The sequence below is a fragment of the Dactylosporangium sp. NPDC049742 genome, assembly GCF_040674675.1.
GTDB lineage: Bacteria > Actinomycetota > Actinomycetes > Mycobacteriales > Micromonosporaceae > Dactylosporangium > Dactylosporangium maewongense.
On record NZ_JBFANF010000083.1, the window covers coordinates 1 to 47,834 of the forward strand.

Annotated in this window: 46 protein-coding genes and 2 pseudogenes; 22 read left to right on the plus strand and 26 right to left on the minus strand. The window is 72.6% G+C overall.

The features are described from left to right. The 5 genes from AB0J72_RS52215 to AB0J72_RS52235 all read left to right on the plus strand — a co-directional run. Positions 1 to 1,187: ABC transporter permease (locus AB0J72_RS52215; protein WP_363414495.1), on the plus strand; the 1,187-nt coding region annotated here is incomplete at its 5' end. Between the two features lie 111 nt (positions 1,188 to 1,298). Further along, on the plus strand, positions 1,299 to 1,793 hold the full coding sequence (locus AB0J72_RS52220; protein ID WP_363414612.1) for a GNAT family protein: 495 nt from the start codon (positions 1,299 to 1,301) through the stop codon (positions 1,791 to 1,793). Positions 1,794 to 1,912: 119 nt separating this feature from the next. After that, positions 1,913 to 2,074: a hypothetical protein gene (locus AB0J72_RS52225; RefSeq protein ID WP_363414498.1), complete on the plus strand. Its 162-nt coding sequence runs from the start codon at positions 1,913 to 1,915 to the stop codon at positions 2,072 to 2,074. A 45-nt stretch (positions 2,075 to 2,119) separates the two neighbouring features. After that, positions 2,120 to 2,536: a hypothetical protein gene (locus AB0J72_RS52230; RefSeq protein ID WP_363414501.1), complete on the plus strand. Its 417-nt coding sequence runs from the start codon at positions 2,120 to 2,122 to the stop codon at positions 2,534 to 2,536. Between the two features lie 75 nt (positions 2,537 to 2,611). Continuing rightward, positions 2,612 to 4,882, plus strand: a complete 2,271-nt coding sequence (locus AB0J72_RS52235; protein ID WP_363414615.1) for a fibronectin type III domain-containing protein — start codon at positions 2,612 to 2,614, stop codon at positions 4,880 to 4,882. A 61-nt stretch (positions 4,883 to 4,943) separates the two neighbouring features. On the opposite strand, the gene AB0J72_RS52240 is transcribed toward AB0J72_RS52235, so the two are convergent. The 3 genes from AB0J72_RS52240 to AB0J72_RS52250 all read right to left on the minus strand — a co-directional run bounded on the left by AB0J72_RS52240 (position 4,944) and on the right by AB0J72_RS52250 (position 7,153). Continuing rightward, entirely contained in the window at positions 4,944 to 5,309 is a 366-nt protein-coding gene (locus AB0J72_RS52240) for an Lsr2 family protein (RefSeq protein ID WP_360570188.1), read from the minus strand. Between the two features lie 132 nt (positions 5,310 to 5,441). Beyond that, a complete protein-coding gene (locus AB0J72_RS52245; RefSeq protein ID WP_363414505.1) occupies positions 5,442 to 6,386 on the minus strand; it encodes an acyl-ACP desaturase in 945 nt (314 codons plus the stop codon). Between the two features lie 53 nt (positions 6,387 to 6,439). After that, complete coding sequence (locus tag AB0J72_RS52250) at positions 6,440 to 7,153, minus strand: lysophospholipid acyltransferase family protein (RefSeq protein WP_363414508.1); 714 nt, start codon at positions 7,151 to 7,153, stop codon at positions 6,440 to 6,442. A gap of 86 nt (positions 7,154 to 7,239) precedes the next feature. Here AB0J72_RS52250 and AB0J72_RS52255 point away from each other — a divergent pair, with 86 nt between their 5' ends. After that, complete coding sequence (locus AB0J72_RS52255) at positions 7,240 to 8,382, plus strand: AI-2E family transporter (RefSeq protein ID WP_363414511.1); 1,143 nt, start codon at positions 7,240 to 7,242, stop codon at positions 8,380 to 8,382. Between the two features lie 21 nt (positions 8,383 to 8,403). Here the strand turns inward: AB0J72_RS52255 and AB0J72_RS52260 are convergent, their stop codons facing one another. Further along, entirely contained in the window at positions 8,404 to 10,272 is a 1,869-nt protein-coding gene (locus AB0J72_RS52260; RefSeq protein ID WP_363414514.1) for a hypothetical protein, read from the minus strand. A gap of 107 nt (positions 10,273 to 10,379) precedes the next feature. On the opposite strand from AB0J72_RS52260, the gene AB0J72_RS52265 reads away from it, so the two are divergent. Genes AB0J72_RS52265 through AB0J72_RS52275 form a run of 3 tightly spaced genes read left to right on the plus strand, consistent with a single transcriptional unit; the run spans position 10,380 to position 12,489 of the window. Further along, the gene (locus tag AB0J72_RS52265) at positions 10,380 to 10,628 is read left to right on the plus strand and encodes a PspC domain-containing protein (RefSeq protein WP_363414517.1); all 249 of its coding nucleotides are present in this window, start codon (positions 10,380 to 10,382) and stop codon (positions 10,626 to 10,628) included. Continuing rightward, on the plus strand, positions 10,629 to 11,294 hold the full coding sequence (locus AB0J72_RS52270) for an enterochelin esterase (RefSeq protein WP_363414520.1): 666 nt from the start codon (positions 10,629 to 10,631) through the stop codon (positions 11,292 to 11,294). Beyond that, positions 11,260 to 12,489 carry a hypothetical protein gene (locus AB0J72_RS52275; protein ID WP_363414523.1) on the plus strand — a complete coding sequence of 410 codons (1,230 nt, stop codon included), beginning with the start codon at positions 11,260 to 11,262 and terminating at the stop codon, positions 12,487 to 12,489. Before AB0J72_RS52270 ends, AB0J72_RS52275 begins: the two co-directional genes overlap by 35 nt. 30 nt (positions 12,490 to 12,519) lie before the next feature. Here AB0J72_RS52275 and AB0J72_RS52280 read toward each other — a convergent pair whose 3' ends face one another. From AB0J72_RS52280 to AB0J72_RS52305, 6 genes and pseudogenes are all read right to left on the minus strand, one after another. Then, positions 12,520 to 12,741, minus strand: coding sequence for a hypothetical protein (locus AB0J72_RS52280; protein WP_363414618.1), 222 nt, complete (start codon positions 12,739 to 12,741; stop codon positions 12,520 to 12,522). Positions 12,742 to 12,863: 122 nt separating this feature from the next. Further along, positions 12,864 to 13,109, minus strand: a complete 246-nt coding sequence (locus AB0J72_RS52285; RefSeq protein ID WP_363414621.1) for a hypothetical protein — start codon at positions 13,107 to 13,109, stop codon at positions 12,864 to 12,866. Positions 13,110 to 13,162: 53 nt separating this feature from the next. Beyond that, a pseudogene (locus AB0J72_RS52290) lies at positions 13,163 to 13,468 on the minus strand (FAD-dependent oxidoreductase); the annotation flags it as partial. A gap of 67 nt (positions 13,469 to 13,535) precedes the next feature. Beyond that, positions 13,536 to 13,676 carry a hypothetical protein gene (locus AB0J72_RS52295; protein WP_363414526.1) on the minus strand — a complete coding sequence of 47 codons (141 nt, stop codon included), beginning with the start codon at positions 13,674 to 13,676 and terminating at the stop codon, positions 13,536 to 13,538. Positions 13,677 to 13,794: 118 nt separating this feature from the next. Further along, a pseudogene (locus AB0J72_RS52300) lies at positions 13,795 to 13,923 on the minus strand (sigma factor); the annotation flags it as partial. A gap of 42 nt (positions 13,924 to 13,965) precedes the next feature. Continuing rightward, complete coding sequence (locus AB0J72_RS52305) at positions 13,966 to 16,137, minus strand: acyltransferase family protein (RefSeq protein ID WP_363414529.1); 2,172 nt, start codon at positions 16,135 to 16,137, stop codon at positions 13,966 to 13,968. Positions 16,138 to 16,336: 199 nt separating this feature from the next. Here AB0J72_RS52305 and AB0J72_RS52310 point away from each other — a divergent pair, with 199 nt between their 5' ends. Continuing rightward, the gene (locus AB0J72_RS52310) at positions 16,337 to 16,606 is read left to right on the plus strand and encodes a hypothetical protein (protein ID WP_363414532.1); all 270 of its coding nucleotides are present in this window, start codon (positions 16,337 to 16,339) and stop codon (positions 16,604 to 16,606) included. 52 nt (positions 16,607 to 16,658) lie between these two features. On the opposite strand, the gene AB0J72_RS52315 is transcribed toward AB0J72_RS52310, so the two are convergent. The 3 genes from AB0J72_RS52315 to AB0J72_RS52325 all read right to left on the minus strand — a co-directional run bounded on the left by AB0J72_RS52315 (position 16,659) and on the right by AB0J72_RS52325 (position 21,197). Continuing rightward, the gene (locus tag AB0J72_RS52315) at positions 16,659 to 17,303 is read right to left on the minus strand and encodes a nucleotidyl transferase AbiEii/AbiGii toxin family protein (protein ID WP_363414535.1); all 645 of its coding nucleotides are present in this window, start codon (positions 17,301 to 17,303) and stop codon (positions 16,659 to 16,661) included. Continuing rightward, a complete protein-coding gene (locus AB0J72_RS52320) occupies positions 17,300 to 17,638 on the minus strand; it encodes a hypothetical protein (protein WP_363414538.1) in 339 nt (112 codons plus the stop codon). The genes AB0J72_RS52315 and AB0J72_RS52320 overlap by 4 nt, the downstream gene beginning before the upstream one ends. A gap of 1,390 nt (positions 17,639 to 19,028) precedes the next feature. Then, positions 19,029 to 21,197, minus strand: coding sequence for an MDR family MFS transporter (locus AB0J72_RS52325; protein ID WP_363414541.1), 2,169 nt, complete (start codon positions 21,195 to 21,197; stop codon positions 19,029 to 19,031). A gap of 124 nt (positions 21,198 to 21,321) precedes the next feature. On the opposite strand from AB0J72_RS52325, the gene AB0J72_RS52330 reads away from it, so the two are divergent. The 3 genes from AB0J72_RS52330 to AB0J72_RS52340 are packed head-to-tail and all read left to right on the plus strand — an operon-like array spanning position 21,322 to position 23,823. Beyond that, positions 21,322 to 22,947 carry an ABC-F family ATP-binding cassette domain-containing protein gene (locus tag AB0J72_RS52330; protein WP_363414544.1) on the plus strand — a complete coding sequence of 542 codons (1,626 nt, stop codon included), beginning with the start codon at positions 21,322 to 21,324 and terminating at the stop codon, positions 22,945 to 22,947. Further along, positions 22,944 to 23,330, plus strand: coding sequence for a PPOX class F420-dependent oxidoreductase (locus AB0J72_RS52335; protein WP_363414547.1), 387 nt, complete (start codon positions 22,944 to 22,946; stop codon positions 23,328 to 23,330). The genes AB0J72_RS52330 and AB0J72_RS52335 overlap by 4 nt, the downstream gene beginning before the upstream one ends. After that, positions 23,317 to 23,823, plus strand: coding sequence for an NUDIX domain-containing protein (locus AB0J72_RS52340; protein ID WP_363414550.1), 507 nt, complete (start codon positions 23,317 to 23,319; stop codon positions 23,821 to 23,823). The genes AB0J72_RS52335 and AB0J72_RS52340 overlap by 14 nt, the downstream gene beginning before the upstream one ends. Positions 23,824 to 23,826: 3 nt before the next feature. Here the strand turns inward: AB0J72_RS52340 and AB0J72_RS52345 are convergent, their stop codons facing one another. After that, positions 23,827 to 25,173 (minus strand): hypothetical protein, encoded by a 1,347-nt coding sequence (locus AB0J72_RS52345; RefSeq protein ID WP_363414553.1) that lies wholly within the window; start codon positions 25,171 to 25,173, stop codon positions 23,827 to 23,829. An 84-nt stretch (positions 25,174 to 25,257) separates the two neighbouring features. Here AB0J72_RS52345 and AB0J72_RS52350 point away from each other — a divergent pair, with 84 nt between their 5' ends. Next, positions 25,258 to 27,084, plus strand: a complete 1,827-nt coding sequence (locus tag AB0J72_RS52350) for a tetratricopeptide repeat protein (RefSeq protein WP_363414556.1) — start codon at positions 25,258 to 25,260, stop codon at positions 27,082 to 27,084. Here AB0J72_RS52350 and AB0J72_RS52355 read toward each other — a convergent pair. The 6 genes from AB0J72_RS52355 to AB0J72_RS52380 all read right to left on the minus strand — a co-directional run bounded on the left by AB0J72_RS52355 (position 27,075) and on the right by AB0J72_RS52380 (position 34,943). Further along, positions 27,075 to 27,560: a peptidase inhibitor family I36 protein gene (locus AB0J72_RS52355; RefSeq protein ID WP_363414559.1), complete on the minus strand. Its 486-nt coding sequence runs from the start codon at positions 27,558 to 27,560 to the stop codon at positions 27,075 to 27,077. The genes AB0J72_RS52350 and AB0J72_RS52355 overlap by 10 nt on opposite strands. 346 nt (positions 27,561 to 27,906) lie before the next feature. Then, complete coding sequence (locus AB0J72_RS52360) at positions 27,907 to 29,358, minus strand: hypothetical protein (RefSeq protein ID WP_363414562.1); 1,452 nt, start codon at positions 29,356 to 29,358, stop codon at positions 27,907 to 27,909. Positions 29,359 to 30,476: 1,118 nt separating this feature from the next. After that, on the minus strand, positions 30,477 to 30,632 hold the full coding sequence (locus AB0J72_RS52365; protein WP_203853177.1) for a DUF6131 family protein: 156 nt from the start codon (positions 30,630 to 30,632) through the stop codon (positions 30,477 to 30,479). A gap of 77 nt (positions 30,633 to 30,709) precedes the next feature. Beyond that, positions 30,710 to 32,671 (minus strand): hypothetical protein, encoded by a 1,962-nt coding sequence (locus AB0J72_RS52370; protein ID WP_363414566.1) that lies wholly within the window; start codon positions 32,669 to 32,671, stop codon positions 30,710 to 30,712. Between the two features lie 4 nt (positions 32,672 to 32,675). Beyond that, on the minus strand, positions 32,676 to 34,073 hold the full coding sequence (locus AB0J72_RS52375; RefSeq protein ID WP_363414568.1) for a sigma 54-interacting transcriptional regulator: 1,398 nt from the start codon (positions 34,071 to 34,073) through the stop codon (positions 32,676 to 32,678). A 9-nt stretch (positions 34,074 to 34,082) separates the two neighbouring features. Next, on the minus strand, positions 34,083 to 34,943 hold the full coding sequence (locus AB0J72_RS52380) for a LysR family transcriptional regulator (RefSeq protein ID WP_363414571.1): 861 nt from the start codon (positions 34,941 to 34,943) through the stop codon (positions 34,083 to 34,085). A 70-nt stretch (positions 34,944 to 35,013) separates the two neighbouring features. On the opposite strand from AB0J72_RS52380, the gene AB0J72_RS52385 reads away from it, so the two are divergent. Beyond that, positions 35,014 to 35,658, plus strand: a complete 645-nt coding sequence (locus tag AB0J72_RS52385; protein WP_363414574.1) for a type 1 glutamine amidotransferase domain-containing protein — start codon at positions 35,014 to 35,016, stop codon at positions 35,656 to 35,658. Between the two features lie 2 nt (positions 35,659 to 35,660). Here AB0J72_RS52385 and AB0J72_RS52390 read toward each other — a convergent pair whose 3' ends face one another. From AB0J72_RS52390 to AB0J72_RS52400, 3 genes are read right to left on the minus strand one after another with little or no spacing between them, the layout of a single operon-like run. Then, positions 35,661 to 36,242, minus strand: coding sequence for a hypothetical protein (locus AB0J72_RS52390; protein ID WP_363414577.1), 582 nt, complete (start codon positions 36,240 to 36,242; stop codon positions 35,661 to 35,663). 35 nt (positions 36,243 to 36,277) lie between these two features. Beyond that, positions 36,278 to 36,868, minus strand: coding sequence for a hypothetical protein (locus tag AB0J72_RS52395; protein WP_363414580.1), 591 nt, complete (start codon positions 36,866 to 36,868; stop codon positions 36,278 to 36,280). A gap of 56 nt (positions 36,869 to 36,924) precedes the next feature. After that, complete coding sequence (locus tag AB0J72_RS52400; protein ID WP_363414583.1) at positions 36,925 to 37,497, minus strand: hypothetical protein; 573 nt, start codon at positions 37,495 to 37,497, stop codon at positions 36,925 to 36,927. Positions 37,498 to 37,634: 137 nt separating this feature from the next. On the opposite strand from AB0J72_RS52400, the gene AB0J72_RS52405 reads away from it, so the two are divergent. After that, positions 37,635 to 38,012, plus strand: a complete 378-nt coding sequence (locus tag AB0J72_RS52405) for an FKBP-type peptidyl-prolyl cis-trans isomerase (protein ID WP_344505067.1) — start codon at positions 37,635 to 37,637, stop codon at positions 38,010 to 38,012. Between the two features lie 178 nt (positions 38,013 to 38,190). Then, positions 38,191 to 38,811 (plus strand): adenylate kinase, encoded by a 621-nt coding sequence (locus tag AB0J72_RS52410; RefSeq protein WP_363414586.1) that lies wholly within the window; start codon positions 38,191 to 38,193, stop codon positions 38,809 to 38,811. 89 nt (positions 38,812 to 38,900) lie between these two features. Here AB0J72_RS52410 and pgm read toward each other — a convergent pair whose 3' ends face one another. Then, the gene (gene pgm, locus AB0J72_RS52415; RefSeq protein ID WP_363414589.1) at positions 38,901 to 40,526 is read right to left on the minus strand and encodes a phosphoglucomutase (alpha-D-glucose-1,6-bisphosphate-dependent); all 1,626 of its coding nucleotides are present in this window, start codon (positions 40,524 to 40,526) and stop codon (positions 38,901 to 38,903) included. Positions 40,527 to 40,640: 114 nt separating this feature from the next. Between pgm and AB0J72_RS52420 the strand changes: the two genes are divergently transcribed. From AB0J72_RS52420 to AB0J72_RS52435, 4 genes are read left to right on the plus strand one after another with little or no spacing between them, the layout of a single operon-like run. After that, entirely contained in the window at positions 40,641 to 41,003 is a 363-nt protein-coding gene (locus AB0J72_RS52420; RefSeq protein WP_363414592.1) for a group 1 truncated hemoglobin, read from the plus strand. A 26-nt stretch (positions 41,004 to 41,029) separates the two neighbouring features. Then, entirely contained in the window at positions 41,030 to 41,545 is a 516-nt protein-coding gene (locus AB0J72_RS52425) for a DinB family protein (protein ID WP_363414595.1), read from the plus strand. A gap of 8 nt (positions 41,546 to 41,553) precedes the next feature. Then, on the plus strand, positions 41,554 to 42,189 hold the full coding sequence (locus AB0J72_RS52430; protein WP_363414598.1) for a hypothetical protein: 636 nt from the start codon (positions 41,554 to 41,556) through the stop codon (positions 42,187 to 42,189). Then, on the plus strand, positions 42,186 to 42,641 hold the full coding sequence (locus tag AB0J72_RS52435) for a DUF4259 domain-containing protein (RefSeq protein WP_363414601.1): 456 nt from the start codon (positions 42,186 to 42,188) through the stop codon (positions 42,639 to 42,641). The genes AB0J72_RS52430 and AB0J72_RS52435 overlap by 4 nt, the downstream gene beginning before the upstream one ends. Positions 42,642 to 42,652: 11 nt before the next feature. Here the strand turns inward: AB0J72_RS52435 and AB0J72_RS52440 are convergent, their stop codons facing one another. Both AB0J72_RS52440 and AB0J72_RS52445 read right to left on the minus strand, forming a co-directional pair. Then, on the minus strand, positions 42,653 to 43,033 hold the full coding sequence (locus tag AB0J72_RS52440; RefSeq protein WP_363414604.1) for a hypothetical protein: 381 nt from the start codon (positions 43,031 to 43,033) through the stop codon (positions 42,653 to 42,655). Between the two features lie 77 nt (positions 43,034 to 43,110). After that, positions 43,111 to 44,019, minus strand: coding sequence for a hypothetical protein (locus AB0J72_RS52445; RefSeq protein WP_363414606.1), 909 nt, complete (start codon positions 44,017 to 44,019; stop codon positions 43,111 to 43,113). Positions 44,020 to 44,258: 239 nt separating this feature from the next. On the opposite strand from AB0J72_RS52445, the gene AB0J72_RS52450 reads away from it, so the two are divergent. Next, a complete protein-coding gene (locus AB0J72_RS52450) occupies positions 44,259 to 47,735 on the plus strand; it encodes a discoidin domain-containing protein (RefSeq protein WP_363414609.1) in 3,477 nt (1,158 codons plus the stop codon). Positions 47,736 to 47,834 lie beyond the last annotated feature (99 nt).

Here is a 47,834-nt window from a genome sequence, read left to right on the forward strand (position 1 = left end):
CGGCCCTCGCGCCGGCCGCCGCCCGGCTGCTCGGCCGGCCGCTGCACGTCTTCGGCACGCCGGGCCGCCTGGCCCGCGAGTCGGCGGCGCGGACCCCCCGCCGGACCGCCGCCACCGCGCTGGCGCTCGCGCTCGGCCTGGCGCTGGTCAGCTTCACCGCCGTGCTGGCGACCTCGGTGAAGCGGTCGGTGCAGCAGACCTACGCGGAGACGGTCAGCGCGGACTTCGTGGTGGAGAGCGCCCGCAACGAGATGCTCGGCGGTCTGCCGGCGACGGTCCACCACCACGTGGCCGGGCTGCCGGAGGTCGCGGTGGCGTCCCGGCTGCGCTACGGGCACTGGAAGGACGGCGAGACCGTGTCGGCGCTCACCGCCGTGGACCCGGCCACGCTGCCCCGGGTCACCACGCTGAAGCTGACCGCGGGCAGCCTCGACGCGCTCAACACCGGCGGCGTCATCCTCGCCGGGCACGTCGCCGCCGAACGCGGGCTGGCCGTCGGCGACAGGCTGCCGATGACCTTCTCCCGCACCGGCACCCAGGACCTGCCGGTCGTCGGGCTCCTGCGCGACCGTGACGCGCAGGCCCTGCAGACCGACTACATCATCTCGCTGGACACCTACGCGAAGCACTACGCGGAGGACGTCGACGCCAGCGTCTTCGTCAAGCTGGCCGGCGGCGTGAGCCTCTCCGCGGGGCAGCGCGCCCTCGCCGCAGCGCTCGCCGACATGCCGACCGCGGAGGTCCGCGACCAGGCGGCCGCCGTCGCCGGCCGCACCGCCACCATCGACCAGGTCCTCGGCCTGGTGACCGCCCTGCTGCTGCTCACCATCGTCATCGCGCTGCTCGGCATCACCAACACCCTGGCCCTGTCGGTGTCGGAGCGGACCCGCGAGATCGGCCTGCTGCGCGCGGTCGGCATGACCAGGACGCAGCTGCGCACGATGGTCCGGGGCGAGGCGGCGCTCCTCGCCGCCCTCGCCACCGTGGTCGGGGTCGGCCTGGGCGTCGCCCTCGGGGCCGGCACGGTCCGGCAGCTCGGCACGGCCGCGGAGGCGGCGGTCGTCCTGCCGGTCGCGCAGCTCGCCCTCGTCGTCGCCGTCACCCTCATCGCCGGACTGGTCGCCGGCCTGCTCCCCGCCCGCCGGGCCGCCCGCCTCGACGTGCTCACCGCGATCACACACCCGTAACCGCTCATCGACCACCTGCCCCACCCGCAGGTCGGGTCCGTCGACGTCTCCTGGGGTTCCGCGGAACCCCAGGAGCTCGCTGTCGGGGCCGGGCGGGCGCGTGGGGAGCGGCTGCCCTACGCGCAGGTCGACGCGGTCACCGGCGAGGTGGCGGGGACGACCTCGTTCGCGGACCCCGACCCGGGGCTGCGCACGGTCACGATCGGCTACACGTGGCTGGGGCAGCGCTGGTGGGGCACGGGCGCGAACGTCGAGGCGAAGCTGCTGATGCTGGCGTTCGCGTTCGACACCCTCGAAGCGGTCCGGGTCGGGCTGGTGACCGACGTGCGCAACGTACGGGCGCAGCGGGCGATCGAACGGCTCGGGGCGGCGCGGGAAGGGGTGCTGCGCAAGCACCGGCGGCGGGCGGACGGGTCGTGGCGGGACACGGTGGTGTACTCGATCGTCGACGATGACTGGCCCGGGGTGCGCGACGGGCTGCGCGGGCGGCTGGCGCGGGCCGTGTCGGCTGGTCAGGCGGGCGGGACCGGACCCGGGCCGGACAGCACCACGGGGCGGGCGTGGAGTGATTGGGGTGCATCGCGACGCGGTGCGGCGAGGCAGTGATCCGTCGGGCGTAGGTTGGTCGCCCCAGCACGACGGGAATCAGTGGCGAAACCGGCGCCTTCACGTTCATGAAGGAGCGCCCCAGGTGCGGAAGTCGTTCAAGAGCATGCTCGTCGCCGGTGCACCTGACCCAGCCCGCCCTGGCGCCGGCGGTGCTCGACAAGTCGGGGCCGTCGTCGACGACCACGTACACGGGCGCCATCGTCATCGACGACTCGGCCGACGTCGACCAGACGTCGCTGCTGGGCAAGAGCATCACGGTCACCGCCAACGTCAGCTGAGCCGGACGCGGGTCACTGGGCCGGTCGTCAGTCGAGGACGAGTGCATGCGCGCCTGGTACGCCGCGGTCGCCGTCATGGTGGTCGCGGCCCTCGCACCGGCCCAGCCCGCCGGCGCCTACGTCGCCCGGACGGCGGTGGGCGCGCGGGCCGCGACGGTCACGGCCGGCAAGCTCCTGACCGTCGCCGGCGCCACGGCCACGAACATCAACTCCGCCACGCCCGTCACCGTCACCGTGAGCAACCCGAACCCGTTCCGCCGGTGGGCGCACATCGTCACGGCCGTCTTCGCCACGTCCTCGAAGAACGGCTGCTCGGCGGCGGACTACCAGATCAACGGCAGCCCGCGCACGGTCGGCCGGGCCGTGCCGGCGAACGGCACCACCACCGTGTCCGGCGTGACCGTCACCGCCGCCCCCGGCTGCAAGGGCACGACGGTCACCCTCACCTACACCGTCAGCTGACCCGGATCTCCGGTTTTCACGATGTACACGCAACGTAATCGTTAGATTGCGAAACGTGTTCGCGTCTTGAGGGGCGTGACGGTCGTCGTGACGGGGGTCGGGATGCGTGCGCAGTCCGGGTTGACGTCGAGTGCCGCGGGTCGCCGCGGACCGGGCCGCCGCCGGGCGCGCACCGGCCTTGCGCTGGTGACCGCCGGGCTCGTCGGGCTGGTGGTCACGGGAGGGCCGGCGTTCGCCGGGCTGATGGGCGGCGGCACCGCCTCCCCTGGGCCGTCGGGTGCGGCGGTGACCGTGCCGGCGCCCGCGCCGGCCGCCTCCAGCAAGGCGCCGAAGGCGCAGCAGCGCACCCGGCCGTCGACCGCGGCGCCGAGCGGCGCCGCCCCGGCCGGCGGCATGAGCCCGGCGGCGAACAGGAGCCCGGGCGGCGGCAAGAGCCCAGCCGGTGGCACGAGCCCGGCGGGTGGAGCGGCTTCGGGGCACGTGCCGCTGGACGCCGACGGCAACCCGGCCGACGCCGTCGTCGACGACGCGACCGCCGCCGGACCGGCCGCCGAGCCCGGCCCCACACCCGGGGTCCCCGCGGGCGACGCGAGCGCCGGAGGCTCCGCTGCCCCGTCGGCCGGCGAGCCCACCGGTACCGGACCCGCCGCGACCGACCCGGCGAGCCGCGGCCCCTCAGACAGCGACGCCACCGACACCGAACCGGACACCGAACCGGCCGGCGACGCCGGCGTGGACGTGAACACCGCCGGGGTGATGGCCGCGATCCAGGCGCCCGCGGACGTCGTCGCGGTGCCGGTGCCGGGCGGGCTCAGGGTGGCGTGGACCCACGACGGGACCGGCGTCGACCACTACGTCGCGACCGCGTACGACCAGCGGGGGTCCGTCGCCGGCAGCTGCCTCGGCGCCACCGCCGGCACCGGCACCTGTGAGATCCGGGTCGGGGTCGCGGCCGGCGGGTCGTACACCGTGAAGGTCGTCGCATACGGCGGCGCCGGCGCGTCCGATCCCTCCGCCCCCGCCACGTCGGGCGTCGTCGTCGCCGGGCCGCCCGCCGCACCGACCGGCGTGCACGCCACCGTCACGTCGGCGACGTCGGTGACCGTCGGGTGGACCAGGCCGGCCGCACCGGCCGCGGGCGTCGACCGGTACGTCGTGACCGCCGTGCAGGACGCGTCGAAGACCTGCGCGACCGGGGACGGCGCCACCACCTGGTGCCCGGTGACCGGGTTGGAGCCCGGGACCGCGTACACGTTCCGGGTCGTGGCGAAGGGCGCGGGCGGCGACTCGGCACCGAGCGCGGCGTCGGCACCGGTCGTCGCCGGCGGCCCGGCCGCGCAGTCCACGGACGTCCCCGAGCCGGTCGGCCTCGTCGTCACCCCCGGCGACCAGAAGCTGCTCGTCGAGTGGCGGGCGCCGTGGGACCCGGACCACGCCGTCGGCGGGTACACCGTGCACGTCGAGGAGGAGCCCGGCCGCGACTGCGTCACCACCCACCCGACCTGCACCATCGAGGGGCTGGCGAACGGCACCTCGTACACCGTGAGCGTCCGCAGCGACGGCGCGACCTCGGGCGAGTCGGGGTGGGTGACCGCGACCGGCACGCCCAGCGTCGCGCCCGGCGAACCGACGGCGGTGACCGCGGAGGCGAAGATCGAGGCGATCGCCGTGTCGTGGATCGCCGGCGCGCCCGGGACGGGGGTGGCGCGGTTCCAGGCCCTGGCGACCGCGCCCGGCGGCGACCACGGCGTGTGCGAGACCGTGTCCGGCAACTCGTGCACGATCAGCGGCCTCAAGTGGGGCGACACGTACTCGGTGACGGTGATGGCGATCGGCCGGCACGGACGCAACTCCGCGTGGAGCGAGCCGGCGAAGGTCGCGGTGCCGCACGAGGTGACGGTGCCGGCGGACCTGCCGGCCGGGATCGGGCACTTCGGCGGCTCCAGCGGCGACGAGGTCGCGCCGGGTGAGCTGTTCACGGTGACCGGGTCGGGCTTCGCGCCGCACTCGACGGTGAAGGTGGCGGTCTACTCGACGCCGGTCGTGCTCGCCACGACGATGACCGACGGCGCCGGGACGTTCAGCGCCGAGGTGTCGGTGCCGGAGGCCGTCACGGGCGGGCCGCACACGCTCGTCGCGGCCGGCGTCGACTCGGGCGGGGAGCCAAGGTTCCTGACGATGGCGGTGACCGTCGCCGCGGAGTACGAGGCGACCGAGTTCGGCGACGCCGGCGGCAGCGTCCTCGCCGTCACGGGCGACCCGGTCGGGCGGACCGCCGGCGCGGGCGCGGCCCTCGTCATCGCCGGCATGCTGCTCGTGGGCGCGTCATGGAGGTTCAAACACTAGGTCAAACACTGAGGGCACCCGCGGTGCCGCGGATGCCCTCAGTGCGTGGTGACACGAACCTTCAATGTCCTGCCTCGGCGTGGAACCGCTCGACGAGATCCGAACGGATCCGGCCGCGGTCGGACACCTCGATGCCCTTGGACAGGGCCCATTCGCGGATGGCCCGGTTCTGCTCCCGCTCGGCGCGGGCGGACAGGACCGGCCGGACCCGGCCGCCCGGACGAGCCGGGGCGGTGGGAGCCGGGGTGAGACGGCCGACCTTGGTCGCGGCGCCGATGAACGACGCGAGGGCCTCGCGCAGCTCAGCGGCGTGCTTCGCGGAAAGGTCGATCGTGTACTGCACGCCGTCGAGGCCGAAGCTGACACTCTCGTCGGCGAGCTCGCCGTCGAGGTCGTCGATCAGCTCATGGATCACGCGTCTGGCCATGACGATGCTGCCTTCCGGTACGGGGAGTTACTTCCGTACCCGTCAACAACCCGAATTCCGCGTAAAAAACGGTCAGACGGGCAGTGACGGGCACGGAACGGTCGCTGGAGCGTACCCGAAGAGTAACCGCGTTCAGACGGCGGCCCGGGCGGTCTGCCGCGCCCGAGTGGCCTCCCGCCGCTCCACGAAGCGGCTCGCCTGCGTGTCGAGGTCGGCCAGGTACGCCGACAGCTCCTCGCGCGCGGCCTCGCCGTCGCCGGTCAGCTCGGTCCGCTCGAACGCCTTGACCTGCCGCAGCACCGGGGCGAGGACGTCGTCGTGGTGCAGGCGCAGGTCGTAGATGCCGGCCATGGCGATCTGGACCGACTTGCGGCCGAAGTTCTCGATGGTGTGGCCCGGCATCTGGAACGACTTCGCGACCTTCGTCACTGCCCGCATCGCCGCGTTGGGCGCGACGTCGAACGCGGCGTTGAGCAGGTTGCGGTAGAAGATCATGTGGAGGTTCTCGTCGTTGGCGACCTTCGCCAGGAGCTGCTCACAGATCGGGTCGCCGCTGGCGGTGCCGGTGTTGCGGTGCGACACGCGGGTCGCCAGCTCCTGGAACGACACGTACGCCACCGACTCGATGAGCCCCTCGTACGCGTTGCTGAACCCGCCCTCCATGTGGGTCATCCGGGCCCGCTCCAGGGCGACCGGGTCGACGGCGCGCGTGGCGAGGAGGTAGTCGCGGATCGCGGTCCCGTGCCGGCCCTCCTCCGCCGTCCAGCGGTGCACCCACGTGCCCCACGCGCCGTCACGGCCGAAGACGAGGGCGATCTCGTGGTGATAGCTGGGCAGGTTGTCCTCGGTGAGCAGGTTCACGATGAGCGAGGTGCGCGCAACGTCGGACAGCTTCGACTGGCCGGGCTCCCACGCCTCACCACCGAGCACGCCGTCGAAGTCGCGGCCCTGGCTCCACGGCACGTACTCGTGCGGGAACCATTCCTTGGCCGTGGCCAGGTGACGGTTGAGGTTGGCCTCGACCACCGGCTCCAGCTCGGTGAGCAGGGCCAGGGTGGCGGTGGGCTCGGTCGTCACGGAACCTCCGTTGGTGTCAGGGGCGGGATCGGTACAGAGTGAAACATGCTCAACTAGTCGGCGGCCAGCAGCGACTCAGGCGTCGGTGCCGTGCCGCCGAGGTGCGCGGGCTGCCAGAACACGCCCTCGGGACGGTCCCGGTACTCCCGCTGCGCGCGGTCGAGCATCGCCGTCATCCGGGTCCGCAGCTCCGCGGTGACGGCGTCGGCGTTGTCCTTGCGCGTCGGGTGCAGCGGCTCACCTGCAATGATCGTGATCGGCACGCCGCGCTGCTTCAGGTTCTTCGGGTGACCCTTGGTCCAGAACCGTTGCGTGCCCCACAGCACCATCGGCACCAGCGGCGTGCCGGTGGCCGCGGCGAGCCGGGCGGCGCCGTTCTTGAGGTCCTTGATCGTGAACGACTGGCTGATCGTCGCCTCCGGGAACACGCCGACGACCTCGCCGGCCTTCAGGTTCTCCAGCGCCGCCTTGTAGGACGCCATGCCCGCCTCCCGGTCGACGGGGATGTGCCGCATCCCGCGCATCAGCGGCCCGCCGATCTTGTGGCGGAAGATCGACTCCTTGGCCATGAACCGCACGAGCCGCTTCGACGCGTTGGCGCCCAGACCGCAGAAGATGAAGTCGAGGTAGGAAACGTGGTTGCAGGCGATGACCGCACCGCCCGTGGTCGGCACGTGCTCGGCCCCCTCGACGGTGATACGCATGTTGAGCAGCCGGAACATCGTCTTCGCGACTGCGATGACCGGGGGGTACACGAGATCAGCCATCCCATTACGCTACCGACCTTCGCTGGACGTCACCCGGTACCCTGCCCCAAGGTCGTTTCTTTCATCGTCTGCAGCGGGAGCCCGGGATGTCGGTCGATCAGGACCTCGAAGAACTACCCGAAGAGGAGACCCCTGGGGACCCGCCCGCCGCGGACGAGGACGTCATCATCGTCGTGCCGCCGCCGCGGTTCGGCACGCCCGGCCCGCCGATGCGGCGCTCGCCGCTGCTCATCGGCCTGTTCGGCGGCCTCGGCCTGCTCCTGGCGTACAGCCTCTACCAGGCGGTCGACCAGGTCCGGTCGATCCTGGTGCTCATCTTCATCGCGATGTTCCTGGCGATCGGGCTCAACCCCGCCGTCGTCCGCCTCACCCGCTGGGGTATGCCCCGGGTCCTCGCCGTCGCGACCGTCGGCATCGGCGCGATGCTGCTGCTGTGCGGCGGCCTGCTCGCGCTGATCCCGCCGCTGGTGACGCAGACCGGGGCGCTGGTCGAGAACCTGCCGACCTACATCGACAACCTGCGCCACCAGGACCAGCTCAACAAGCTCAACGAGGACTACAAGCTGCTCGACCAGCTGAAGGCGGTCGCGACCGCCGGCAACGTCACCAAGGCGCTCGGCGGGGTCTGGGGCGGCGCGCAGGTCGTCTTCGGCGCCCTGTTCAACATCGTGACCGTGGTCGTGCTGACGCTGTACTTCATGGCCGCGTTCGACCGGCTGAAGGAGGGGGGCTACAAGCTCGTCCCCGCCTCCCGCCGCGACCGGGTCGCACTGCTCGGCGACGAGATCCTCATGAAGGTCGGCGCCTACCTCGGCGGCGCGCTCGCGATCGCGGTCATCGCCGGCATCTCGTCGTTCGTGTTCCTGCTGATCCTCGACATCAAGTACTCCTACGCCCTGGCGGTCCTGGTCGCGATCACCGACCTCATCCCGCAGATCGGCGCCACCCTCGGCGCGATCGTGGTCAGCATCGTCGGGTTCGCCACCAGCATCCCGGCGGGCATCGCCTGCGTCATCTTCTTCATCATCTACCAGCAGGTGGAGAACTACCTGATCTACCCGACGGTGATGCGAAGGGCGGTGAAGGTCAGCGACCTGGCCGCGATCCTGTCGGTGCTGCTCGGCGTGGCCCTCATGGGTGTGGTCGGCGCGCTGATCGCGATCCCGGTCGTCGCCGCGGTCCAGCTCATCGTCCGCGAGGTCCTCATCCCCCGCCAGGACGCCCGCTGACGTCCTGGCGGGGACTCAGCCTCAGTTGCGGCTCAGGACCCTCGTGAACCCGGCGGCGACCGTGGTCGCGAGGGTCCAGCCGGCGGCGATCAGGCCGAACGCCAGCCACTGCCCCGCACCCGCCGGCCGGAACGCCGCCTCCTGTCCGAAGTCGATGATCGGCAGGAGCAGGTCCAGGGTGTAGACCAGCGGGTGGAGCTCCGGCGCCTGACCGGGATCGACCGGCGCCGGCCGCCAGGTGGCGAACACGGTCGTGCCGGCGACCAGCAGCGCCAGCAGCCACCCGGCGGCGCGCTGCGGCCGGTACCCGTAGCCGACGGTCACGTCCTGCAGCCACCCCCAGGACCGCGTCCACCACGGCCGGGTCGCCCGGCGGCGGCGCTGCTTGGCGAGCAGGACGGTGCGGGCGTCGTCGTCGTGGCCGAGCTGCCGGTACACGGTCGCGAGCTGCTCGTAGGGCTGCGGCGGCAGGCCGTCCGCGGTCCTGGCGAGCCACTCCAGCCGCCGCGGCGGCTCCAGCAGCGGGTCCAGCGTCTGGTACGTGAGGCCGTCCAGCCGCAGGTCCACGGGCCACGTGGCGGGGTCGTCGCGGACCAGGGTGGCCCGCATGTAGCGCAGGTCGACGGGGCCGGTCGGCGGGGCGGCGAAGCGCAGGTCGACCTCGCCGGCCTCCGCGCCGGTGCACTTCAGCGCCGCCAGGTGCGCCTCCTGCAGGCAGAGCTTGCCGCCGATCCGCGCCGCGCTCATCGAGACCCGCCCGGTCGCGGTGAAGCCGGTGCAGCAGTTCATCAGCGACCCGGTGACGATCCCGGTCGCGCGCAGCGAGGTGCCGTCCGGGTTGTCGAGGCGGGCGCCCTCGAGGAACACCGCCCCGCCGACCCGCGCCTCGACGAGCGACACCCCGCCGGTCGCGGTCAACCCGTCCCGCCCGTCGACCGGCCCCTCGACGGTGCAGTTGTCGGCGCGCAGGGCGTGCCCGCCGGGGTTGCTCAGGGTCGCGCCGGCCATCCGCAGCCCCCGGCCGACCCGGGCGCCGACGAGGCGGGTCTCGCCGTCGACCTTGACGCCGCCGAGCAGGTGGACGCCGCCGCCGACGTCGGCCCGGTCCAGGCGCACCGCGACGCCGCCGGGGTTGCGCAGGGTGGCGCCGGAGAACGTGGCGACCCCGCTGACCGTGCAGTGGCGCAGGCTCACCTCCCCCTCGACGTCGGCGCGGCGCAGGAACACGCCGCCGGCGACGGTGGCGCTGTCCAGGTCCAGGCCCTTCCGCCCGCCGAACCGGGAGGCGCCCGTCCGGCCGTCCGGCGGCGGGGCCGCGGCGGCGGGCGCGACGATCGTGGCGCCGTCGAGGTGCACGCCGCCGGTGACGGTGGCCTGGAAGAGCTGGATCGTGCCGTCGGCGCGGAAGCCCTCCTCGGCGACGAGGTCACCGCCGAGCTGGCTGCGCTCCGCGGACAGGACGGTGCCGCCCGGGGCGCGCAGGTGCGCCCGCTCCAGCAGCAGCCCACCTGCGATCTTCGCGTCCCGCAGGTTGATCATGCCGGTGCTGCGGACGCCCGACATCCGCAGGTGCCCGGCGATCGTCACGCCGGCGGCCTGCAGCCCCGGCATGACCGTGTCGCGGAAGCCGGTGAACGCCAGCCGCGCCCAGTACAGGTCCGGCGCCTCGGCGAACTCGCTCTCCTGGACCAGCAGCGGGCAGGTCACCTCGGCGAACGACAGCTCCAGCCGGCCGGTGACCTTCGCGTCGTGCAGGCGCAGCGCCGCCCGCCGGCTCGGCGGCTCCGCCGTGAGCAGCTCCACGAGCAGCGCGGCGTCGACCTCCGCGCCGCCGAGGCTCAGCCGCTCCCCCGCCGCGAACGCCCGGCGCACCAGATCATCGACGTCCACGACTGCGATGGTAGATGAGGCGATCACCCGCTCGGGGTGGCGTCTCAGGGATCGTTCAGGGCCTCACCCGAGGTCGCCGGGCGGCTCCGGCGGGCAACCTTGAGGACATGACCGAGATCAAGCGCCTCCGCCGTTCCCGCGCCGACCGTACCCTCGCCGGGGTCGTCGGCGGCCTCGCCGAGTACTTCGGCGTCGACCCGACCATGGCCCGCGCCGTGTTCCTCCTCGCCGTCCTGCTCACCGGCGGGACCGCGGTCCTCGCGTACCCGATCCTGTGGATCGTCATGCCCGACACCCCGCCGGAGGTCAGGCCCGTCAGCCCTGCGTCCGGCGGACACCTGCCCTATGGTGCGTGAGTGACCGCGTTGTGCGTGCCGGTGCTGGGCGGCACCCTGGAGGTCCGGGTGGTGTCGCCGGCCGGCGGCGCGCCCGTGGTCCTCGTCGCGCACGACGGACCCGCCTACGAGGACGGCGCCTCCCTGTCCACCGTCGCCCGCGGCGCGCACGTCGCGCTGCTGTCCCCCGGCGACCGCAACGAGTGGTACTCCGCGAACCCCGCCTACGCCGACGCCCTCGTCGACCGGGTGCTCCCGCGGCTGCCGGCCGGCCCGCGCGTCGGGCTCGGCTCCAGCCTCGGCGCGCTCGCGCTGCTGCACGCGGAGCATCACCGGCCCGGCACCTTCGCCGGCCTGTTCCTGCAGTCGGGGAGCTTCTTCACCGCCGAGCTGGACCCTCAGGAGTCGGGGTTTCCGCGGTACCGGCGGATCCTGGACTTCGTCGACGTCGCCGCGCCGACCGCGGCCGAGACGGTGCTGACGTGCGGGCGGGACGAGGAGAACCTGCACAACAACCGGGCCATGGCGCGGCGGCTGGGCGTGCCGCTGATCGAGGTGCCCGGCGGTCACTCGATGACGACCTGGCGCGACGCGCTCGGCCCGCACCTGCCCCCACTGCTGCGGCAGTTCACGGATGGACGGGAGTTCACGGATGGACCATCTCATCGGCCTGCTGCTCGGCACTGAGCAGGACTGGCCCCGCGCGTTCGAGACGCTGATCGGCCGGATCGGCCCGATCCGCGGCCGTGACGGCACCGACCACCGGCTGCGGACCGCACGGGTGAGCATCGAGCCGTTCAACCTGCGCGACCGGCCCACCCACGACCTCGTGATCGACCGCCTCGCGTACTGGTACTACCACCCCCGCGAGTGGCTGAAGAAGGTCGCGCTGATGGACGACGTGTACCTGCTCAACAGCCCGTTCACGTTCCAGTCGATGGAGAAGCACGCCGCGTACTGCGCGATGATGCGCCTCGGGCTGCACGTGCCGGAGACCGTCCTCGTGCCGTACAAGAACCCGGTCGACCACGCGAAGTGGGCGTACACCGCCGAACGCTACAACCAGCCGTTCGACCTCGACGCGGTCGCCGACGGCATCGGCTACCCGCTGTTCATGAAGCCCTACGACGGCGGCGCCTGGGTCGGGGTGTCCCGGATCGCCGACTCCGCCGCGCTGCACGCCGCCTACGACCAGTCCGGTGAGCGCCTCATGCACCTGCAGCAGTCGATCGAGGGGTACGAGGTCTTCACCCGCTCCCTGACGATCGGCCCGGAGACGATGGTGATGAAGTTCCGGCCGGAGCTGCCGATGCACGAGCGGTACGCGGTCGAGCACGACTTCCTCGACGCGACGGTCGGCGACGAGGTCGTCACGATCTCCCGGCTCGTCAACGCGTTCTTCCGGTGGGAGTTCAACTCGTGCGAGTCCCTCGTCCGCGACGGCGTCGTCCACCCGATCGACTACGCGAACGCGTGCCCGGACGTCGCCCTCACCAGCCTGCACTACTACTTCCCGTGGGCGATGACGGCGCTCGTGCGCTGGTCCGCGTTCTGCGTCGTCACCGGCCGGCGCCCCGGCCTGGACCTCGACACGGCCCGCTACTTCGCCGTCGCCGACGACGCGTCGCTCGACTACCGCGACAAGCTCACGGCGTACCGCCGCATCGCCGACGACTACCTCGCCGTCGACGACTACCGCGAGTTCTGCGACACCGCGCTGCCGCACGTGCCGGCGCTGGTCGCCGAGTGGGTCGCGTCCCCCGACTTCGACGACCTGCTCGTGTCGACCGTGCGCGCCACGTACCCGCCACACGAGCACGACCGGTTCATCGCCCACTTCCGCGGCCTCATCGACCTCTGGAAGCACGAGAACACCGGCTGACACCGCACCAGCGCGTGTATGGATCGTCCGTCAGCTGAGGCGGCCGGGGCCCTTGGCGAAGGCAACGTACAGCGCCGGCCCGATGGGGAACGACACAATGATGATCATTTTCCAGGTCGAGCGGTCGAAGTGTCGTAGCTGACGGTCGGGCGTGGTGCTGAGGTCGGCGAGGCAGCGCGCGTCGACCCAGGCGACCGCCGCCACGACCATCACCATGGCCGCCAACGCGGCCCATGTGCTGCTCTCGATCATCGGTCCTCATTTCGCCGGGCCGCCGGGCCGGCCCGCGTGCCGCACGTCCCTCGCTCAGATCTCTTCTCACTGTAGGGAAGCACCTCTGGAAACACGAGAACACCGGCTGATCCCGCCACGTTCTACTCGTCGCGGGGGAAGAAGGGGAGCTCGATGTGGACGCGGTCGGCGGCTGCGAGGATCTTCGCGGCGTCGTCGACCGGCGGGTGGATGTGCTGGTTGATCCGCTGCTTGACCTCCTTGCCGGCGGCGCCCGAGGCCACCACCCGGCGGTCCCAGCCCCGGGTGAAGACCGCACCGGCACCGCCCAGGTCCCGGCAGGTGACGTACGGGCCGGGGGTGAAGTCGCGCAGCGGCACACCGAGCAAGCCGTCGTCCCGAGGCGGCGTTCGACGCCCAGCTCGTCCAGCGCCGCCTCGATCTCCCCGCGCGGGCCGGGGCCGAGCTGGTCCCCGACCACCGCTGACCGGTCCACCAGCAGCACCCGCCCGCGCGCGGCGAGTGCGGTCGCGGCTTCCAGGCCGACGAACCCCGCGCCGACGACCACGGCGGTGCAGCCCTGCCGGTCGCGCAGATGGTCGGCGAGCCGGCGGGCCCCGTCCAGGGTGTCGATGTCGAAGATCCGTTCAGCGCCGGGCAGACCCCGAGGCCGGACGAGCTTGCTGCCCGCCGCCAGCACCAGGCGGTCGTAGCCGATCTCCGCGCCGCCGGCCACCACGTGTGCCATCTGCTGTCTTCTCCCAGCCTCGCCCTCCGGGGATCGGGGGGTTCGGCAGGCAGACAGGACGGCGGGCTCAGATGTGACGGAGGTGCGCGAGCTTCTCGGGATTGACCAGTCGCCGCAACGCCGTGATCCGGCCGTCGGCGACGTCCACGGTGTCGACCCAGACCAGCACGCCGCCGCAGAAGGTCGCCAGGGCCGGACCTCCGTTCACCTCGATGATCTGGAACGCGTCGGGGCGCCTGATCTCGATCTGCCTGACCGCCAGCAGGGCGATCGTCTCGGCGCCCCGGACCGGCCTGCGGGCGGCGGTCGCCTTGCCGCCGCCGGTCGGCCGCGGCGGCGCGCAGCCAGACCTCCTGCGTCACGTCCTCGGCCTCGGTCACGGAGCCGAGGATGCGGTAGGCGGCGCCGAACACCGCGGGACGATGCGATGCCCAGTCGGCGTCCGCCAGCTCCACGCCCGGCCTCCCGACCCCTCGGATCAGCGAACCGGCCCGATGCTACTTCGGCAGCTCCGCCTGGAGCAGCGGGGTGAGCAGTTTGACGTAGCTGGCCGTGACGTGGCTGCCGTCGCGGTACACCAGAGCGTTGCCGACGATGACCGGGCACACCGTGTCGGTGCAGAACCAGGTGGTGGGGTCGATGACCGGGAAGCCGGCCGCCTTGGCCGCGTCGGCGTTGGCGGTCCTGCGACTGGCGTAGATCGCGGTGGTGACCTTCAGCGCGCACTGCTGGACCGCGGCGGGGTGGGCGGCGACGCAGTCGGGGACGCTGGCGCCGCGCGGGTCCGGGGTGTCCTGCATGATGACCGGCTTCGCGCCCAGCTGCTGGATGCGTTTCGCGGAGCGGATCAACGCGGCGGACCACAGGTCGTCGGCCTCCGCCTTGTCCCCGGCGGGCGCGCCGGCCTTGTCGACGGGCGGGTCCGTGTACGTGCGGGTCGACAGCAGTACCAACGCCGGCTTGAGCTCTTTGATCTTCGTGAACGCCTCCTCGCGCCACGTCGCGCACTCCGTGAACGCCCGCCGTGCGTTGATCTTGATCGTGTACGCGTCCGCGGGCGTGCACCCCGACTTCGTGAGCACGACGAGCCGCCAGTGCCGCTTCTTCGCCACCGCGTCGAACGCGTCGAACCACTGCTCCGTGTGCGAGTCGCCGAACAGCACCATCGTCGCCGTGCCCTGCGGGTCGCCGTGTTTATCGCATTGCTGGCCCAGGGCTGTCTTGATACTCGTCTCGTCGAGCGACGCGAGGCAGCCCTTCGACCCTTCCGGGCGGTCGTTGGCGGCGGCGGTGACGGGCGGCGTCAGGTTCTGCGGCATCGCGGCCACGGTCGCGCTGGTCGCGATCAGTTCGAGGAGCTTCTTGCGCGCGTCGGCCAGCTGCTGCGCCTCCGACACCGCGGGCTGCTGCGACAGGGCCTTCGCCGTGTCCTGGGCGGTGCCCTCACCCTTCACCTCGTTCGGCAGCCCGAGGAAGATCGCCGCGGCGCCGAAGGTCAGCGCGGTGAGGGTGGCACCGAGCCCGAGCCCCCGCCCGGGGCGGCGCTTGAACACGGGGTTGAACCGGACCCGGTTCTCCACCAGGCGCAACGACAGCCAGGCGGGCAGCAGGCTGCCGGCCGCGACCGCCGCCTTCGCCCACGTGCCGAGCTCCTGGCCGGCGACGTGCGGGGCGAGCATCAGCGCGGGCCAGTGCCACAGGTACCAGCTGTAGGAGAGCTTGCCGATCGCCTGCATCGGCGCGGTCCCCAGGATCGCGACCGCGCCGTGCCTGGGTCGCGCGGTGCCGCCGGCGATGACGAGCACCGCGCCGCCGACCGGGAGCAGCGCGGCCATGCCGGGGAAACGCGTCGTCTCGTCGAACATGACCGCGGACGCGACGATCGCGCCGACACCCAGCCACGTCGCCACGGCCGCTCCGGGCACCGCCTTGAGTCGCTCCGCCGCCAGGGCGATGAGCGCGCCGGCCGCCAGCTCCCACGCGCGGGCCTGGATCCCGAAGTACGCCCACGGCTGCGAGTGCCCGGTCTGCCACACGCACACCGCGAACGACACCAAACCCAGCCCCGTGAGCGCGATCGCGGCCCGCCGGCGGCTCGCCGTCCTGCTGGCCGCGGCGAGCAGCAGCAGCGGCCAGATGAAGTAGAACTGCTCCTCGACCGCGAGGGACCAGAAGTGCTGCAGCGGCGACGGCTCCAGCTCCGCGGACAGGTAGTCGGTGCCGAGGACCGCCAGCCGCACGTTGATCCCGTACGCGGCCGCCGACAGCGCGTCGAACACCACGGCCTTCGCCTGCACCGGCGACATCCACGTCCAGGCGGCCGCGACCGTGGCGATGACGACGACGGTCGACGCCGGCAGCAGGCGTACGATCCGCCGCCCGTAGAACGCGCCGAACCGGATCCGCCCGGTCTGCTGCAGCTCCCGGAACAGGTGCAGCGTGATGAGGAACCCGGAGATGACGAAGAAGACGTCGACGCCCACGTACCCGCCGTGCACCAGCCCGAGACCGGCGTGGTTGGCGACCACCAGCAGCACCGCGACGGCGCGGAGACCCTCGATGTCGGGCCGGAACCGGTCCGCGGTCGGCGCCTGCGGCCTGCCCTGCGGGCGCTGCGGGCCTTGTGCGTTGACGTCCGTGGATCGCCGTTGCGCTTGATAGGTGGTCAACAACCCCTCCGGCGGTTCGGCACCGGCACACCGTAGCGGGTGCCTCCCGGCGCCTGCCTGTCAGGTGACCCGGCTCACCGGCGCCGTTCCCCCGTACCGGTGACGCTGCGGTAGCCCACGTCACAATCCGTAGTACGTGCTGGTAACCGCTCGTACCGTCGATGAAGTTGACGCGTTCTCATCTGCTGGAGGTTGCCTCATGCGTCCGTACGACCACCCCGAATGGTGCGCCAGGGGTCACCGGTGCGGTCTCGGCGAGCACCGCGCCCACCCGGTCGTCATGGAGGTCGACGGCGTTGGCAAGGTCCTGCTGACCCGCGTCCTGGGCACCAACGGCCGCGAGCGGATGGAGCTGACCGGCTCCGCGTACGTCACCGGCAAGGGCCAGGCCGCCCGCCGCCAGGTCGACCGCACGCTGCGCGGCTTCGCCACCGTCCTGTCCAACGAGGCCTCGCTGGCCCGCGCCTGAGGTTTCGCTTTGTCTTCGCTTTGTCTTTCGCTTGTCTGGGCCAGCTCTTCGCTTATCTGGGCCAGCTCTTCAGGCGCTGCCGCAGCTCGGCGACGCGGTCCTGGGCCAGCCCGTAGTAGGCGAACCGGCCGTCGTCGAGCCGGTCCAGGTAGCGGCCCGCGGCGGAAACGTCCTCGTCCTCCAGCCCCGGGTCCTGCCGCCGGGCCAGCTCGAGCAACTGCGGCACGGAGTAGTGCTGCAGCGCCGCGGCCACGTCGATGTAGTCCCGCACCTCCCGCCGGTTCACCAGCGCCGCCACCTTCGTGGCGATGAGGTCGTCACGGTGCATGACCGGCCCGACGTCCATCATCACCGGGCTCTCGCTCCGGTCGAGCCGGCTCAACGTCAACCGCACCGTCCTGGCGCCATCACCGACGGTGAACTCCCGCTGGTCGAACCCGGCGAACAGGTCGAGGAGGTCATCGGCTTCCTCCTCCTGCACCGTGTACCCCGCGCCCCGCAACGCCCGGCACACCGCGTCCGCGGCCCGCCCGGCCCCGCCGTCGGTGTCGGTGAACAGGTCGACGTCCTCGGTCGGCCGCGACACGAGCCCGCTCATCAACCACGCGAACCCGCCCCCGAGCACGAACCCGTGCCGCTCCCCCACCGCGAGGGCGATCCTGGCAACCTCGGTGTAGAACGGGTCGGTCGTGCTCACCTCAGCCGCAGTGGCTGATGGCGGGCCTCCCACGCCAGCCGGACCCCACGCGGCAGGTTCAGGTCGGGCCACACCCTGACGAGCCGCCGCCCGTTGACCCAGCGCCGCAGCTCCTCGACGCGGATCGCCTCCCGCAGCACGTTCTCGTACATCCACAGCAGCAGGTCAGGCTTGTCCAGGTCGAAGTCCCGCCGCGGATTCCACATCAGCCGCTGCGGCAACTCCACGACCCCGCGGACCGGCCCCCGCAGCTCAGCAAGGGTCCGGGAGACAAGCGCCGGCCGATGCGGCCGCGCGAGAAACGCGACCCGCCCCGGATCCGTCTCGTCCTGCATCGCCCGGCCCTTCCATGGTCCCTTGTAGTCGGCCAGTGTACCGCTGCTGTGCTTCCGCCCCACCGCTACCGCGGCGGGTCCCGGCGGGGATTCTCACCCGACCGCTGTGCTTCCGCCCCACCGCTACCGCGGCGGGTCCCGGCGGGGATTCTCACCCGCACCCCAATGCGCCGCTCCGCGACGCACAGCCCGCGCTGGCGCGCGTGGCTGGGATCGCGCGTGCGCGCCGCAACTGGTGGCCGGCCGCCGCGCTTCGCCGAGGCTGCGCCCGCCGAGTGTGACGCGTCGCCCTGCGCCTTCGCTTCCTAGGATACTAGGTGGACAGTTGGTCAGCCGTCGCACCGTTCCCGGCCGCCATGATCCCGTGTGGTTTCGGTAGTCAGGGCTACCAGAATCGCCCGGGATCATGAGGGATGGGCCTTCACGCGGCCTGGTGCTGAGCGCAGGTCGGCCTGCTTCGCCTCGCGGCCAGGGCAGCGGCCGACTGACGACCAGGCCAATCCAGGCGACCACGGAGGTGAGGAGCGGGCAGGAGGTCCAGTCGAAGGGCGTGCCAACTCGCGGCCGGAGCCCCGCCACCGGCCGGACAGGCGTCGGCGGCACGATGCGGATCGTCGTAGGGGGGTGCGGATCAGCGACGCTACACAGCGTCGGCTCCCGGACCCGGTGCCTCGACACCGCCGGCCCGATCCGGCCTGCTGCCGGCCACCGCCACGCCGAGCCCAGCCGCATGCCGGCCAGGGCATCCGTCGCCGGCAGCGGACAGACAGGTTGCGGGCAGGGTGGGGAGCTGTCGCCGCTCCCGGAAGACTGACCCCCGGGCTCTCGAATCCGCCAACTCGCTAGGGGTCAATTTTCCGGAAGCGCTGACAGGAGCATGCAGCGACTGGATCAGCGGACATAACAGGAGGGCTCCCTCGCGTCGCTGCTGGCCTCCTGACCGGCGGCCTCGTCAGCGCCGGCGGCATGGTCAGGAGCGTGATCCGGATGCGGGTCGGCAACGCACGCAGCCGCAACCATCGCCGACCGGTCGCCACAGCGAGTCCAGCATGCTGCCACCCCCCAAGCGCCCGTTGCCGGGCGGTGGCGGGGCTCCACCTCGCCCTGGGTGGCCTGGCCGTCAGCCTCATGCGCACCAGCGGCGTGCTGCGGCACGGCTCCCCCACCACGGACCAACCGAAGCCAACGCGGCCAAATGCAGCTACTGCGACGCGCAGGGGCACCGTCACTCCCACTGCCACGACCGATACCCGTCGCCACCACGGCGAGGCCAGCCAGTGGCCACCCCAGAACGGACGTCGCCAAGCCCAGAAGCCACTACCGCCGCCCGGCGGCGGTAGTCGGTCCCGGCGCCGGGCAGCAGGTGGGTCAGGAGCGGACGGCAGGCGAGTCAGCGGGCGTGGCGGGGCTCCGCCTCGCCGTGGGTGGCCTGGCCGTCGGCCTCGTGGGCGCCGGCGGCGTGGTGGGGGGCGTGGTCCGGGTGGGGGTCGGCGATGCCGTCCGCGGCGTGGGTGCCCGTCGCCGGCTTCTTGAGGTCGGTGATGCGGCCCGAGCCGTTGCCGTTGCCTGATTCGGCTGGCCGGCCGTTGCCGGAGAGGGTCGAGGCGGGGGCGACCGGCGAAGCGTCGGCGGCGGGTGAAGCGCCCCGGGCCGCGGGCGAGGTGCCCAAGGCGGCAGAGGCGGGTGCGCCGGTGGGAACAGGGTCAGCGGCAGGCAGAGCACCCATGGCGGCGGCGGAAGAAGCGGCCGGCGTAGCAGAGTGCGAAGCACCTGACGCGGCGGTGGAAGCAGCGCCATTGGGCGAAGCACCCGAAGTGGCGGCAGCAGAAACGCCAGAGGCGGCCGAATGCGAAGCACCTGAGGCGGCGGTGGAAGTAGCGCCAGAGCTAGCAGCAGGAGAAGCACCCGAGGCGGCGGGAGAAGGGGCGGCGCTGGAGGCGGCGTCTTCGGCGGCGCGTTGCTGGGCGGCGGACTGGGAGCGGAGGGGGATCTCGGGCAGGAAGAGGATGACGAGGAAGCCGACGACCATGATGCCGGCGGCGACCAGGAACACGACGCTCATGGCGTCGGAGAAGCCGACCTTGAAGGGGTGGGAGAGGGCGTCGGTGAGGCGGTTGACGAAGGAGGTGTCGTTGAAGGCGCTCGCGCTGCCCGAGGTGCCGGCGGAGCGGATCGCCTGGAGCTGGTCGGGGTGGGCGCGGGCGGCGGCCTGGAACTCGGGGGTGGTCTGGGCGGCGGTGAAGGCGCCCTTGATCTTGTCCGGCAGGAGGCTGAACAGGACGGAGAGGAAGACGGCGGCGCCGAGGGTGCCGCCCATGGAGCGGAAGAACGTGACGGTGGAGGTGGCGACGCCGATCTCGCGGGGGTTCGCCGCGTTCTGGGCGGCGGTGATCACGGGCTGCATGTTGCCGCCGAGGCCGAGACCCATCAGGGCCATGACCAGCATGGTCTGCCACAGCGGCGTGTCGGCGCCGATGCGGGAGAACAGGGCGAGGGCGGCGACCATGAGCAGCGAGCCGATGATCGGGAACTTGCGGTACTTGCCGGTGCGGGCGATGACCTGGCCGGAGACGATCGAGCCGGTCATGATGCCCAGGACGAGCGGCAGGAGCATGAGGCCGGCCTCGGTGGGCGTGGCGCCCTTCACGATCTGCAGGTAGAGCGGGAGCGTGAGCAGGCCGCCGAACATGGCCATGCCGAGGATGAAGCTGCTGGTCGAGGCGACGGAGAAGGTGCGGCCGCGGAACAGGCGCAGCGGCAGCAGGGCCTCGTCCTTGTAGGACCACTCGGCGACGAGGAACAGGGCCAGGCCGACGGCGCCGATGGCGAAGCAGAGCACGGAACGCCCGGAGCCCCAGCCCCACTCGCGGCCCTGCTCGGCGACGGTGAGCAGCGGCACGAGGCAGACGATGAGGGCGACCGCGCCGGGCCAGTCGATACGGTGGTCCTGGCGGCGGTGCGGGATGTGCAGCACGCGCATGACGACGAGGAACGCGGCGAGGGCGATCGGCACGTTGATGTAGAAGATCCAGCGCCAGCCGGTGACGCCGAGGATCTCGTCGGTGCCGGCGAAGAAGCCGCCGAGGACCGGGCCGAGGACGCTGGACGTGCCGAAGACGGCCAGGAAGTAGCCCTGGTACTTGGCGCGCTCCCGGGGCGGGACGATGTCGCCGATGATCGCGAACGCGAGGGAGAACAGCCCGCCGGCGCCGATGCCCTGCACGGCGCGGTAGGCGGCCAGCTGGTAGATCGTCCCGGCGATGCCGCACAGCACGGAACCGAGGATGAAGATGCCGATGGCGAAGAGGATGAACGGCTTGCGGCCGTAGATGTCCGACAGCTTCCCGTAGAGCGGGGTCGCGATCGTCGACGTGATGAGGAACGCCGTCGTCGCCCACGCCTGGATGGAGAATCCGCCCAGGTCGTCGGCGATGGTGCGCATGGCCGTGGACACGATGGTCTGGTCGAGCGCGGCCAGGAACATCGCCATCATCAGCCCGCCGAGGATCGTCATGATCTGGCGGTGCGTCAGCGTGTCTTCGCCTGTCGTCGAACTCAAGACGGTCCCCCAAAATACGTTACGAGCCGATGGCGTTCCGGAAATCAGGCTACTCCCGCCTACCCGGTGACGCGCACTGAGACACAATATGCGCGGAGTACGACAGAAACTGCGGAGGTAACTGGTGAGCGCCACGCTGGTGGTGAAGGAGCTCGCGGCCGGTCACGGCGATCGGGCGTTGTTCTCCGGGCTGGATCTCGTCGTCGCGCCCGGCGACGTGATCGGCCTGGTCGGGGCCAACGGGGCGGGCAAGTCGACACTGCTGCGCACGCTCGCCGGGCTGCTGCCGACCGAGGCGGGCGGCTTCGGGCTCAACCCGCCGAACGCGATCATCGGCTACCTGCCGCAGGAGCCCGACCGCCGCGAGGGTGAGACGGTGCTGCAGTTCCTGGCCCGGCGCACCGGGGTCGCCGACGCGCAGCGGCGGATGGACGCCGCCGCGGAGCGGATCGAGCAGGACCCGGACGAGTACTCCGACGCCCTGGAGCGCTGGCTGGCGCTCGGCGGCGCCGACCTCGACGAGCGGACCGCGGCCGTCGCGGCGGACCTCGGGCTCGCCGTGGACCTCGACCTGCCGATGACGGCGCTGTCCGGCGGGCAGGCGGCCCGGGCCGGGATGGCGTCGCTGCTGCTGTCACGGTACGACGTCTTCCTGCTGGACGAGCCCACCAACGACCTCGACCTCGACGGCCTGGAGCGGCTCGAACGGTTCGTCCAGGGCCTCAAGGCCGGCGCCGTGATCGTCAGCCACGACCGGGAGTTCCTGGCCCGCACGGCCACCGGCGTGCTGGAGCTGGACCTCGCCCAGCAGCAGGTCAACTTCTTCGGCGGCGGCTACGCGGCGTACCTGGAGGAGAAGGCGATCGCAAAGCGGCGCGCCCGGGAGGCGTACGACGATTACGCCGACACGAAGGCCGACCTCGAGGCGCGGGCGCGGATGCAGCGCGCGTGGATGGAGAAGGGCGTCAAGAACGCCCGCCGCAAGCAGCCCGACAACGACAAGGTCAGCAAGGGCAAGAAGATCGAGTCGACGGAGAAGCAGGCGTCGAAGGCCCGCCAGACCGACCGGCTGATCGAGCGGCTCGAGGTGGTGGAGGAGCCACGCAAGGAGTGGCAGCTGCGGATGGAGATCGCCGCCGCGCCGCGCGCCGGGGCGGTCGTCGCGACGCTCAACCGGGCGGTCGTGACCCGCGGGGAGTTCACGCTCGGGCCGGTGGACCTGCAGGTCGACTGGGCGGACCGGGTCGCGATCACCGGCGCGAACGGCGCGGGCAAGTCCACGCTGCTCGCCGCGCTGCTCAAGCGCGTCCCGCTGACCAGCGGCACCGCGGCGCTCGGGCCGGGTGTCGTCGTCGGCGAGGTCGACCAGGCCCGCGGCCTGTTCGTCGGGGCGAAACCGTTGCTGGACGCGTTCTGCGAGGCGGTGCCGGACCAGCAGCCGGCCGACGTACGGACGCTGCTGGCGAAGTTCGGGCTCAAGGCGCATCACGTGCTGCGGCCCGCGGCGAGCCTGTCACCCGGCGAGCGGACCCGGGCGGCGCTGGCGCTGCTGCAGGGGCGCGGCGTCAACCTGCTCGTGCTCGACGAGCCGACCAACCACCTGGACCTGCCCGCGATCGAGCAGCTGGAGTCCGCGCTGGACGGCTACCCCGGCACCCTGCTGCTGGTCACCCACGACCGGCGGATGCTGGCGGCGGTCCACACGACCCGGCACGTCGACGTGCACGACGGGAAGGTCACGGTCAGGTGAGCGAGGAGTTCTGGACCGAACGGCACCTGTGCACGGTCACCACGATCCGCCGGGACGGCACCCCGCACGTCGCGCCCGTCGGCGCCACCTACGACGAGACGACCGGCCTCGCCCGGATCATCACGTCGGGCACGTCGCAGAAGGTCCGCAACGTCCGCGCCAACCCGCGGGTCGCGATCTGCCAGGTCGACGGGCGCCGCTGGACGACGCTGGAGGGCACCGCCGTCATCGACGCCGACCCGGAGGCGGTCGCGGACGCCGAGCGGCGCTACGCCGACCGGTACAGGACGCCCCGCCCCAACCCGCAGCGGGTCGTCATCGTCGTGACGGTGACCCGGGTGCTGGGCACGGTCCGGGTAGGTTCGCCGCATGGGAGTTCCTAGATACGTCCGGACCATGCGCGCGCACATCGGGCACGACCTGCTGCTCCTGCCCGGGGTCAGCGGGATCGTCGTGGACGACCGCGGCCGGCTGCTGCTCGCCCGCCGCAGCGACACCGGCGGGTGGGCGGTCCTGGCCGGCGTCGTCGAGCCCGGCGAGCAGCCCGCCGACGCGGTCGTGCGCGAGGTCCGGGAGGAGACCGGCGTCGAGGTGAGGGTCGAGCGGCTCCTCGGCGTCGCCATGCACCCCGTGCACTACCCCAACGGCGACCAGTGCGAATACCTGAACGTGACCTTCCTGTGCAGCGTCGCCGGCGGTACCGCCACCGTCAACGACGACGAGTCGCTCGAGGTCGGCTGGTTCGACCCCGCCGACCTGCCGCCGATGGAGCCCTATTCGCGGCTGAGGGTGGAGATGGCGGTGCGCGACGCCAAGGAGGCGTGGTTCGCCCCGCCCGGGTCCCGGCACCCCGCGCTGGTCGAGCCGTCGATGTGACCGTCAGTTCTGCGGGGGCCAGGCGGGCGGCGGGTTCTGCGGGTAGCCGGCCGGCGGGTCCGAGTTCGGCGGGCCGCTGACCGGCGGCGAGACCGGCTGCGAGGGCACCTGCGGCGCGGGGCCGCCCGCGCCGGGGACCGTCCACGGCTGCGGAATCGCGCCCGGGTGCGGCTCCGGCGGCGGGCTGGGGTACGTCGGCTGCCCGAACACCGGACCGTCCGCGGTCGGCGGCGGCGGCGCGGGAAAGCCGGTCGACTGCGCCGGGATCCCCGCCGGCGCCGCACCCGGCGGATACCCGGAGGGCGGTCCGGACAGGGGCTGGCCCACGCCGTACACCAGCGGCGGCGCGAACCCGGGAGCAACCGGCAGGACACCGGTGGCAGGACTCCCCACCGGGGCCGCCGCCAGTGGTGCCAGCCGGCGGCCGACCAGCTCCAGCAGCCACACCGCGAGCAGCCCCACCACCGCGAGCAGCCCGGTCGTCAGCAGCATCGTCGCCGCGTGCGCCCCCTCGATCAGCTGCCAGCGGCGCACCCCGTCGACGATGAACACGCCCAGCACGACGCCGAACACGCCCGCCCGGCGGCCGAACACGCTGACCCCACCGAGCAGCACCGCGGCGAGCGCATACGGCAGGTGCCCCGTCTCGGTGAACACGGCCGCGCTGGTCAGCCGGGTCGACAGCACCCCCGCGACGCCGGCGAGCGCCGCCGAACCGGCCACCCCGACCAGCGCGCCGGTCAGCTTCGCCGGCCGCCAGCGGGCGGGGTCCTCGCCGCCCGAGGGACGGTTCGCGGCGAGGCCGCGGCGGACGGCCAGCAGCGCGAACAGCACGGCGCCCGCGATCGACCCGGCGGCGAAGACGGCGACCCATACGCCGAAGCCGCCGGAAACGCGGGCGGCGCCGGTGACCGGGACCAGCCGGCCCTCCGTGGCCTGCAGCAGCGCCGCGGAGACGACGAACCCGCCGCCGAGCGTCACCGCCCACGCGGGCAGCGCGGTGAGGCCGGTGAGCAGGGCGAGCGCCACGCCGACGCCGAACGCGGCGGCGACCGCGACCAGGAACGCGACCGGCACGGTGGTGCCGCCGTTCACCTGGTCGGCGTACACCCATCCGGCGAGGACCGCGATCGAGCCGATCGCCAGGTTGGGGGTGGCGGTGCGCAGCGACAGGGCCAGGCCGCAGGCGGCGAAGCCGAGGATCGCCAGCCCCGCCCACGACTGGCCGCGGCTGAACACGGCGGAGTTGGCGTTGAGCAGGCCGGCGACGACGGTGCCGGCGGCGAGCAGGAGCACCGCCTCCCAGACCAGGTGCGGTGCGAGCTCGCGCATGGGTCGGACCTCGGTCATGCGGCGACGCTACCGCGCATCGACGGCAGACGCTGCCCACACGCCGCCCGACATCATCCGTTCGGCGTGCTCTACTCTCCGCGGGTGGCCGACGATGTCGAAGACCCGGTGGCGCAGGCGCACGGCGAGCTGTCCCTGGCGCGGGTGGCGCTCGCCGAGGACGACCTCGAGCACGCCGCCAACCACATCGCCGGCGCGATCGCCTGGGCGCCGGGGCTGCCGGAGGTCCACGAGCTGCTCGCGGCGCTGACCGTCCGGGCCGGCGGCGAGGTCGCGGAGCTGTTCCCGCTGCGGGAGCCGGCGTTCATCGGCACGGTCGTGGCGCGGGCGCACGTGACGGCGAAGGCCGACCCGATCGGGGCGCTGCGGATGCTGGCGCAGGCGACCGGGTTCGACCCGGAGCAGCCGTGGGCGGACGTCAGCTGGGTGCGGGCCGCCGACCCGGCCGGCCTGGATCCCGACGACCTCGCCCGGCTCTTCGTCGCGGTGATGCAGCGGCTCGGCGACCCGGCGCTGCCGCCGGTGGCGAAGGCCAACGAGGTGTGGCTGGACCTCGCCCGCCGGTCGCTGCGCGCCCACCCCGACCACGCGCTGCTGCATGGGGCCGCGGCCGGGCTCGGCCGCCGGTTCGGCGACACGGCGGAGGCCGTCCGGTGGGGCGCCCGCGGGCACAGGCTGCACCCGGACAAGCTGACGTCGGTCTGGTACGCGTACGCCCTGCGCGCCGACGGCCGTCTCGACGCGGCGCTGAAGGTGATGCGCGCGGCGTGGCGGGCGGCGCCGGACGAGGTCGACCTGTGCGCCGACATGGCCAACTGGCTCGCCGACTCCGGCCGCGTCGACGAGGCGATCGAGCTGCTGGAGGAGGGGATGCGCCGCCGGTCGGACTACGACTGCGCGGTGCACACCGTGCACCGGCTGCGGTTCCAGCGCGACGGCGACGCGCGGCACCTGGTGGTGCTCGCCGACTTCATCCGCGAGCACCCGGTCGTCAGCCACGAGCACGCCGACCTGGCGCAGGCGTGCGAGCGGCTCCCCTGGCTCGGCCGGGTCACCGGCCCGACCGAGGCGTGCGTGAACACGCTGCACCGGATCCCGGCCGGCGAGCGGGGCACGATGGACGGCGGGATGTCGCTGTCGGCGCTCGAGGTGCCCAGCGCCCTCGCGGTGCTGCGCCGCCAGCTGCCGGGGGTCACCGTGCGGGTGGAGGGCGCGCCCGCCCCGGACCTGGTGCGGCCGTTGAAGGAGGTGCGGGTGCTGTGGCGGTACGACGGGACCACCGCCTATCCGACGGTCGAGCCCGCCGCCGCGGCCAGCCAGGCGCTCCTGGCGGGGATCGCCGGTCCGGTGTGGCCGCACCCGGTCGCCGCCTACGACCACGCGATGCCGCTCGGCGAGCTGCCGGTCGAGCAGCTGCTGTCGCTGCTGGTGCACCCGCCGGCCCGGCCCGAACGGTTCGCGGAGCTGCCCGACGGCTGGTGGGAGCGCTCGGCGCAGGTGTTCGCGTGCCTCGGCCTGCTGCACTGCGGCGAGCTGCGCAACCCGGCCGACCCCGGCGACACGTCCGCGCAGCGGCGGCTGCTGACCGACATCGCGTGGGGCGTCGAGGACTGGACGACGGAGGCGGCGCTCTTCGCGCTGACGGTCGCGGCGTGGCTGGACCCGGCGTGCCGGGTGGAGGTGTGTGACACGGTCGGCCGCCGGTTCCTGGACGCGGTGCGGGCGTCGCGGACCAGGGCGGTGACGGTCAGGGACTCGCTGGCGGCGCTGGTGCGGATCGTGCCGGACATGGTCCCGGACATGCTGGCCCTCGCCGGTGAGGTGTCGGGTGTACCGGCGGCGCCCGCCCGCACGGAGAAGCCGGCCTCCCCGTCGCGGTTCGGCCGGCTCTTCCGGCGTCGTCAGCAGTAGCGGTACACGTCGGTGGCGCGGTTCGTGGCGCCGCCGACGAAGTCGATCGACCGGTAGCCGACGCCGACGCTGAACAGGCCGGTGCCGTAGTCGAAGAACTGCACGCTGCCCCGGCTGAGGTTGTAGTAGGCGGACTCGACGCGGTCCTGCCAGCCGTACGGGGCGAGGCTCTGCCACCCGCACGAGGACAGCTTGCCGCGCGGGTAGCCGAAGTCCGCGCGGTCGTAGAAGCAGAACCATCCCGACGGGCAGTCGACGTACGCGTCGACGTGCTCGGGCGACGGCGCGGGCGGCGCCAGCGTGACGACGAACCGGCCGCCGTCGTAGCTGATCTCGTTGGCGCCGACGACCGTCCCGCCGGGGTGTTCGGCGAGGTACGACGCGGCGCCGGCGGTGACGGGTGCCGCGGCGGCGGGCGCGGCGGTCGTGGTGATCGCCACGACGGTGAAGCAGGCGAGTGTCAGGGCACGGATCATGGCTGAACCCCCACGTTTCAGCGGACCGGGACGCGGTGCGGTGACTGCGTGTCACCCGCGGATCCCCCCGGACCGCTCCAGGTGCACGCCGTTGGCGCGACCGTATTCGCCACCGAGCGTGGTCACCATGGCCGTGTACAGACTGTGCCATGAATGAATACGTTCCGGCGTCCTGCCTGCTTGCCACCTCCGTCGAATTCTCAATGATTTATCAATCGTCGTACGGACCGTAACGTCCTGTCGCGGGCTCGCCGACCTGCGGGCCGTCGCGGCGCAACTGACGGACGGTGACCGAGGGCCGGCCGCCACGGTGGCGACCGGCCCGATCTGCAAGTTGCAGCACCGCTCAGTCCGGCAGGTCGTCCCACACCGAACGCACGTACACGACCTGCCGGGTGGTCACCGGCACGCCGTTCTGCCGCTGGATCGTGGACTCGTGCACCAGCAGGCGGCCGGTGCCGGGGTCGAACACGACCGTCTCGCGGAGGCCGTCCGGGCCGTCGGCGCTGAACGCCTTGCCGGGCAGGCCCAGCCGGTCGGCGATGGTCTTGCCCCGGTACGCGAGGCCGGGCGTGCCGCGCAGCATCCGCAGCACCGCGATGCGCTCCGGCGCGCGCAGCGGGTAGGCGACGCACAGCTCCCCGAGCCGCCGCAGGAGTGCCGCGGCGCTGGGGCGCTCCACGCCCTCCAGGGTCCGCTGCAGCTGGACCGGGTCGGCGCTCGGCGGCCCGGCCGCCCCGGCGGGCGGGCCCGGCGGCAGCGGCTCCGGCGACGACGTCGCCCCCGTGCCGTAGGTCCTGACCCGGCCGGGCGCCGCCGGCGACCAGTCGAGCTCCTCGGTGACGTTGCTCGTGGTGTTGAGGTACTCCGGCGGCGGGCCGTAGGTGGTGATGACGACGTCGACGTGCGCGTGGCCGCCCGCCGGCGTCTCGGCCGGGTCGATCGCGGCGATGACGGCGTCGAGCTCCGCCTGGGCCGGCGCGCCGGGCGTGAGGGTCGGTGGCGGCGGGGTCGGCGTGTGCGCCGGGCCGCCGGACGCCGCGACGCCGGTGCGGGCCGGCGTCCCGCCGGGGCCGACGGCCAGCCACAGGCCCACGACCGCGAGGACGACCAGGGCCGCGGCGACGGCCGGCACGACCACGGCAGGGCGGCGCCACGGCGGCGGCCCGGCCGGCAGCTGCGCGAGGCGGGCCTTCCACTGCTCGACCGCGTCGGTGGTGCCGCCGCTGAGGTACAGCCGCCACAGCAGCTCGTCGTCGGTCCACCGGGTGGGCGGCAGCAGCCGGGGCCGCAGCCGCTCCGCCGCCGGGGCGGGGTCCGGCAGCTCGGCGGGCGCGCCGTGCTCCTCGGTCTCCGCCCGGCGCCGGCCGATGGTCTGCTCGTCGACGCCCTGCGCCGCGATCAGGGACTTGAGCGCGCGCCGCGCCGCGGGCCGGTCGGCGTCGTCGCCGAGGTCCGGCAGGAACCGGGCCGCCCGGCTGATGGCGTCCGCGCGGGCGGCGCGCCACTCGTCGAAGGTGGACGGGTCCTCGTTGACGCTCTTCAGGTACAGCTCGAGGTGCTCCCAGGACGGGATCTGCAGGCCGCTGTCGGCCTTCGACAGGGTCGTCTGGTTGCTGTTCACGCGCTGCGCCATGGCCTGATAGGACGGGTTGCCGTCCGCCTCGCGGGCCCGCCGCATCCGGTGGGCGAAGTCGGCGGGCGGGTGGTGGCCGACCACCGGTTTGACCGGGCGGCCGCGGCGTCGTGCGTCGGTGGGGTGGGGTGCGTGGCCGTCATCGCCACGGGCGTCGAGCATGGAAGGGCTCGCTCTCGTTCCGGTACTTTCCGACAGTTCTCGAGGGTGTTCGCTCCGGCGGGGACGCCCTACTGAGGGGCGGTAGGGCGTCGCCTCACCTGGATCAGCGATCTGCGGGTCGGGGGAAGCGTCATGGCGCCGTCCGTTTGCAGCCGCACGGCACGCATCCCGACTTGCGGCAGTTTGCCATCCGGCTCGCGCGGTTACCAGTCATGCGAAGTCCGGATTGCCGACACATCGTCGTGAGTAATTGCCTACCGATCAGTAGGACGGCCGGGACCGGACTGGCCGCGCGGCGGAGGTGTGACTGTCCAGTCGGTGGCCACCGTCGCCGACCGGCTCATCAGTATCCGCCGTATCGGCGGACGTCACTGCCGTGACCTCATTCGCATCCACACTGTCGGGCCTTGGATGCGATGACAACAATGAGGTAACGTCGCCGCATTCAGTGACGTAACGGTCACTCGACCCGCCGAGCGGGCCGTCGTTAGGACCGTGGAGCTCCCGGTCGGACCTTCTCGAGGGTTCAGCGATCTGGGGACGGGGGTCTTCCGTTGCAGCGGAAGGCCCCCACTGCGTCCCACCAGGCCGGCGGGGCCTGACCCGGGAGACGAGCCGCCCGGCGGCGGCGGTGACGGCCGCGACGAGCGCGGCGACCTGGATGGGGTCCAGCCCCCAAGCCACCGCGAGTGCCGCGAACCCGAAGACGGCCGCGAGCGCCGCGAGAATGAGGGCCGCGTCGGCTGCGGCCCCGGTGCGTTTGTGCCGATGTCCTGTGGTGCGCATTCGAGCCTCCATGTCGTCGGACCGCTGCCCCGGGTGGATCATTCACACCCGGGTGACAAGCCAACATCATGAGAGGCGGGAAGCGCCGGAAATAGCGATCAATCCCAGCGAATTCTGCGGGCCGCCGCTGACCTTTCGTGTCCGAACGAAGCCGGCGCGCGCCCGCAGGTCAGCGCCATTCTTTGCGCAAGGGCAGAAAGAATGCGCTGAGAATTCGGCGGGCCGTCGCGGCGCCAGGCTCCACTATAGGGCCGTATGGCCATAGTCGGCAAGTGCCCGGAAACGGTGATGGCCGGCGGGGGGACCGCCGGCCATCGGGTTGCGTAAGAGGGTCACCAATAGTGACGGCGCCCGGCGAGCGGGCGGCCGACGGCACCCAGGATCCACAGCACCGCGCCCACGATCAGCAGCACGATGCCGATCGTTTCCAGGATGCCGACGTGCAGGAAGAGCCCGAGCAGGAACAGGATCAGGCCGAGGACGATCATCTTCAGCTCCCGGGGAGGAGGGGGTGTTGCATGGACGTTCTTCAGGTACCCCTCCCCCTCGACTTCTGAAACACCGATCACCCGCGGCGGCCCCGGCGGGCGCGGATATAGTCGGAGACGACGTATCTGCCCAGGTCACCGGCGTCCGGGGTGAAGACCCGCCCACCGCTGCGGCGGGCGACGGCATCGACGAAGCGGCGCAGGCCGGGGTCCTCGCCGAGCATGAACAGGTTGAGCACCGCGCCGTACCGGGTGAGCTGGTCGACCTCGTGGACGGTCGCGGTGACCGTCTCCCGGGTCGACGGCCAGCGGAAGTACGACGTGCCGTCCTCGAGCAGGTGCGCGGTCGGCTCACCGTCGGTGACGACGAGGACGACCGGGTCGGAGCCCGGGTGCCGGCGCAGGTGCCGGCCCGCGAGCATGAGCGCGTGCTGCAGGTTGGTGCCCTGCACGTAGTCGGGCTCGACGGCGGCCAGCTCCTCGACGGACAGTTTCGTCGCGTACCGGCCGAACCCGACGATCTGCAGGGCGTCCTGCGGGAAGCGGGTCGCGACGAGGTGGGACAGCGCCAGCGCGGCCTGTTTCATCGGGCCCCACCGGCCGTCGGCCATCATCGAGAAGGACAGGTCGACGCAGAGCGCGACGGCGGCGGACACCCGCCGCTCGGTCTCGGCGATCTCGAAGTCCTCGACGTCCAGCCCGATCGGCAGGACGGCGGTGCCGCCGGTGGCCTGGCGGCGTACCGCGTTGCCGATGGTGCGCACGACGTCGATCGGCTGCTCGTCGCCGTACTGCCAGCGCCGCGACGCCCCGGTGAGCTCGCCCGCGGCGCCGGCGTCGCGCAGGTCGTGCTGACCCTTGCGGCCGGCGGTGAGGTCGGCGAAGACGGTGCGCAGGGCGGTGCCGCCGAGCCGGCGCAGCGCCTTCGGGCTGAGCGTGAGCCCGTCGGCGCCGCGGGTGACCCAGCCCTGGCGGCGCAGCTGCCGCTCCAGCTCCCGCAGCCGGCGCAGGTCGTCGGCGGCGGAGCGGCCGAGCTGCCGTTCGACGGACTCGACGTCGACGTCGTCGAGGGTGGCGCCGGGGTGCTCCTGGCCGAGCTGGTCGATGAGGTCGTCGAGGTCGCCGATCTCCTCCAGGGCGCCGGCGGCCTCGCCGTAGCCGAGGTCGCGGTCGCCGCGGACCCGCTCGCCGCGGCCCCAGTTCAGGTCGGGGCGCAGCGCGCGGAGGTTGTCGGTGAGGGCGGCCATCTCCCCGGCGAGGCTGCCGAGGGACTGTTCCATCAGCGACTGCAGCTCGGCGCGCTGCTGCGGGCTGAGCGAGCGCATGAGCCGCTCCCCCGCGGCGGCGCGGCGGGCGAGCGCGTCGACGAGCTCGTCCACCGATCCGGGCCGCTCGGGGAAGAAGTCGCCGTGCTGCGCCATGAACTGCGCGAACGCGTCGTCGGTGTTCTCCCCGCGGGCGTGCTTGGCGAGCAGGCCGTTGAGGTCCTGCAGCATCTGCTGCATCCGCGCGGCCATCGCGGGGTCCTGCAGCGCCTCCTTCATGCCCTGGAACCGTTGCCCGACGACCTCGTCGCGCAGCTGGTCGAGGATCTGGTCGTAGAGCGCCTTCGCCTCCGGCGAGGTCCACCGGTATTCGGACAGCTCCGAGACCGCCCGCGACGTCGAGCGCGGCAGGTTCGCCAGCTGCGCCTCGGCGAAGCGCGCGTCGTCGGAGTCCACCGCGGCCAGGGCGTCGCGTTCGGTGGCGACCGCCTGGTCCAGCAGCTGCTGGGCGCGGGTCACGGCGCCGTCGAGGTCGCCGCGGCGCATCGCCTCGCGCCGCAGCCGCCGCGCCCTGGCCAGGAGGTCGTCGAGGCCGCGGCCGCCGTCGGGCCCCTGGGGACCACTGCGCAGCAGGTTGCGCAGGGCGTCGCGGAGGCTGCCGCCGTCGAGGACCTCGGCGCCGACCTGGTCGACGGCGGCGCGCACGTCGTAGGGCGGGGCGAGCGGGTCGGGCCCGCCGCGCCACGCCCCGTACCGGAACCTGTTGTGACGCACGTGCTCAGCCTCCGTAGACGGTGCGGCCGTCCTCGGTGAGGTCCTTGGACAGCCGTCTGGTGAGGTGCAGCCCTTCCAGGACGAACTCGACGCCGGCGGCGGCCTCGCCGCGGCTGGGCGCGTCGCCGAGCCCGAGCCGCTCCAGGACCTTCGCCAGGCCGGGCACGGTGCCGACCTGCCGCAGGATGTCGTCGGCGCCGGCGAGCTCGCCGGTCTCGATGATCTGGCCTTCGGCGACGAGGTCGGTGAAGCCGGACAGGTCCAGCCCGGCGAGCCGGGACCGGAACGTGTCGGCGGTCGCGGTGCGCAGCAGGTGCGCGAGGATCTCGATCTCGCGGCCCTCCTCGCCGCTGTCGAACTCGACCTTGCCGCGCAGGGTGCTGGTGACGCTGACCGTGTCGCCGACCCGGGCGACGGGCTTGTCGTCGCCGAGGAGCCCGCCGCGGCGCAGCGCGGACGCGGCCACGGTCTCGGCGGCGGCGATGGCGAAACGGGCGGACACGCCGGAGCGGGAGTCGACCGCCGGCGACTCGCGCACCGCCCGGGTGAACCGGGCCAGGACCTCGATCACGTGGCCGGGGACCTGCGCCACGAGCTGCGCCTCCTGCTGGATCAGGTCGGTCTCCAGCTCCAGGTCGAGGGGGTAGTGGGTGCGGATCTCCGCGCCGAAGCGGTCCTTCAGCGGCGTGATGATCCGGCCGCGGTTGGTGTAGTCCTCGGGGTTGGCGCTGGCGACGAGCAGCACATCGAGGGGCAGGCGCAGCTGGTAGCCGCGGACCTGGATGTCGCGCTCCTCCAGCACGTTGAGCAGCGACACCTGGATGCGCTCGGCGAGGTCGGGCAGCTCGTTGACGGCGAAGATGCCGCGGTTGGTGCGCGGGACGAGTCCGAAGTGGATGGTCTCCGGGTCGCCGAGGGTCCGGCCCTGCGCGACCCGGATCGGGTCGACGTCGCCGATCAGGTCGCCGACCGACGTGTCCGGGGTGGCGAGCTTCTCCCCGTACCGCATCGAACGGTACAGCCAGTCGACCGGCAGCGCCTCGCCGGCCTCGGTCGCGAGCCGCCGCGACGCGGGCGTGATCGGCGCATACGGGTGCTCGTTGAGCTCCGAACCGGCGATGACCGGGGTCCACTCGTCCAGCAGCGACACGAGGCCGCGGATGACGCGGGTCTTGCCCTGGCCGCGCTCGCCGAGCAGGACCAGGTCGTGGCCGGCCAGGATGGCCCGCTCGAGCTCGGGCAGGACGGTGTCGTCGTAGCCGACGACGCCGGGGAAGCGGGGCTCGCCGCTGCGGAGCTTGGCGAGGAGGTTGTCGCGCAGTTCTTCCTTGACGGTGCGGAACCGGTGGCCGCTGGCGCGCAGCTCGCCCACGGTGCGGGGCAGGTCCAAAGGCTGGGTCACCGCTCGAACCTAGCGCGGCAACGTTTCGGTTGGCGAAACACCACGGAACGTGGCCAGCAGCCGGGCGCGGACCGCGGCCGCCGCGGGGGTCAGCGGGCCGTCTCGGTGGGCGAGGAACAGCGTGTTCAGCGGCGGGACCGGCGGGTCGTGCAGCAGCACCAGGCGGCCCGCCTCGAGGTCCGCCCGGACCAGGTATTCGGGGAGCACGCTGCACCCGGCGCCGGCCAGGACGAGGGCGCGGACGGCGTGCAGGTTGGGCACGACCACGTCGGCGGTGCGGTGCTGCCGCTGGTCGAAGACGCTGCGCCAGTACCGGCGGATGATCGGCAGCTCCTCGGCGTAGCTGACCAGCGGGGTGGTCGCGACGTCGCGGGCGGTCGCGGCGACGAGCACGAACTCCTCGTCGTAGAGCGGCTCGGCGCGCAGCTGGCGGCGGCGCGGGCGGCTGGTGAGGACGGCGAGATCGAGGGCGCCGGTGCCGAGCGCGTCGGCGAGGTCGTCGGACAGCCCGAGCGTGACCCGCAGCTTCAGGCCGCCGGCGACGAGCCCGGCGAGCGCGGGCAGGACCAGGTCGGTGAGGAACTCGGCGGCGCCGCCGAGCCGGACGGTGCCCTCCTCGGGGCGTTCGGCGACGCCCGCGAGGTCGTCGAGCGGCCCGGCGACCTGCCGGGCGAGCAGGTCCGCGGCCGGGGTCGGGGTGACCCCGCGCGGCTGCCGCACGAACAGCGGCCGGCCGAGCGCCGCCTCGAGGGACTGGAGCTGGGCGGTGACGGTCGGCTGCGACAGGGCGAGATGGCGGGCGGCGCCGGTGACGGAGCCCTCCCGGTGCACGGCGAGGAACGTGCGCAGCAGGTCGAGGGAGATCGCCATAGGAATTCCTATGGTACTGGCCGCCAGATGCTATTGGCGCCGATGGCTTCCGGTGGGCGAGGCTGTCCGTATGACAGCGACCCTGATCGTCCTGACCAGCCACGCGACCCTCGGCGACACCGGCCGGAGCACCGGCTTCTACGTGTCGGAGGCGGCGCACCCGTGGGAGGTGTTCACGAAGGCCGGGCACACCGTGACGGTGGCGTCGGTCCTCGGCGGCGACCCGCCCCGCGACGGCGGCACCGACGGCCACGAGGACTTCCTCGCCGCCCTCGGCCACGACACCCCGGCCGTCGCCGACGTCGACCCGGCCGCGTTCGACGCGGTGTTCCTGGCCGGCGGGCACGGCACGATGTGGGACTTCCCCGGCAGCACGGCGCTCCAGTCGCTGGTGCGGCAGGTGTACGAGCGGGGCGGCGTCGTCGGTGCGGTCTGCCACGGGCCGGCCGGGCTGGTCGGCGTCACGCTGACCGGCGGCGGGCACCTCCTCGCGGGGCGGGACGTCGCCGGGTTCACCGACGAGGAGGAGCGGGCGGTCGGGCTGACCGAGGTGGTGCCGTTCTCCCTGCAGCGGCGCCTCGAGGCGCTCGGCGCTCGGCACACCGGCGCGGCGCCGTGGCAGCCGCACGTGGTCCGCGACGGCCGCCTCGTCACGGGCCAGAACCCGGCCAGCGCGACCGGCGTGGCGGAGGCGATGCTCGACGCCCTCGCCTAGCGTCAGCGGGCCCTGGCCGACCAGCCGCTGAAGCCGGTCCAGGCGTTGTCGGGGCCGTGGTACTGGTAGTAGTCGTGGGCGGCGTCCCGGCCGAGCAGCACGAACGCGGCGATCAGCGCCGCCAGCACGCCGGTGACCGCGGTCGAGGAGAGCGCGGAGAACCACAGCGGCAGCATCTTGTACAGGTGCGCCTCCTCGGCCGCGCCGTAGGCGAGCAGCGCGTTGTCGGGGTTGACGACGACACCGAGCAGCAGCACGACCCCGGCGAGCAGGGCCGCGGACCCGACCAGCAGCCGGGTGCCGGTGTGCCGGCGCGGGACCGCCATCGCGACGCCGACCAGCAGCAACGCCATCCCGGCGCCCAGCACGACGGTGAGCGCCAGCCGGATGTGCATGCTGTCGATCTGCTCCTGCTCGCGGATGCTCCACGGCCCGTGCGCGGCGTAGGCCCCGGCGAACCGGGCGAGCAGCACCGCGGCCGCGGCGGTCTGCGCGCCGAGCAGGACGATCGCGGCCACGACCAGCCAGAACGCCCGCCGCACGGGGGCGGCCGGGCGGCGGCGCTGGGCTGGGCGGTCGGCCATCTCGTCCAGGGTAGGGCGCGCCGGGTGGGCACTCATCAGCCGCGGCGGAGGAGATCCAGCCAGGACCCGTAGCCACCCCACCGTGCGCCCGGGTCGTAGTCCTGGTAGTACCCGACGGCCGCCGGCCGGCCCATCCTCAGGAACGCCACGCCGAACAGCAGCACCACCCCGAGCACCACCACCGAGGACAGCGTCTGGAACCAGGCGGGGATCAGCGTCTCCAGCCACGCGAGGGAGGCGGCGTCATCGGGGGAGACCGCGTTCTCGGGGCTGAACACCACGCCCAGGACGAGCGCGACGCCGGCGACGAACGCCAGGACCCCGACGAGGCCGCGGCTGGTGTCGGCGCGCCGGGCAACGGCGGCCGCGGCGAGGCCGAGCATGAGGGTCACGACGGCGCCGAGCAGCACGGCCACGGTGAGCCGCAGCTTGATGCCGCCGGCAGCCTCGTCGCCGACGTCGAACGGGTTCGAGGGCTTGATCGCCTGGTAGGTGTCGTCGAAGCCGGCCAGCAGCGTGGCGCCGGCGACGGTCTTGGCGACGATCAGCAGGAGCCCGATGGCGGCCAGCCAGAACGCCTGCCGGACGGCGGCGGGCGGCGGGTCGAGCCGGAGGTCGTCGTTCACCGCCACCAGGGTAAGGACCGCCACCGCGCCGGGCGACCCCGTTCACCAAGCCGTGATCACCGGTTGACGATGTCGTGCCAGGAGGTGAACCCGCGCCAGCGGGTCGGCGGGCGGTGGTGCTGGTAGTACTCGACGGCGGCGTCCCGGCCCATCCGCAGCAGCGCGGCGCCGAGCAGGACGACGACGCCGGTGACCACGCCCGACGACAGTGCCGAGAACCACACCGGCAGCAGCCGCTCCAGGTCGGCGAGCTCCGCGGCGCCGGCGGCGAGGACGGCGTTGTCGGCGGCGAGGGTGACGCCGAGCAGCAGCGCGGTCCCGGCGAACGCGGCGGCGCCGCCGACGGCGGCGCGGGTGCGGGTGGTGCGGCGCGGAACGGCGAGCGCGGCGCCGGCGAGCAGGACGGCGATCCCGGCGCCGAGGACGACGGCGACGGCGAGCCGGGCGTGGACGCTGTCGGCCTGGGCCTGCTCGGCGACCGACCACGGGCCGTGCGCCCGGTGGACGGCGCCGAACCGGGCGAGGAGGATCGCGGCCGCGACCGCCTGCGTCGCGGCCAGCACGAGCGCGCCGATGACCAGCCAGTACGCTTGCCGCACCGGCGCGCAGGGGCGCTTGCCGTCCGTCATCGCCTTCAATGTACGACGCACCCTCCGCCTCATCCAAGGGCTGTTTGCGGGGTGGTCGCGCGCCACACGTCAACGCGTACGGCAGGATGGACGCTGCAAGGTACCGCAGCAACCGCATCCCGCCGAGGAGTTTTCGCATGGCGCTCAGCAAGCCCGACGTGACCCTGCCCGACGGCCCGCCGCCCGCCGACCTGGTGATCGAGGACCTCACCGTCGGTGACGGCGCGGAGGCCCGCCCGGGTCAGCAGGTCAGCGTCCACTACGTGGGCGTGTCGCTGTCGACGGGCAAGGAGTTCGACGCGTCGTGGAACCGTGGCGGCACGTTCGACTTCGGCCTCGGCCAGGGCCAGGTCATCGCCGGCTGGGACCAGGGCGTGGCCGGCATGAAGGTCGGCGGCCGGCGCAAGCTGGTCATCCCGCCGCACCTGGGCTACGGCGCCCGGGGCGCCGGCGGCGGCCTGATCAAGCCCAACGAGACGCTCGTCTTCGTGGTGGACCTGCTCGGCACCCGGTAGGTCCGGTTACCCATCCATGGGTCCGGTATTCCCTACCGGACCCATGGATTGCAATGTGGTAATTCACAGCTGACACACAGCCCACCCTGGACATCGAGGTGGGATGCTGGACCATCGGCGTCGGCCGGCACCCGTTTCACCACCTTTTTCACCTCAAACGCCAAGAAGGGGTGTGCAGATGACAATGCAGTCGGCGGCACCACGCGCGAAGCGGATCCTCATGATCGGCGCACCCGGGGCCGGCAAGGGCACCCAGGCGCAGCTCATCGCGCAGCAGTTCGGCATCACCCATATCGCCAGCGGCGACCTCCTGCGCAGGAACATCGCGGAGGGCACGACGATCGGCCGCACGGTCGAGGAACTGGTCAACAAGGGTGAACTTGTCCCCGACTCGATCATCATGGACATGCTCCGGAAACCGGTCCTCGCGGCGAACGCCGACGGCGGCTACGTCCTGGACGGCTTCCCGCGGACCGTCGAGCAGGCCGAGGCGGCGTACCGCACCGCCGGTGCCCTCGGCGTCGGCGTGCAGATCGCCGTCCACCTCGACGTCCCCGAGGAAGAGCTGACCCGCCGGATGCTGGCCCGCGCCCGCGGCGCCGACGACACCGTCGACGTCATCAAGCACCGCATCAAGGTGTACGAGGAGAAGACCCGCCCGCTGCTGGACTACTACCAGCAGCGTGAGCTGCTCATCCAGGTCAACGGCGCCCGCCCGGTCGGCGAGGTGACGTGGTCGATCGTGGTGCAGCTGCAGCGGGCGTTCAAGCAGCGTCCGGCCGCGGCCCGCGCCGCCTGATCCGCCGTCGTTCGAAGGCCCGGCCGCTGCGGCGACCGGGCCTTCGCGTTGCGGGCCCGGCCCCCGCGCGGGGGCCGGGCCTCGCTCGTTCAGCCTGACAGCGCGGCGGAGACGACGCCGCGGGCCTCCTGCTGGATGCGCTCCAGGTGCTCCGGGCCCTGGAACGACTCGGCGTACACCTTGTACACGTCCTCGGTCCCGGACGGCCGCGCCGCGAACCAGCCGGACGCGGTGACGACCTTCAGCCCGCCGATCGGGGCGCCGTTACCGGGCGCGGCGGTCAGCTTCGCCGTGATCGGCTCACCGGCCAGCTCGGTCGCGGTCACCTGCTCCGGCGACAGCTTGCCCAGGACCGCCTTCTCCTCCCGGGTGGAGGCGACGTCGATCCGGGCGTACGCCGGGGCGCCGTGCCGCGCGACGAGGTCGGCGTAGTGCTCACTCGGCGACCGGCCGGTCGTCGCGATGATCTCCGCGGCGAGCAGGCACAGCAGCAGGCCGTCCTTGTCCGTCGTCCACACCTGCCCGTCGCGGCGCAGGAACGACGCGCCGGCGCTCTCCTCGCCGCCGAACCCGACGGAGCCGTCCAGCAGCCCGGGCACGAACCACTTGAACCCGACGGGGACCTCGATGAGGGTCCGGCCGAGGTCCGCCGCGACCCGGTCGATCATCGACGACGACACGAGCGTCTTGCCGATCGCCGCGTCGGCGCGCCAGCCGTCGCGGGCCTGGAACAGGTACTGGATGGCGACGGCGAGGAAGTGGTTGGGGTTCATCAGGCCCGCGTCGGGGGTGACGATCCCGTGCCGGTCCGCGTCGGCGTCGTTGCCGGTCGCGACCTGGTAGTCGGCGCGCTTGCCGATCAGCGACGCCATCGCGTTCGGCGACGAGCAGTCCATCCGGATCTTGCCGTCCCAGTCGAGGGTCATGAAGCCGAACGTCGGGTCGACGTCGGGGTTGACCACGGTCAGGTCCAGCTTGTGCCGTTCGGCGATGGCGCCCCAGTACGCGACGCTGGCCCCGCCGAGCGGATCCGCGCCGATGCGAACCTTCGCGTCGGCGATCGCGGCCATGTCGATGACGGACGGCAGGTCATCGACGTACGCGGCGAGGAAGTCGAACCGCCCGGCCGCCTCCTTCGCCCGCGCGTACGGGATGCGCTTCACGCCGTTGAGGTTGTCGGCGAGCAGCGCGTTGGCCCGGTCCTGGATCCACTTCGTGACGTCGGTGTCGGCGGGCCCGCCGTGCGGCGGGTTGTACTTGAAGCCGCCGTCCTCCGGCGGGTTGTGCGACGGGGTGACCACGACCCCGTCCGCCCCGAGGTGCCGGTGGGTGAGGATCGCGTGTGACAGCGCCGGCGTCGGCGTGTACCCGTCGCGGCTGTCGACCAGCACCTGCACCCCGTTGGCCGCGAACACCTCGAGGGCGCTGACCGTCGCGGGCTCCGACAGGGCGTGCGTGTCCTTGCCGAGGAACAGCGGCCCGGTGTACCCCTGGACCGCCCGGTACTCGCAGATCGCCTGGCTGACGGCGACGATGTGGTCTTCGTTGAACGAGCGGCGCAGGCTCGAACCGCGGTGCCCGGACGTGCCGAACGCGACCTGCTGCGCGGGGTCCGCGACGTCTGGGTGCTCGGCGTAGTAGCTGGTGATGAGTCGCGGGACGTCGACGAGGTCGGAGCGCTGCGCCTGAGTTCCGGCGCGGGGATGGACGGACATACCGCATACGTTGCCACGTCGCCGTTCCCGCTGCGACACGACTCGGTCATCGGCCGAAACAAACCGTGGCTACACTGCCGCCCGTCGATGCCCGTTCACCCGAGTGAGGCGATGATGACGACCGCGGTTTCCATGTACGCCCGGGTCGGCGGCGGCCCGGCCATCAGGCACGTCGTCGACCAGCTGTACACGTGGATCCTCACCGACGAGGAGCTGTCCCCCTACTTCGAGCGCGTCACCGTCGAGTCGCTCAAGCGGCACATGGCGGCCCTGCTCGCCCAGGTGCTCGGCGGGCCGGCCGAGTACACCGGCCGCGAGCTCGGCGAGTCGCACCGCGGCCTCGAGATCACCGACGCCCACTACACGCGGGTCGTCGACCTCGCCCTGGCCGCACTCTTCCTCGCCCACGCCCCGCGCGACGTCGTCGCCGCCGTCGAGCACACCCTCCTCTCGGTCAAACCGGACATCCTCGGCTGAGTCTCCGCGCATGGCATGATCCGTTTATGACGTGGACCGCACCCGAGCCGCCACCATTCGGGGGTTCGCTCGTCGCCGACGAGCGGACCCTCCTCGAAGGCTTCCTCGACTGGCAACGCGCCGTGCTCGTGGGCAAGTGCACCGGCCTGACCGGCGAGGAGCTGGCGCAGCGCTCCTGTCCCCCGTCGACCCTGTCCCTGCTCGGCCTGCTCCGCCACGTCACCGACGTCGAGCGCGAGTGGTTCCACACCCGCTTCCACGGCACGCCCGTGCCGTTCCTGTACCGCCGCGACGACGCGAAGGACGCCGCCTTCGACGAGGCCGACGGCGATTCGGCGGAGGCCGACTACGACCGGCTCGTCGCCGAGTGGCGGGCGTCCCGGGCTTCGGTCGCGGCCGCTTCTCTCGACGACAGCTTCATCGACTCGCTGCGCGGCCCGATGTCCCTGCGCGCCGTGTACCTCCACCTGATCCAGGAGTACGCCCGCCACAACGGCCACGCCGACCTCCTGCGCCAGCGCATCGACGGCGAAACCGGCTGACCTTCCGGATGGGGCAGCGGCTCGCGTCGGCGATCGACGCCCTGTACACCACCTTCTCCACCGTCCCGAAACCCACCGCCATCGACGGCTGCCCCTGCTGCTGGCTGCCTGCGGAGTCGGAGGAGCTGCTCCGGCCCGTCCCGCTGCGGTCACTGCCGACGCTGGCGGTCGCCCCGTACGCCGCGGCCGTGCCGTTCACCGCCGGCTCACCCGACGACTTCCGCTACTTCCTGCCCCGCCTCCTGGAGGTCAGCGTCACCGACGGCTTCGCCGGCCCGGACGCGGACTTCATGGGCTGGCCGACCATCGAGCCGTTCCTGTCCCGGCTGCGGCTCACCGCCTGGACCACGTGGGACCCGGCCGAACGGTCCACGGTCCGCGCCTTCCTCGACGCCTTCTGGCACGACACCCTGACCACGGACCCGTCGGCGGCCGCCATCAGCGCGGGCGACGCCCTCTGCGGCATCGGCAACGCCGAGGACGACCTGACCCCGTACCTCGACACCTGGGCCGACCTGCTCCCCGCCCCGCACCCGTCCGCCCACCTGCACGACATGCGCGCCCAGTCCTACGTCAACGCCTTCTGGGACGACCGCGGCCCCCAGCACGACCAGGTCACCGCCTGGCTCGAGGAAATCGGATGAGCTTCTGGGATGGCACGCCATTCGGCAATGACGACGCGGCGGACTTCGCCGGCGAGCTCGACGAGGCCACACCCGAGCAGCGCGTCGCCATGGTCGGCGACCTGCTGGCGCGGACCGCCTCCGCCACCGACGCCGACATCGCCGCCTGCCCCGTCGGCGAGTTCGGCGTGATCGAGGCTGCCCGGGCGGTGGCGGCGGCCGCGCTGGTCGCGGCGCAGCGCGACGGCGGCGAGCCGATCCGCGGCTCCTACGGACCCACCACCGCGATGCCACCGTTCCCGCGGTCGTTCACTGGCCTCGCCGTCGACGCGCTGGACCGCATCACCGCGACCCAGGCGTGGCACGACAACGACTGGTCCGACCCGCAGAACGCCCCAGCCTGGCGCCGGACCGTCCTCAGTCTCCGGAGCGTGCTGAACCCACCGCAGCGCGAGACGCTGTTCGACCTGTGAGCGGGCTGCCGTCACGGCTCGTCGACGAGTATCTCGATCCTGGACGGCCAGGGCGCCGAGTCGATGAACACCCTGACCGTTCTCCTTCCGGGCTCGACCCCGACCACCAGCGCGCTCTCGTCGTTGACGTCGGTCACCATCAGCTGGCCGAACTCCAGGTCGAGCCCGCCCTCGTAGGCAGCGGTCAGGCCGGCGGACGGCTCACCCCATCCCACGCGGATGTCGGCAAGCCCCACCTGCCCGTGGACGACCGCGATCCGGATCGCCTCCTCGGACCCGGCCACGACCTGCGCCGGAGTGTCCCAGTCCGGCGACGGCCGCCGATTGTCGAAGTCGCACACGAACGCGACCCCGTTGGGAACAGCGAACATGATCTGCCCGAGGAGGTTCACGGCGCCAATCATCTCCTGCCGGTCTCACTCACCGGTCAAGTGATGTGCCGCCGACCGGGCAGGTGCCTCGGTATCGCTCAGGTCAGGCTGAGCGCGAGGCGCCGGCCGGCTTCGTCCTGGGCCAGCCACGGCAGGCCATCCAGGGTGGCCTTCTTCGTGTTGTACGCGGAGACCCACAGGCCGGCGGCCCAGGCCGCACCCAGTTCGTCGGGCGGCCAGGTGCGGCCTGTCGCGCGCTGGTACTCGTCCAGGAACTCCGCGGTCTCGGCGACGGTGGCGGCGCGGGGGACCATGCCGCAGGGCCACACGGCGGCGGCGAGGCCGACCACGACGGCCTCGGGGGCGGTGATGACGCTGTCCCAGTCGTGCACGGCGAGGGGGTCGTCGCCGGTCCAGCGGAGGTTCTGGGCCTCCCAGTCGCCGTGGCCGGTCACGAGCCGGCGGCCGGCCGGCGTCTGCGCGAAGCGGGCGAGGCGCGCCCGGACGTGGGCGCCGAGGTCGTCGAGCCACGGCGTCGGGGGTGCGGCGTTGAGGTCGTCGTCGCGGTCGTCGGCGGTCGGCCAGATGCCGGGCACGTCGTGGTCCCACGCGGTCCACGGTGGCGCGGGGCTGAGGGTGCCGAGGGTCGACGGCGGCGGGGCGAGGGCTACGAACCGGGCGAGCAGCGTCGCGAACCGCCGGGCGGGCCGCGTCGCCGGTGTCACCGATCCGCCGGGGACGAGCGTCTCGGCGCTCACCGCCAGGCCGTCCGCCACGACCGGGCCGGCGAGAGGTTCGGGCGCGGGGAAGCCCGCCTGCCACAGCGCCCGCTGGACCGCCGTGCACGCGTCGAGCCGCGGAGAGTGCGGCCGCGCCTTGACGGCCACGGTGCGGGCGTCGGCCAGGCGGACGCCGTACACACGCGACAGATGACCGCCGCTGAACACGACCTCCGCGACGGGTGCGCCGAGGTGGCGCCGGCACCATCGGTCAACGTCGAACGTCACCCGACCAACCTATGCGAACGCAAAACTTAAATCTTCCGATCATCGTGTAAGAAAGTTCGCGCATCCTCATCGAAACATCTAGACACAGATATGAAAGCCCCATAGATTGGCCGCGCCAGGCATCGGCGTGCCAGGCAACCCGCAGGACATCGACACTGATGCCCGCCCGTTGTCCGAGCGCGCCGTCGTCAGCGGCTTGCCGCGCTTCGGGCGGAGCGTCCCGCTTCCCTGGAGGAACCGTGCCCGTCCCGCCCCGGCGCATGCGCATCCCGATCGTGGGTGCGCTCGCCTCCACCCTTGTCGCCACGGCGCTGGTCCTGCCCTCGGCCGGCGCCGCCGCCGCGCCGCCGCCACAGGAGCCCGGCGTCACGATGCGCACCTTCGACCTGCAGACACCCCTGAGCAACCTCTGCACGCTGAAGGCCGCACAGACGCCGAACGTCGACAAGCTCATGCCGACCGTCGACTGGACCACCTCGGCCCAGTTCGGTCTGGAGGACAACTTCCTCACGCAGGTCATCGGCAACGTCAACATCGCCACGGCCGGCAACTACACGTTCCGGCTGATCAGCGACGACGGCTCGCGCCTCGTGATCGATGACAACGTTGTCATCAACCACGACGGGCTGCACGGCGCGACCGCCAAGGACGGCGCCGTCCAGCTGGGCACCGGTTACCACTCGCTGCGCATCGACTTCTTCGAGGCGGGCGGCGGGCAGCAGCTCACGCTGCAGTGGCAGACGCCGGGCTCGTCGTCGTTCGTGACCGTGCCGAACTCGGTGCTCAGCACCGACGCCGGGGTCGTGCGGGTCACCGCGCCCGGGCGCAAGGAGTGCGAGACGGCCGGCGACTCCCCCGGCGACGGCCTGCCGCTGACCTCGGTCCACCCGAACTTCACGCTGACGAACCTGCGGCCCGGCGGCTTCGAGCCGAAGGTCACCGGCATGGACTGGCTGCCCGACGGGCGCATGGTCATCTCGACCTGGGGCGGCAGCGACCAGTCCGGCACGTCCCAGGCGGGCGAGGTCTGGATCCTCGGCAACACCGGCGGGGCGACCTCGCCGGCGAACGTCACCACCAAGCGCATCGGCAGCAACCTCAAGGAGCCGATGGGCCTGAAGGTCGTCAACGGCGTCGTCTACGTGTCGGAGAAGGCGCGGCTCACCCGGCTCGTCGACACCACCGGCGACGAGGTCGCCGACCAGTACCAGTCCGTCGCGACCTGGCCGTATGACGGCAACTTCCACGAGTTCGCGTTCGGTCTGCTGTACCAGGACGGCTTCTTCTACGTGAACCTGTCGGTGTCCATCGACTACGGCGGCGCGACGACGAACCCGCAGGGCATCGCCAACCGCGGCACCACGATCAAGATCAACGCCAGCAACGGCCAGGTCACCTACGTCGCGGGCGGCCTGCGTACGCCGCACGGCATCGGGTGGGGGCCGGAGAACAGCATCTTCGTCACCGACAACCAGGGCGGCTACCAGCCCGCGTCGAAGCTGCTGCAGATCAAGCAGGGCCGCTTCTACAACCACTTCCTCAACCCGCAGGGCCCGTTCGACAACGCGCCGATCAGCCAGCCGGTGCTGTGGCTGCCGCAGAACGAGATCGGCAACTCCCCCAGCACCCCGATGCTGATGCAGAGCGGCCTGTACGCCGGGCAGTTCCTCATCGGTGACGTCACGTACGGCGGCCTGCAGCGCGCCTACGTGGAGAAGGTCAACGGCGAGTACCAGGGTGCCCTGTTCCGGCTCACGCAGGGCCTCGAGGCCGGCGTCTCCGAGGTCAACGTCGGCCCGGACGGCGCGGTGTACGTCGGCGGTCTCGGCGCCGGCGGCAACTGGGGCCAGTCCGGCAAGCTGCTGTACGGCCTGCAGAAGCTGACCCCGAACGGCAACAACGTCTTCGACATCCTCGCCACGCGGGCCACCTCGAACGGGTTCGAGCTCGAGTACACCCAGCCGCTGTCGGCCGCCACCGCCAGCGCCCTGGCCAGCAAGTACCGGGTGAAGCAGTGGCGTTACGTGCCGACCGCCGCCTACGGCGGCCCGAAGATCGACGAGGAGACGCTGACGGTGTCCTCGGCGACGCTGTCCGCCGACGGCAAGAAGGTCACCCTGGTCATCAACGGGCTGAAGGCCGGCCGGGTCGTGCACATCCGCTCGCCGAAGCCGTTCGCCGCCGCCAACGGCCAGTCGCTGTGGAGCACCGAGGTCTGGTACACGCTCAACGCGGTCCCCGGCCAGGTCCCGCCGGTCAACCTCGCGCTGGGCAAGACCGCCACCGCGGACAGCTCCTGCAGCACGTCGGAGAACCCGCAGCGGGCCGTCAACGGCACCACCACCAACGGCAACCTCGACAAGTGGTGCTCGCAGGGCGCCACCAAGTGGCTGCAGGTCGACCTCGGCGCCAGCCAGAGCGTGAACAAGGTCGTGCTGCAGCACGCCGGTACCGGCGGAGAGAACACGGCATGGAACACCCGGGACTTCAACGTCCAGGTGAGCACCAACGGCACGGCGTGGACGACGGTCGCGACCGTCACCGGCAACACGGCGAGCACGACCACGCACAACTTCGCCGCGACGCAGGCCCGCTACATCCGGCTCAACGTCACCACCCCGGCCAGCGACGGCAACGCCGCCGCGCGCGTCTACGAGCTCGAGGCGTACGGCGGCACGGCGCCGCCGGCGACCGGGAACCTGGCGCAGGGCAAGGCCACCACGGCCGACAGCTCGTGCGCCACGACGGAGGGCCCGGACAAGGCGGTCAACGGCAGCGTCAACGGCGGCAACACCGACAAGTGGTGCTCGCTCGGCGCCTCGAAGTGGATGCAGGTCGACCTCGGCACGAGCCAGAGCGTGGGCCGGATCGTGCTCAAGCACGCCGGCGCCGGCGGCGAGAACAGCGCCTGGAACACCCGCGACTTCAACCTGCAGGTGAGCACCAACGGCACCGCGTGGACGACGGTCGCGACGGTCACCGGCAACACGCTGGGCTCCACGACGCACGACTTCACCGCTGTGCAGGCGCGGTACCTGCGGCTGAACGTCACCACCCCGGCCAGCGACGGCAACGGCGCCGCGCGGATCTACGAGTTCGAGGCGTACGCGTCCGGCGGCGCCAACCCCGGCCGGGTCGTGCTGTTCGACGGCCAGAACATGAGCAAGTTCGAGGGCTCCGGCGGCGCCGCGGTGACGTGGCCGCTGGGCAACGGCGGGGTCGAGGTGCTCGGTGGCGACATCCGCAGCCGGGAGAGCTTCGGCGACTTCCGGCTGCACATCGAGTTCTGGCTGCCGAACCTGCCGTCGGACGTGACCGGGCAGCAGCGCGCGAACAGCGGCATCTACCTGCAGGACCGCTACGAACTGCAGGTGCTCGACTCGTTCGGTGACACGAGCATCGGCATCGACGAGTGCGCGTCGATCTACAACAAGATCGCGCCGACGAGCAACGCCGCGACCGCCCCGCAGACGTGGCAGACGTACGACGTCACGTTCCGCGCGGCGAAGTACAACGCCTCCGGCACCAAGACGGACAACGCCAGGGTGACGGTCGTGTGGAACGGCGTCACGGTGCACAACAACGTGGCGATCGACGGTCCGACCGGCAACGGCGCGGCCGAGGGCCCGTCCGCCGGCAAGATCCGCCTGCAGGACCACGGCGACCCCGGCGCGAACCTGTTCTACCGCAACATCTGGGTCGAGCCCATCGCCTGACCCTTCCTCAGCAGCGGGGCGGTGGGGGAGGAGTTGTGGCGATTGAAAACCCCCCCCCCCCCCGCCCCGCCCCCGCGGGCGGTGGGGGGATTGGTGGGG

What these genes read in the sequence shown, in the direction of transcription:
- AB0J72_RS52230 (WP_363414501.1), top strand. Translation starts at nt 2,120, where the DNA reads ATGCGCGCCTGGTACGCCGCGGTCGCCGTCATGGTGGTCGCGGCCCTC.
- AB0J72_RS52240 (WP_360570188.1), bottom strand. Translation starts at nt 5,309, where the DNA reads ATGGCCAGACGCGTGATCCATGAGCTGATCGACGACCTCGACGGCGAG.
- AB0J72_RS52250 (WP_363414508.1), bottom strand. Translation starts at nt 7,153, where the DNA reads ATGGCTGATCTCGTGTACCCCCCGGTCATCGCAGTCGCGAAGACGATG.
- AB0J72_RS52255 (WP_363414511.1), top strand. Translation starts at nt 7,240, where the DNA reads ATGTCGGTCGATCAGGACCTCGAAGAACTACCCGAAGAGGAGACCCCT.
- AB0J72_RS52265 (WP_363414517.1), top strand. Translation starts at nt 10,380, where the DNA reads ATGACCGAGATCAAGCGCCTCCGCCGTTCCCGCGCCGACCGTACCCTC.
- AB0J72_RS52275 (WP_363414523.1), top strand. Translation starts at nt 11,260, where the DNA reads ATGGACCATCTCATCGGCCTGCTGCTCGGCACTGAGCAGGACTGGCCC.
- AB0J72_RS52280 (WP_363414618.1), bottom strand. Translation starts at nt 12,741, where the DNA reads ATGATCGAGAGCAGCACATGGGCCGCGTTGGCGGCCATGGTGATGGTC.
- AB0J72_RS52310 (WP_363414532.1), top strand. Translation starts at nt 16,337, where the DNA reads ATGCGTCCGTACGACCACCCCGAATGGTGCGCCAGGGGTCACCGGTGC.
- AB0J72_RS52320 (WP_363414538.1), bottom strand. Translation starts at nt 17,638, where the DNA reads ATGCAGGACGAGACGGATCCGGGGCGGGTCGCGTTTCTCGCGCGGCCG.
- AB0J72_RS52340 (WP_363414550.1), top strand. Translation starts at nt 23,317, where the DNA reads ATGGGAGTTCCTAGATACGTCCGGACCATGCGCGCGCACATCGGGCAC.
- AB0J72_RS52345 (WP_363414553.1), bottom strand. Translation starts at nt 25,173, where the DNA reads ATGACCGAGGTCCGACCCATGCGCGAGCTCGCACCGCACCTGGTCTGG.
- AB0J72_RS52355 (WP_363414559.1), bottom strand. Translation starts at nt 27,560, where the DNA reads ATGATCCGTGCCCTGACACTCGCCTGCTTCACCGTCGTGGCGATCACC.
- AB0J72_RS52360 (WP_363414562.1), bottom strand. Translation starts at nt 29,358, where the DNA reads ATGCTCGACGCCCGTGGCGATGACGGCCACGCACCCCACCCCACCGAC.
- AB0J72_RS52365 (WP_203853177.1), bottom strand. Translation starts at nt 30,632, where the DNA reads ATGATCGTCCTCGGCCTGATCCTGTTCCTGCTCGGGCTCTTCCTGCAC.
- AB0J72_RS52380 (WP_363414571.1), bottom strand. Translation starts at nt 34,943, where the DNA reads ATGGCGATCTCCCTCGACCTGCTGCGCACGTTCCTCGCCGTGCACCGG.
- AB0J72_RS52385 (WP_363414574.1), top strand. Translation starts at nt 35,014, where the DNA reads ATGACAGCGACCCTGATCGTCCTGACCAGCCACGCGACCCTCGGCGAC.
- AB0J72_RS52390 (WP_363414577.1), bottom strand. Translation starts at nt 36,242, where the DNA reads ATGGCCGACCGCCCAGCCCAGCGCCGCCGCCCGGCCGCCCCCGTGCGG.
- AB0J72_RS52400 (WP_363414583.1), bottom strand. Translation starts at nt 37,497, where the DNA reads ATGACGGACGGCAAGCGCCCCTGCGCGCCGGTGCGGCAAGCGTACTGG.
- AB0J72_RS52405 (WP_344505067.1), top strand. Translation starts at nt 37,635, where the DNA reads ATGGCGCTCAGCAAGCCCGACGTGACCCTGCCCGACGGCCCGCCGCCC.
- AB0J72_RS52410 (WP_363414586.1), top strand. Translation starts at nt 38,191, where the DNA reads ATGACAATGCAGTCGGCGGCACCACGCGCGAAGCGGATCCTCATGATC.
- pgm (WP_363414589.1), bottom strand. Translation starts at nt 40,526, where the DNA reads ATGTCCGTCCATCCCCGCGCCGGAACTCAGGCGCAGCGCTCCGACCTC.
- AB0J72_RS52420 (WP_363414592.1), top strand. Translation starts at nt 40,641, where the DNA reads ATGACGACCGCGGTTTCCATGTACGCCCGGGTCGGCGGCGGCCCGGCC.
- AB0J72_RS52425 (WP_363414595.1), top strand. Translation starts at nt 41,030, where the DNA reads ATGACGTGGACCGCACCCGAGCCGCCACCATTCGGGGGTTCGCTCGTC.
- AB0J72_RS52430 (WP_363414598.1), top strand. Translation starts at nt 41,554, where the DNA reads ATGGGGCAGCGGCTCGCGTCGGCGATCGACGCCCTGTACACCACCTTC.
- AB0J72_RS52435 (WP_363414601.1), top strand. Translation starts at nt 42,186, where the DNA reads ATGAGCTTCTGGGATGGCACGCCATTCGGCAATGACGACGCGGCGGAC.